The following is a 56118-nucleotide window of genomic DNA, read 5'->3' on the forward strand; positions in this document are numbered from 1 at the left end:
CGCCCGCCGAGGCCCCGTCGGAGACGACGACCCGGCTCCGTCCCGTACGCGACACCCGCCCGCCCCGGCAGCCGGCCGGCCCCGCACCCCTGCCCCGCCCGACGGCGGCCCCCGCGTCCGTGCCCCGGCCCGCCGCGCCGCCCGCACCCCCGTACGCGTACGACCCCTGGGCCCTCGGCGGCGAGCCGCCCGTCGAGATCACCACCCGGCTGCGGCCCGTGCGGGACCGCGACCCCCGGCGGACCGTGGCCGCCGCCGTCTGCGGGGTGCTCGCGCTCGGCCTGATCGGCGGCGCCCTCGCGGGCGCGCTGCTCGCCGGCGGCGGCGCCGGAGAAGCGGCCGAGCCGCGCGGCTACGAGGAGGCGCGGGCCCTGTGGCACGACGCCCCCGTCGACACCCTCTTCCCGCAGACGCTGGCCGGCCCCGGCGCCGGCCCCGGCGGCGCCAACCGCACCTGGACCCGGATCGTCGTCGCCCCCGACGCGCCCTGCGGCCCCGCCGCCCTGCCCCGGGCCCTGCACACCGCGCTCGGCCCCACCGGCTGCGAGCGCGTGCTGCGCGCCACCTACACCGACGCCACGTCCTCGCACGTGATCACCGTCGCCCTCGTCTTCACCCTGGCCGACCCCGCCGCCATGCGCACCCTCGGCTCCCGCGCCGCCGACGAGCCCGGGCCCGCGCTGTCCGCGCCGGACACCGTCGCCGCCGGCTTCGGCGCCGCCCAGCGCGCCAGCTGGTGGCGGCACGTCCTGCCGGACCTGCCCGTGGTCGTCACCGCCGTGTCCGGCTTCGCCGACGGCCGCGCCGTCGCCGCCCCCGAGCCCGCCGACCGGGCCATGACGGCCAAGCGGGACACCCCGGTCGCCCAGGCCGGCCTCGGCCACGAGGCCAAGGGCGTCGCCGACGCCGTCGAACGCGCCCTGCGCCAGACCGTCGCCGCCACCCTCGCCGAGGAGGACACGGAGTGACCCCGCGCCCGCGCCGCACCGCCGCCGGCCTCTCCGCCCTGCTCGCCGCCGCCTTCACCGTGCTGCCGGCGACGACCACGCCCGCGTACGCCGACACCATCCGGGCCCGCCAGTGGGGCCTGGAGGCCCTGCACACCGGCAAGGCCTGGCAGACCACCCGGGGCGCCGGCGTCACCGTCGCCGTCCTCGACACCGGCGTCGACGCCACCCACCCCGACCTGGCGGGCTCCGTGCTGCCCGGCACCGACCTGGTCGGCTTCGGCGCCCGGCGCGGCGACCGCGCCTGGGCCCGGCACGGCACCGCGATGGCCGGCATCATCGCCGGGCACGGCCACGGCCCCGGCGGCCAGGACGGCGTGCTCGGCATCGCGCCGAAGGTACGGATCCTGCCCGTCCGGGTCATCCTCGAAGGCACCGACAAGGCCCGCGACAAGGCCCGCAAGACCCGCGGCACCGCCCTCGCCGAGGGCATCCGCTGGGCCGCCGACCACGGCGCCGACGTCATCAACCTCTCCCTCGGCGACGACTCCGAGTCCGCCCACCCCGACGCCGGCGAGGACGCCGCCGTGCAGTACGCCCTCGGCAAGGGCGTCTCCGTCGTCGCCTCCGCCGGCAACGGCGGCGAGAAGGGCGACCACATCTCGTACCCCGCCGCCTACCCGGGCGTCATCGCCGTCGCCGCCGTGGACCGCTACGGCACCCACGCCTCCTTCTCCACCAGCCGCTGGTACGCCACGGTCAGCGCCCCCGGCGTCGACATCGTGATCGCCGACCCCGACCGCCGCTACTACGAGGGCTGGGGCACCAGCGCGGCCGCCGCCTTCGTCTCCGGCGCCGTCGCACTCGTCCGGGCCGCCCACCCCGACCTCACCCCCGCCCAGGTCAAGCGGCTGCTCGTGGACACCGCGCGCAGCAGGCCCCGGGGCGGGCGCAGCGACGACAAGGGATACGGCACGGTCGACCCGGCCGCCGCGATCGAGGCCGGCAAGAAGCTGAGGGGCGCCGACCCCAAGACCGCCGTCGCCGGATACACCGGCCGCCACTTCGGCCCCGGGCCGCAGCCGCCGGCCGAGGAGTCCCACCCCGTCGGCCTGCTCGCCCCGCTGGCCGGCGGCCTCGGCGTACTGCTCCTCGCCGCGGCGGCCGTGCTGTGGCGCGGCGCGCGCCGCTGAGCCGGCTCCTCACGGAGGAACCGTTCGGCCCGGGTCCGCCGGGCCGGCGGGCGGCGGTTAGGCTCGGCACGTGGCGCTCAAGAACATCCCCGACCCCGGTTTCTCCGACGACGACGGCACCGCCGACCCGGCGCTCGCCGCGGCCCTCGCGGCCTGGGCGGAGGACAGAACGGCCCACGGGCCGGTCCTGGAGGCGCTGCGCGGCGCCCGGCTGCTCGTCCCCGTCGTCGCCGTCCTGGGCGAGGTCGAGGTGGACCCCGAGACCGGGCTCAAGCAGGAGAAGACCAGCGACATGGCGGTGCCGACGCTGACCGCGGGGGACCGGCGCGCCCTGCCCGCGTTCACCTCGATCGCCTCGCTCGCCCGCTGGGACCCGGCCGCGCGCCCGGTCGCCGTCCCGCTGCAGCAGGCGCTCGCCGCGCTCGTCCACGAGAAGGCCGACACCCTGGTCCTGGACCTGGCGGGCCCGGTGCCGTACCAGGTGACCGGCCCCGCCCTCGTCGCCCTCGCCGAGGGCCGCACGAGCACCGACCCGCTGGACGACCCGGCGGTACGGGACGCGGTCCGCGCCGCGGTCGCCGCCGAGCCCGCCGTCCTGCGCGCCCACCTGGGCCCCGGCACCGCCGACGGTACCCTCGCCCTCGTCCTCGCCGACGACGCCGCCCCCGCGGAGGCCGCCAAGCACGTGGCCCGCGCTCTGGCGGCCGACGAAACACTGAGGGCCCGCCTGGTGCGCGGCCTCGACCTGGCACTCCTGCCGGCCTCGGCGACGCCTCCGGGCGAGCCCTTCTACGTACGCGACTGAATAGGGGCCCGGTCGGCTCAGCCGTAAACCGGGCCCGTGGCTGCGGTCTTCCGGGGGACGCCCCCCCGTACCCCCGGGCACGGGCGAGTCGGGCCCAGCCGTGGACCGGGCTCTTCCGGGGGACGCCCCCCCGTACCCCCGGGCACGGGCGAGTCGGGCCCAGCCGTGGACCGGGCTCTTCCGGGGGACGACCCCCGTACCCCCGGGCACGGGCGGTTCCACCCGGGCCGGGTCTGGCCTAGCCGTAAACCGGGCCCGTGTACTTCTCGCCCGGGCCCTGGCCCGGCTCGTCCGGGACGAAGGAGGCCTCGCGGAAGGCGAGCTGGAGGGACTTCAGGCCGTCGCGGAGCGGGGCGGCGTGGAAGGAGGAGATCTCCGTGACGCCGGCGTCGAGCAGACCGGCGAGGGCGTGGATCAGCTTGCGGGCCTCGTCGAGGTCCTTGTGCTCGTCGCCCTCCTCGGTGAGCCCGAGCTTCACCGCCGCGGCGCTCATCAGGTTCACGGCGACCGTGACGATCACCTCGACCGCCGGCACCTCCGCGATGTCGCGGGTCATGGCCGCGAAGTCGGCGGCTTCGGTGGACTCGGCGGGCCCGGTGGACTCGGCGGATGCCGAGGATGCCGGGGACTCGTTCTGGGGCGTCTCGCTCATGCCCCCAACCCTAAGCCGCCGCGCGGTTCGCGCCGACCGCCGGGTCCTGCTAACCTTGGGTGACGACCGGCTGGACATCTGCGTGTCCGGCCCACAAGTGGAGGCTCCGATCTCCCACCTGGCCGCCCTCCGGGCGGCGGGTCACCGGTCAGGTGGCGCCCATCGTTCCGTACGGACGATGGAGCCGCCCGATGTGCGCCCCGCGATGGCCTCGCGGCGGTGCTCCGGTTTCCTTGGAGCCCCGCCTGTGTCCCGTCCGGGGCATTTTTCGTGCTCCCGCTCGGTTGGTCTCGACAGTTCTACCGTGACGTGTCCGTCCGCCAAGGCGGTCGCGTGGTGCTACCGAGGAGGATCCATCAGCGCCGAGCCCCGCATCAACGAGCGGATTCGCGTTCCCGAGGTGCGTCTTGTCGGCCCCAGCGGCGAGCAGGTGGGCATTGTTCCGCTTGCCAAGGCCCTGGAGCTCGCGCAGGAGTACGACCTCGATCTGGTTGAGGTCGCGGCGAACGCCCGTCCGCCCGTGTGCAAGCTCATGGACTACGGGAAGTTCAAGTACGAGTCGGCCATGAAGGCCCGTGAGGCGCGCAAGAACCAGGCGCACACGGTCATCAAGGAGATGAAGCTCCGGCCGAAGATCGACCCGCACGACTACGACACCAAGAAGGGTCACGTCGTCCGGTTCCTCAAGCAGGGCGACAAGGTCAAGATCACGATCATGTTCCGTGGTCGTGAGCAGTCCCGGCCCGAGCTCGGCTACCGGCTGCTGCAGCGCCTCGCGGAGGACGTTCAGGAGCTCGGCTTCATCGAGTCCAACCCGAAGCAGGACGGCCGGAACATGATCATGGTTCTCGGTCCTCACAAGAAGAAGACCGAGGCCATGGCCGAGGCGCGCGAGGCCCAGGCCGCGCGCAAGGCCGAGCGCCAGGGCGGTTCCGCCCCCGCGGAGGCGCCGGCCGAGGAGGCTTCGGCCGACACGTCGGCCGAGAACGCCGAGGCGTGATCCCGAGGGGCTGCCACTCGGCAGCCCCGGGGGGTTCCGCCCGGAACCACCAACGAAGAATTGACGCTCCCGGATGCCCGGTGCCCGCACCGGGGGGAGCGCCACTGACGAGGAGATAACGGCGCTATGCCGAAGAACAAGACGCACTCCGGTGCCAAGAAGCGCTTCAAGGTCACCGGCTCCGGCAAGATCCTGCGGGAGCGCGCCGGCAAGCGCCACCTGCTCGAGCACAAGTCGTCCAAGCTGACCCGTCGCCTCACCGGCAACGCGGAGATGGCCCCGGGTGACGCCGCCAAGATCAAGAAGATGCTGGGCATCTGATCTGATCTCCCGCCCTCGCCGCTGACGAGGGCATCCGGCACAGACCGGGACCCATCCGATTTCCGGGTCGTGTGAACACACCACGGCCCCGCTACAAGGAGTTAAGAAGTGGCACGCGTCAAGCGGGCAGTCAACGCCCACAAGAAGCGCCGGGCGATCCTCGAGCAGGCCTCCGGCTACCGCGGTCAGCGTTCGCGCCTGTACCGCAAGGCCAAGGAGCAGGTCACCCACTCGCTGGTCTACAACTACAACGACCGCAAGAAGCGCAAGGGCGACTTCCGTCAGCTGTGGATCCAGCGCATCAACGCCGCTGCCCGCCTGAACGGCATGACGTACAACCGCCTCATCCAGGGCCTCAAGGCCGCCAACATCGAGGTGGACCGCAAGATCCTGGCCGAGCTCGCCGTGAACGACTCCAACGCGTTCGCCGCCCTCGTCGAGGTCGCGCAGAAGGCCCTCCCGGCCGACGTCAACGCCCCGAAGGCCGCCGCCTGATCTTCCAGGCCGCAGTACTTCTGCCCGGACCCGCAGGCCCCGCGCCTGCGGGTCCGGCGCGTTGACCGCCCCCGCACCCCTTGCTTCCGTCCGACGAGTCAGAGAGCCGCAGGCACATGTCCACCCCCGAGCTGATCTCCCCGCGTTCGCCGCGCGTCGTCGCCGCCCGGAGGCTCGCCAAGCGCAATTTCCGGGGCAAGGACCGCCTCTTCATCGCCGAGGGCCCGCAGGCCGTCCGCGAGGCCGTCGAGCACCGCGGGGCGGGCGGGGAGCCCACCCTCGTCGAGCTCTTCACCACCGTCGAGGCCGCCGAGCGCTACGCGTCCATCGTCGACGCCGCCCGCGCCGCCGGCGCCCGCGTCCACTTCGCCTCCGACGCCGTCCTCGCCGAGGTCTCCCAGACCGTCACCCCGCAGGGTCTCGTCGGCGTCTGCCGCTTCCTCGACTCGCCCTTCGAGGAGATCCTCGCCGCCCGGCCCAAGCTGGTCGCCGTCCTCGCGCACGTCCGCGACCCCGGGAACGCCGGCACCGTGCTGCGCTGCGCCGACGCCGCCGGCGCCGACGCGGTGATCCTCACCGACGCGTCCGTGGACCTCTACAACCCGAAGTCCGTGCGCGCCTCCGTCGGCTCCCTCTTCCACCTGCCGGTCGCCGTCGGCGTCCCGGTCGAGCAGGCCGTCGCCGGGCTCAAGGAAGCGGGCGTGCGGATCCTGGCCGCCGACGGGGCCGGCCAGGACGACCTCGACGACGAGCTCGACGCCGGCACCATGGGCGGCCCCACCGCCTGGGTCTTCGGCAACGAGGCCTGGGGCCTGCCCGAGGAGACCCGGGCGCTCGCCGACGCCGTCGTCCGCGTCCCCATCCACGGCAAGGCGGAGAGCCTCAACCTCGCCACGGCCGCCGCCGTGTGCCTCTACGCCTCCGCGCGCGCCCAGCGCACCCGCACCCGCGCCACCGGCTGATACCGGCCGCACGCGGGGGCGCGCGCCCCAACTCCACCGTGCCACCACTGCACCTGACGGCCTTTCGCCTAGTAGGGTGACGCTCTCGGGGCCCACTGCGGTACACGGAGGGGTGGGGTTACGGGGATGACGGTCGGCACGGGCAGTCCCGCACAGGCACGGAGCGCCGCGCCGCACGCGCCGGAACCCCCGCCCGCGCCGGATCCGGCCGCGCCCCCGGCCGTCCCCGAGCCGCGTAGCGCGCCGAGCGCCGCCGCCCCGGCCCGTACCGGCCGGGCGGACACCGCGACCACGGACCCCCGCTCCACCCGCCCCGGCGCGGAGCCGACCCCCGGCGCCGGACCCGGACACCACCCCGGGACCGCCCCCGACCCCGCGGCCGGTCCCGACCACGATCCCGATGCCGTCCCCGGCGTCGCCCCCGGGCTCGATCCCGGTCCCGACCACGATCCCCATGTCGTCCCCGGCGTCTTCCCCCGCGTCGACCCCACCGCCGGTCCCGGTCCCGACCACGATCCCGATGTCGCCCCCGGGGTCGACGCCGGCCTCGGTCTCGACCCCGACGACCTGCCCGACGGGCTCGTCGTCGCCGACGAGACCGGGCGGGTCATCTGCTTCAACGCCGCCGCCGGCCGCATCACCGCCGTGCCGCCCGCCGACGCGCTCGGCCGGCCGCTCGACGAGGCGCTGCCCCTGGAGGACCTCAAGGGCAGCCGCTGGTGGACCCTGACCGACCCGTACGGGGGCCTGGCCACCCGGCGCGGGCAGCCCGAGCGCAACCTGCTGCTGCCCGGCGGGCGCGAGGTCCTGGTCTCCGCCCGCTACGTCCGGGCGCGCCCCGGCGGTCCGGTGCGCCGGGTCGTCGTCTCGCTGCGCGGCACCGAGGCCCGGCGGCGCACCGAGCGCAGCCACGCCGAGCTGATCGCGACCGTCGCGCACGAGCTGCGCTCGCCGCTCACCTCCGTGAAGGGCTTCACGGCCACCCTCCTCGACAAGTGGGAACGCTTCACCGACGACCAGAAGCGCCTGATGCTGGAGACCGTCGACGCCGACGCGGGCCGCATCAAGCGCCTGATCGCCGAGCTGCTCGACATCTCCCGGATCGACTCCGGGCGTCTGGAGGTGCGCCGGCAGCCCGTGGACATCGCCGCCGCCGTCGGCCGGCACATCCACGCGCACACCACCGGCGGCCAGTCCCCGGACCGCTTCTTCCTGCGGGTGCGGCCCGGACTGCCCGAGCTGTGGGCCGACCCGGACAAGATCGACCAGATCCTCGGCAACCTGCTCGAAAATGCGGTGCGCCACGGCGAGGGAACCGTCACCATCGAGGTGGCACCCACCACGGCCACCAGCGACGGAGAGAAGGGGACGGAGGTCACCGTGAGCGACGAGGGCCCCGGCATCCCCGAGGAGTCGATGGGCCGTGTCTTCACCCGCTTCTGGCGGGGCAGCAAGCGCGGCGGCACCGGTCTGGGCCTCTACATCGTCAAGGGCGTCGTCGAGGCCCACGGCGGCACGATCACCGTCGGACGCGGTCCCCGTGGCGGGGCCGAGTTCCGATTTATCCTGCCCGTCGGCACCCCGGCCCACCTCCTCTGAGCGTCTCCGCCCGGTCTCACCAGGCGAGACCGCAGGAGACGAGGAGCCGCCCGGAGCAGCCCACGGGCTCATTCGCGTCCCCGCGCCCCGTTAGACTCGTCCTTTGGCACGTTTGCGCCCTTGACGTCGAGCTCGGGGCCGCCCAGCCAAGCCAACGGAAGCACGGGAAGAGATGTCGGCACCCAATAAGTCGTACGACCCGGTCGAGGTCGAGGCCTTGAAACCGGAAGAGATCGAGCGCATGCGGGACGAGGCGATCGCCGCCTTCGCCGCCGCAGGCGACCTCGACGCGCTCGCCCACGCGAAGACGGCGCACACGGGCGGCACCTCGCCGCTCGCGCTCGCCAACCGCGAGATCGGCGCCCTGCCCCCGCAGGCCAAGGCCGCCGCCGGCAAGCTCGTGGGCCAGGCCCGCGGCGCCGTCTCCAAGGCCCTGGCCGCCCGCCAGGCCGAGCTGGAGGCCGAGCGCGACGCCCGCGTCCTCGTCGAGGAGGCCGTCGACGTCACCCTGCCGTACGACCGTGTCCCGGCCGGTGCCCGCCACCCGCTGACCACCCTCATGGAGCGCGTCACCGACGTCTTCGTCTCCATGGGCTACGAGGTCGCCGAGGGCCCCGAGGTCGAGGCCGAGTGGTTCAACTTCGACGCGCTGAACTTCGTGCCGGACCACCCGGCGCGCCAGATGCAGGACACCTTCTTCGTCCAGGGCCCCGAGGGCACCTCCGGCGACGAGTCGGGCGTCGTGCTGCGCACCCACACCTCGCCGGTGCAGGCCCGCACCCTCATCGACCGGCAGCCCCCGGTCTACGTGGTGTGCCCCGGCCGCGTCTACCGCACCGACGAGCTCGACGCGACCCACACCCCGGTCTTCCACCAGATCGAGCTGCTGGCCGTCGACGAGGGCCTGACGATGGCCGACCTCAAGGGCACCCTGGACCACATGGTCCAGGCGCTCTTCGGACCCGACATGAAGACCCGGCTCCGCCCGAACTTCTTCCCCTTCACCGAGCCGTCCGCCGAGATGGACATGCTCTGCTACGTCTGCCGCGGCGAGTCCGTCGGCAACCCCGACCGCCCCTGCCGCACCTGCGGCAGCGAGGGCTGGATCGAGCTCGGCGGCTGCGGCATGGTCAACCCGAAGGTGCTGACCGCCACCGGTGTGGACCCCGAGAAGTACAGCGGATTCGCCTTCGGGTTCGGCATCGAGCGGATGCTGATGTTCCGCCACAACGTCGAAGACATGCGAGACATGGTCGAGGGTGACGTCCGGTTCACCCGGCCCTTCGGGATGGAGATCTGATGCGGGTCCCGCTTTCCTGGCTGCGGGAGTACGTCGACCTGCCGGCGACGGCGACCGGCCGTGACGTACAGGCCAAGCTCATTTCGGCCGGCCTCGAGGTCGAGACCGTCGAGCAGCTCGGCGCCGGCCTCACCGGCCCGCTGGTGGTCGGCAAGGTCCTGACCATCGAGGAACTGACCGAGTTCAAGAAGCCGATCCGCTTCTGCACCGTCGACGTCGGTCAGGCCAACGGCACCGGCGAGCCGCAGGAGATCATCTGCGGCGCCCGGAACTTCGCCGAGGGCGACAAGGTCGTCGTGGCCCTGCCCGGCGCCGTGCTCCCCGGTGACTTCCGGATCGCCGAGCGCAAGACCTACGGCAGGGTCTCGCGCGGCATGATCTGCTCGGGCGACGAGCTCGGCATGGGCGACGACGGCTCGCACGGCATCATCGTGCTGCCGCCGGAGCACGAGGTCGGCACCGACGCCACGGCCCTCCTGGAGCTGTACGACGAGGTCCTCGACATCGCCGTCACCCCGGACCGCGGCTACTGCCTCTCCATGCGCGGTGTCGCCCGCGAGACCGCCATCGCCTACGGCCTGCCGCTGCGCGACCCGGCGCTGCTCGACGTGCCCGCGCCCAACGCGTACGGCTACCCGGTCCAGATCGCCGACCCGATCGGCTGCGACCGCTTCGTCGCGCGCACCGTCACCGGCCTGGACCCGGAGGCCCGCTCGCCGATCTGGATGCAGCGCCGCCTCCAGAAGGCCGGCATGCGCCCGATCTCGCTCGCCGTGGACGTCACCAACTACGTGATGATCGAGCTGGGCCAGCCGCTGCACGCCTACGACCGCAGCCGCGTCGACGGCCCCATCGGGGTCCGCCGGGCCGCGGCCGGCGAGAAGTTCACGACGCTCGACGGCACCGCCCGCGTCCTCGACTCCGGGGACCTCGTCATCACCGACAACAGCGGGCCGATCGGCCTCGCCGGCGTCATGGGCGGCGCCAACACCGAGATCGCCGACCCGGCCGTCGACCCCGAGACCGGCGCCGTCGCCGGCACCACCGAGGTCGTGATCGAGGCCGCGCACTTCGACCCGATCTCGATCGCCCGCACGGCCCGCCGCCACAAGCTGTCCTCCGAGGCGTCCAAGCGCTTCGAGCGCGGCGTCGACCCGCAGGCCGCCGCCGCGGCCGCGCAGCGCACGGTCGACCTGCTCGTGCTGCTGGCCGGCGGCACCGCCGAGACCGGCGTCACCGAGGTCGTCGCCCCGTCCGCGCCGCACACGATCACCATGCCGGCGAACCACCCCGACCGGGTCGCGGGCGTGGCCTACGGCCGCGAGACCGTGGTCCGCCGCCTCCAGGAGATCGGCTGCGACGTCTACGGCCAGGACGAGCTCGTCGTCACGGTCCCGTCGTGGCGCCCCGACCTCTACGTGCCGAACGACCTCGCCGAGGAGGTCATCCGCCTGGAGGGTTACGAGAACCTGCCCTCCACGCTGCCCAAGCCCCCGGCCGGCCGCGGCCTCACCGAGCGCCAGCGCGTCCACCGCCGGGTGGGCCGCGCGCTCGCCGGCGCGGGCTACGTCGAGGCGCTGAACTACCCGTTCGTCGGCGAGCAGGTCTTCGACCAGTTCGGCCTGGACGCCGACGACGCCCGCCGCCGGGTGGTCAAGCTGGTCAACCCGCTGTCCGACGAGGAGCCCGCGCTCCGTACGACGCTGCTGCCGGGCCTGCTCGGCGCGCTGCGCCGCAACGACGGGCGCGGCAGCCACGACCTGGCGCTCTTCGAGACGGGCCTGGTCTTCCGTCCCACCGAGGACCAGCCGGCCGTGGCCGTCCGCCTCGGCGTGGACGGCCGTCCGACCGACGAGGAGATCGCCCGCGTCAACGCCGCGCTGCCCGAGCAGCCGCGCCGCGTCGCGGTCGTCCTGGCCGGCGCGCGCGAGCAGGCCGGCTGGTGGGGCAAGGGCCGCCCGGCCGACTGGGCCGACGCGATCCAGGCCGCGCGCATCGTGGCCGCCGAGGCCGGCGTGGAGCTGGTGGTCGACGCCGACCAGCACGCTCCGTGGCACCCGGGCCGCTGCGCCTCCTTCCAGGTCGTGGTCGACGGCGAGCTGACCCTGGCCGGCCACGGCGGCGAGCTCCACCCGCGCGTGGTCAAGGCCCTCGGCCTGCCGGCCCGCACCTGCGCGATGGAGCTGGACCTGGACGTCCTGGAGCGCGCGAGCGAGGGCCCGGTGAAGGCCCCGCGCATCTCCTCGTTCCCGGTCGCCACCCAGGACGTCGCCCTGGTCGTCGACCAGGACGTGCCGGCCGCGGTGGTGGAGTACTACCTGACCGGCGGCGCGGGCGAACTCCTGGAGTCGATCCGCCTGTTCGACGTCTACACCGGCGACCAGGTCGGCGAGGGCAAGAAGTCCCTGGCCTACGCCCTCCGCTTCCGCGCCCCCGACCGCACCCTGACGGTCGAGGAGGCCACGGCCGCCCGCGACGCCGCGGTCGCCCTGGCCGCGGAACACACGGGCGCGGTCCTGCGCGGCGCCTGACCGTTCGGCGGCATCTGACGAGGGGCCCCGCCCCGGGCCGTCCGGCCCGGGGCGGGGCCCCTCGCGTATCCGCGGGGTCACTCACTCCTTCGGGTGAGATCTCCCGGTCAGGGTGTCCCCGGTCCGGGGGTGCTCGCGAGAATCGACGCGGGCACAGGGGCGGGCCTGTGTGCCGCAGGGTCTTCGGGCGCTGGCGGGCCTCGGGAAGGGCCGTGGATGTTCCGTGACAGGGCAGTGGTTGCCGAAGGCTCCCGGCTGCGGCGGATCGGTCCGCTGGCGGCTCCGGTCGGGTGGGGCGTGGTGGCCGCCGCCTGGAGGGTGTGGTGTCCGCTGGCCCGGGAGCCCGGGCTGCCGATGCGGGTGGCCGGCAGCGTCGTCTTCCTCACCGTCGGGATCGGGCTCGTGCTCGGGGTGCGGTGCGGGCTGTTGCGCGAGCTGGCCCGGGTGCGGGCCGTGGCCGAGGCCGCCCAGCAGGTGCTGCTGCGCCCGCCGCCGCCCCGGATCGACGGGCTCGCCGTCGCCGCCGGGCAGCTGTCGGCCGCGCGGGGCGCGGTGGTCGGCGGAGACCTGTACGAGGCGGCGGCCACGCCGAACGGGGTGCGGATCGTCATCGGGGACGTGCGCGGGCACGGGCTCGCCGCGCTCGGCACCGTGGCCGCGCTGCTCGGCAGCTTCCGGGAGGCCGCCCACGACGAGGCCGAACTCGTGGGCGTGCTCCGCAGGCTGGAGCGGGCGCTCGGCCGGCACCTGTGCGAGCGGGCGCCCGAGGGGCACCCGGTGGCCGAGGAGTTCGTCACCCTGCTGCTCCTGGAGATCCGGCCCGACGGAGAGATCCGGGTCCTGGACTGCGGGCACCCGGGTCCGTACCGGATCGGCGGCCGGCGCGTCGAAACCGTGCCGGTCGGCGAACCGCTGCCCCCGCTCGGCGCCTTCCCGCTGCCCGCCGAGCTCGCGCCGTACAGCGCCGGACGCCTGCTGCCCGGCGAGACCCTGGTGCTGCACACCGACGGCGCCGAGGAGGCCCGGGACCACCGCGGCCGCTTCTTCCCGCTGCCCGCGGTCCTCGCCGGCGCGGCCCGGGAGGCGCCGGCGGAGCTCGTACGCCAGGTGCACACCGCCCTGCTGCGGCACACGGGCGGCCGGCTCGCCGACGACGCGGCCCTGCTCGTCGTCCGCAGCGATCGGGTGCGGGTACCGGCGCAGCCCGCCGAACCCGGGCTGCGCCGTACCCGGCCAGCGCCCTCCCCTCGATAGAGGTGACAGGGACAGGTGGCCGGCGCCGCCCGCGCTGCCACGGAGTGTCGGGCAGATCAGCAGCGCGGGCGGCGCGCGGACCGGGCGACCGCACTGTACGAGGGGGAGCCGGCGGCCCGGTCCTCGCCCTTCGGCGAGAAAGCCAAGTCAACCCGTACCGGGGCGACTTCGACAGGGTGCGCGGAAGGGAGGAACGAGTACGGAATTCACACCCCGTGCGAAACCTCCCTTCACTAACCTGAACGCACCGATTCAGCGGTCACCGGAGCGGTCCATGCACCCCAACACCCTCCTCGACGCGATGCTCGCCGAAGCGGGCATCTCGCACGCCGGCCTCGCCGCCCGGGTGAACCAGGCGGGCCGGGCCCGCGGGCTCGCCCTGCGCTACGAACACACCGCGGTCGCCCGCTGGTTGAAGGGCCAGCGGCCGCGCGGGCAGGTGCCCGACCTGATCTGCGAGGTGCTCACGGCGCGGCTGCACCGGGCCGTCGGCCTCGACGACATCGGGCTCGGCGTGCCGGGCGGGCCGCTGCCCGCGCCCGGCACGCCGTTGGCCGGCTTCGTCGAACGGGCCACCGCGCTCTGGCGCTCCGACGAGCAGCGCCGCCCGCACGTCCTCGACGCCCCCGCGGTGACCGGCAACCCGGCCGTGATGCCGGTCTGGGAGTGGGAGAACCCGCCGGAGGACGCCGATGTCTCCCGGCCCGGCCGCGCCCGGGTCTCGGCCGCCGACGTGTCGATGCTGACGGCGGCCCGCGCGCACTACGAGCAGATGTACCGCAGGGCCGGCGGTCTGGCCACGCGCGCCCGGATCGTCGGCTTCCTCACCACCGAGACCGCGCCGCTGCTGCGCGGCGGCTACGGGGACGCCCTCGGCCGGCGGCTGCACCGGGCGGCCGGCGGCCTCGTCGCGGTGGCCGGGATCTGCGCCTACGACTCCGACGCCCAGGGCCTGGCCCAGCGCTACTTCCACCAGGCGCTGCGGCTCGCCAAGGCCAGCGGTGACCGCGGACTCGGCGCCTATGTGGTGGCGCTGCTGGTCAACCAGGCGCTGTTCATGGGGGAGTACCGGCAGGCCGTGGCCTTCGCGGAGGCGGCGCTGCGTTCGGCGCACGCCGAGATCACCCCGGCGCTCGCCGCCGATCTGACGGCGATGCAGGCGAAGGCGTACGCGCACCTCGGCGACGGCGCGGCGGCGCTCGCCCTGATCCGGCGGGCCGAGGCGGAGGCGGAGCGGATCAGCCCGGGTCGCGAGCCGGCGGAGACCGGCTATGTGCAGCCGGGTCTGGTGAACGTGCAGGTCGCGGAGGCCCTGCTGAGCCTGGGCGAGGTGGCGGCGGCCCACGAGCACGCGGCCGCCGCCGTCGGCACCCCGGCGCACGACCGGGGGCGGGTGCACCGGCTCGCGATGCTGTGCCAGGTCGAGCTGCGGCAGGGCGAGCAGGACCGGGCGGCGGACACGGCCGTGGAGATGACCGAGCGGGCCCGCGGGATGGAGTCCCGGCGGCTGCGGGACCGGCTGCGGCTGGTGCACGAGCAGCTGCTCGCCGGCGGGGGCGCGGAGGCGCGCCGGGCGGCGGACGTGGTCGGCGGTGCGCTGCGCGTGCCTCTGTGAGCGTGTCCTTGCGACCGGGTCGCAGCTGCGATATTGCCACCAAGTAATCACCGACCTGTCAAAGACTGTCGGAAGGTGGCAAAAGCGTGCAGTGGACGAAACTTAGCGAACAGCCCGTCTATGAGAACCGCTGGTTCCGGGTCAACCTCGCGGACGTCGAACTCCCCGACGGCCGCCGCCTCGACCACTATCTGATCCGGCTGCGCCCGGTCGCCGCCGCGACCGCAGTGAACGCCGCCGACGAGGTCCTGCTGCTCTGGCGCCACCGCTTCATCACCGACAGCTGGGGCTGGGAGCTCGCCGCCGGCGTCGTCGAGGACGGCGAGGACCTCGCCTCGGCCGCCGCCCGCGAGATGGAGGAGGAGACCGGCTGGCGCCCCGGCCCGCTGCGCCCGCTGCTCACCGTCGAGCCCTCCAACGGCCTCTCCGACGCCCGCCACCACCTCTACTGGAGCGAGGAGGCCACCTGGACCGGCCCGCCGCGGGACGCCTTCGAGTCCTCGCGCCTGGAATGGGTGCCGCTCAAGCTCGTGCCCGACCTGATCGCCCGCGGCGAGGTCCCGGCCGCCAACATGGCCGCCGGACTGCTGATGCTGCACCACCTGCGGCTGGGCTGAGCCCGCGCGCACCCGCCGGACGGCCCGAAAACGCCGGACGGCCCGTACCTGTGCGGTGTACGAGCCGTCCGGCAGAGCACTCCCGGGGTCTCAGGAGTACGGATAGAAGCCCGAGCCGGTCTTGCGGCCCAGGCGGCCCGCGTCCACCATGCGCTGGAGCAGCGGGGGAGCGGCGTACAGCGGCTCCTTGTACTCGGCGTACATGGAGTCCGCGATCGAGGCGATCGTGTCCAGGCCGATCAGGTCCGACAGCTTCAGCGGGCCCATCGGGTGGGCGCAGCCGAACTCCATGCCGTTGTCGATGTCCTCGCGGCTCGCGATGCCCGACTCGAACATCCGGATCGCGGAGAGCAGGTACGGCACGAGCAGCGCGTTCACCACGAAGCCGGAGCGGTCCTGCGCGCGGATCGCGTGCTTGCCGAGGGTCTTCTCGGCGAACAGCTGCGCCCGGCTGATCGTGCCCTCGGAGGTGGTGAGGGCGGGGATGAGCTCGACCAGCTTCTGCACCGGCGCCGGGTTGAAGAAGTGGATGCCGATGACGTGGTCGGGGCGCGAGGTCGCCACCGCCAGCTTCACCAGCGGGATCGAGGAGGTGTTGGAGGCCAGGATGGCGTCGGGCCGGGTGACCACCTGGTCGAGGACCTGGAAGATCTCGGTCTTGACCTGCTCGTTCTCGACGACCGCCTCGATGACGAGGTCGCGGTCGGCGAACTCGCCCAGATCGGTCGTGAAGCTGAGCCGCGCGAGCGTCGCGTCGCGCTCCTCCTCGCTGATCTTGCCGCGTTCGGCGGCCTTCGCGAGCGAGTTGTAGAGCCGCGTGCGGCCGATCTCCAGCGCCTCGCCGGTGGTCTCGGCGACCTTCACCTCGAGACCGCTGCGGGCACACACCTCCGCGATGCCCGCGCCCATCTGGCCGCAGCCCACCACTCCGACGCGCTCAATGTCGGCCATGGAGTCCGTCACCTCGTGCCTTTCGCTCTCTGCTGGCGGCGGGGAGCCCGTGTGATTCCGGTGCGCGTCCGCCTCGACCCCACGACGTTACTCCCGACACGCCCGATGATCGATCGTTCCGGGGTGGGCATGCTGTCCGATGGGCTGTGACGTATCCGATAGCGAGGGGTGACAAAATGCTACCGATCGGTAGAAGAGGGTTCATGGCGGGTGCGGCCCTGACCGCGCTCGGCCTCCCGGCCGGCTCGACGGCCGCCGCCGCGGACGCGACCGCCACCGCCGTGGACGAGCACGGAGCGCGGCCACGGGCCGACGGAGAGTTCCGGGGCATGTGGATCGCCACCGTCACCAACCGCGACTACCCGTCCCGCCCCGGCCTGACCGCCGCCGAGCAGCGCGCCGAGCTGATCGCCCTGCTCGACCTCGCGGTCCGGCGCCGGATGACCGCCGTCCTGTTCCAGATCCGGCCCTCCGCCGACGCCCTGTGGCCCTCGCCGTACGAGCCCTGGGCGCAGTGCCTCACCGGCGTCCAGGGCCGGGACCCGGGCTGGGACCCGCTGGGCACGGCCGTGACCGAGGCGCACGCCCGCGGCCTGGAGCTGCACGCCTGGTGCAATCCGTACCGGGTGGCCGGCCACGCCGACCCCGGGCGGCTCGCCCCCGGCCATCCGGTGCGCCGGCACCCCGAGTGGGCGCTGGTCCACGACGGACGGCTGCTCTACAACCCGGGCCTGCCCGAGGTCCGGCGGCACGTCCAGGACGCGATGCTCGACGCCGTGCTCCGCTACGAGGTCGACGCCCTGCACTGGGACGACTACTTCTACCCGTATCCGGTGGCCGGGCAGGTCATCGACGACGACGCCGCCTTCGCGCGGTACGGGGCGGGCTTCGCCGACCGGGCGGAATGGCGGCGGCACAACACCGACCTGCTCGTCTCCGAGACGGCGGCCCGCCTCCGGCGCGTCCGGCCCGGCGTGGCCTTCGGCATCAGCCCCTTCGGGATCTGGCGCAACGCCTCCACCGACCCGGCGGGCTCCGCCACCGGCTCCGGCGTGCAGACCTACGACGACCTGTACGCGGACACCCGGCGCTGGGTCCGCGAGGGCTGGATCGACTACGTGCTGCCGCAGCTCTACTGGAACATCGGCTTCCCGTCCGCCGACTACGCCGAGCTGGTGCGCTGGTGGGACGCGACCGTGCGCGGCACCGGCGTGCGGCTGTACCTTGGGGAGGCGCTCTACAAGGTCGGCGACCCGGCCCAGCCCGCGGCCTGGCGGGACCCGCGCGAGCTGGCCCGGCACGTGGAGCTGGCCCGCCGCCACCCGGGCGTCGGCGGGCACTGCTACTTCGCGGCCCGCGAGGTCGCGAAGGACCCGCTGGGCGCGCTCACCGCCGCCCTGGAGGCGTCCGGCTGAATCCGCGCCCCGGGCCCGGCCCGGGGGCTACTGGCCCCCGGTCTCCGGACGGTGGCGGACGGTGGTGTCGGGGCCCGGCGACATCACGGCCTCGTGGCCGTCGTCGTCGAACTTCACGCGGAACGGGGGGTTGCCGTTCTCGCCCATGACCTGCACGACCTCGGCCGTGCGCTCGTGCTGCCCGACCGTACGGCCGTGCACGACCAGCTTGTCGCCCTTGGACGCACGCATCGGATCCTCCTGGCGTTCGCGGCTGGGCCTGCCCCGTACACGGAGCCTGTGTCTGCCATTGTGGCCCCCGGCTCAGCTCTTCGCCCGCTGGGTCACCGCGATGCAGACCAGGACCGCGACGGCCGCGACCGGAGCGGCCGGGGCCAGGTCCTCGCCGAGCACGGTCACCGACCAGAACAGGGTGAGCAGCGGCTGGGCGAGCTGGAGCTGGCTGGCCCGCGGGATGCCGATCCGGGCCATGCCGCGGTACCAGACGTAGAGGCCGAAGAAGGTCGAGCCGGCCGCCACCCAGAGCAGGCCGGCGACGCCGTGCGCGGTCAGGCGCACCGGCTCGTGGGCGAGGGCCACGGCCGCGCCGGCCGCCATCAGCGGCAGGCACAGCACCAGCGCCCAGCCGATCACCTGCCAACCGGGCATCAGCCCGGCGAGGCGCCCGCCCTCGGTGTAGCCGGCCGCGCACACCAGGAGCGCGCCGAAGAGGTAGAGGTCGCCCGTGGACAGCGCGCCGCCGCTCTGCTGCACGGTGAAGGCCAGCACGACGACGGCGCCGGAGACGGCCGCGATCCAGAAGGTACGGGACGGGCGGCGGCCGGTGCGGATCGCGGCGAGGGTCGCGGTGGTGAGCGGCAGCAGGCCCACCACGACGGCGGCGTGCGAGGTGGTCGAGGTCTGCAGGGCCAGCGTGGTCAGCAGCGGGAAGCCGACGACGACCCCGCCCGCGACGACCGCGAGCCCGGCCCAGTGGCGCCGGTCCGGCAGCGGCACCCGGCCGGCCAGCAGGAAGGCGCCGGCGATGACGGCGGCGAGCACCGAGCGGACGGCGACGAGCGACCACGGGCCGAAGCTCTCCAGGCCCCACGCGGTGGACGGGAAGGTCAGCGAGAAGGCGAGCACCCCGAGCGCGGCGAGCAGGGTGCCGCCACGGGTGCCGGGGGCCGTAGTCGCCGCCACGCCGGCCGGCGTGGCGGCGGCGACCGGAGCGGTGTCGACGGCCGGTCGGGTAGCGGTGACCGCTATCGTGCTCGATCCAGTAGCGCTATTCTGTGCTCTCATGCAAGAGCGTAGCAGTGTTGCCGAACTGGCGGGATCTTTGAAAGCGGAGCTGAACCGCTACTCACCCGGAGAGAAGCTGCCGTCGAGTCGCGCCCTCGTCGAGCGCTACCGCGTCTCCCCGGTCACCGTCACCCGCGCCCTCGCCCAGCTCGCCGCCGAGGGCCTCGTCGTCACCCGCCCCGGCGCGGGCGCCTACCGGGCCGAGGCCCGCCCCGCCACCCCCGCGGCCGGTGACACCTCCTGGCAGGAACTCGCGCTCAGCGCCGACGGCGCCACCGACCTCGTGCCCCGCGCCGTCGACGCCTCCGGCGTCCTCGTCACCCTCGCCGCGCCCCCGCCCGGAGTCGTCGAGTTCAACGGCGGATACCTCCACCCCTCCCTCCAGCCCGAGCGGGCCCTGGCCGGCGCCCTCGCCCGGGCGGGCCGCCGCCCCGGCGCCTGGGGCCGCCCGCCCACCGACGGACTGCCCGAACTGCGCGCCTGGTTCGCCCGCGAGATCGGCGGCGGCGTCACCGCCGCCGAGGTCCTCGTCACCGCGGGCGGCCAGTCCGCCCTCACCACCGCGCTGCGCGCCCTTGCCGCGCCCGGCACCCCGGTGCTCGTCGAGTCGCCCACCTACCCCGGCATGCTGGCCGCCGCCCGGGCCGCCGGACTGCGCCCGGTCCCGGTGCCCACCGACGCCGACGGCATCCGCCCCGACCTCCTCGAAGCCGCCTTCCGCGCCACCGGCGCCCGCGTCCTGGTCTGCCAGCCGCTCTTCCAGAACCCCACCGGTGCGGCACTCTCCGCCGAACGCCGGACCGCCGTCGTCCGCATCGCCCGGGCCGCCGGCGCCTTCGTCGTCGAGGACGACTTCGCCCGCCGCCTGGTCCACGCCGACGCCGGACCGCTGCCGCCCACGCTCGCCGCCGACGACCCCGACGGCGTCGTCGTCCACGTCTGCTCGCTCACCAAGGTCACCTCGGCCAGCCTCCGCGTGGGCGCCCTCGCCGCCCGCGGACCGGTCCTCGAACGCCTGCGCGCCATCCAGGTCGTCGACAGCTTCTTCGTCCCCCGCCCGCTCCAGGAGGCCGCCCTGGAACTCGTCGGCTCCCCGGCCTGGAACCGGCATCTGCGCGCCGTCTCCGAGGAGTTGAAGCTCCGCCGGGACACCATGACCGCCGCGCTCGCCCTGCACCTGCCCGAACTCGCCCTCCCGCACGTCCCGTCCGGCGGCTACCACCTCTGGCTCCGCCTCCCGGACACCCTCCCCGAGACCGCCCTGCTGCCCGCCGCGATGCGCGCCGGCGTCGCGGTCGCCCCCGGCCGCCCCTACTTCAGCGCCGAACCGCCCGCCGGCCACATCCGCCTCAGCTTCGCGGGCGTCGCGGGCCCCACGGAGATCGCCGAGGGCGTCCGCCGGCTGCGCACCGCCGTCGACGAGGCCGACGGGCAGGCCCTGTCGGGGGCATGAGCGGGGGAGGGCGTCCGTGTCGCCCGGTTACGGACCGGGGCCGGGCGCCCGTACCGGCCCGTAACCGGGGCGGCACACCCCTTGACCCGCGCGGGCGACGGCCTCACGATCGCGGCCATGGGTCTTCGGGTCACGCTCGTCGCGGCGGCGCGCAGCTCCTCGCTGCTCGCCGAGCGCTTCGACGACGACCGGCCGCTGGACGAGGCCGGCTGGTACGAGGTGCGGCTCGCCGCGCCCCGGCTGGTCCCGCTCGGCGCGGCCGAGCTGCGCTACTGCTCCCCGACGGCCCGCAGCCGGGCCACCGGCACCGCCCTCGGCTACGCCCCGCTCGCCCAGCCGGCCCTGCGCGACTGCGACATGGGCCGCTGGCGCGGACTCACCCTCGCCGAGGTCGCCGCCCTCGAACCCGCCGCCGTCGACCTGTGGCTCGCCGATCCGCGCACCGCCCCGCACGGCGGCGAGAGCCTGCTGTCCTTCATCACCCGGGTCGGCGGCTGGCTCGACACCCGCCCGGCCGACGACGGCGAGATCGTCGCCGTCGCCGAACCCGCGGTCGTCCGGGCCGCCCTCGTCTACGCGCTGAAGGCTCCGCCCGCGACGTACTGGAGCGTCGACGTCCGCCCGCTGTCCACGGTCACCCTCACCGGACGGCCCGGCGCCTGGCACCTGGAGCTGGCGGCCACCGTGGCGTAGCGGGCGGGGGCGGGGCCGAGTGGGCGGGGGTCGAGCAGGCGGGGGGGCGACCGGGTGAGCGGCCGGAAGGGCGGGAGCGACCGGCTAGCCTGGTGGCACGATGAACCGTTTGACCACGTCCTGGGGCACCTTCCCGCTCACCCGTTTCCCCGCCGACCCGCGCGACCCGCTGCGGGCCTGGGACGCGGCCGACGAGTACCTCCTGAACCACCTCGCCGAGACCGGCACCGACCTGTCCGGCACCGTCGCCGTCCTCGGCGACCGGTGGGGGGCGCTGGCCACCGCGCTCGCCGCCGCCGGGCCCGCCCGGCTGGTGCAGATCAGCGACTCGTACCTCGGCCGGAGCGCCACCGCCGAGAACCTGGCCCGCTCCGGGGCCGCTCCGGACGCGGTCACCCTGCTCACCACCCAGGACCCGCCGCCCGAGCGGGTCGACGTGCTGCTCGTCCGCGTCCCCAAGAGCCTCGCGCTCCTGGAGGACCAGCTGCACCGGCTGGCCCCGGCGGTGCACGAGGGCACGGTGATCGTCGGCACCGGGATGGTGAAGGAGATCCACACCTCGACGCTCGCGCTGTTCGAGCGGATCCTGGGGACCACGCGGACCTCGCTCGCCGTGAAGAAGGCCCGGCTGATCCACACCGCGCCGGACGCGGCGGCCGGCACCCCGGGCGCGTCCCGCACCGGCGCCGACGCCAACCCCTGGCCGTACCGCTACGCGCTGCCCGCCGACGCGCCCGCCGGACTCGCCGGCCGCACCGTCGTCAACCAGGCCGGCGTGTTCTGCGCCGACCGCCTCGACATCGGCACCCGCTTCTTCCTCCAGCACCTGCCCACCGGCCTCGGCGCCGCCCGCGTCGCCGACCTGGGCTGCGGCAACGGCGTGGTCGGCCTCGCCGTCGCGCTCGCCGAGCCCGGGGCCGAACTCCTCTTCACCGACGAGTCGTACCAGGCCGTGGCCTCCGCCGAGGAGAACTTCCGCACACACGCGGGCGCGGACCGCACGGCGGAGTTCGTGGTGGGCGACGGCCTCGCGGCCGCCGCCCCCGGCTCCCTGGACCTGGTGCTCAACAACCCGCCGTTCCACAGCCACCAGGCCACCACCGACCGCACCGCCCGCCGGATGTTCGCCGACGCCCGCCGGGCCCTGCGGCCCGGCGGGGAGCTGTGGGTGGTCGGCAACCGGCACCTCGGCTACCACGTCACCCTGCGCCGGATCTTCGGCAACGCCGAACTCGTCGCGAGCGACCCGAAGTTCGTGGTGCTGAGGGCCGTGAAGAGGGACGTCAGGCGAGGCTGACCAGCTCCCGGTAGCCCTCGTTCCACAGGTCCTCCTCCGCGTCGGGCAGGAGGAGCACCCGCTCCGGACGCAGGGCGTCGATCGCGCCCTCGTCGTGGGTCACCATGACGATCGCGCCCGGGTACGTGCCGACCGCGGCGAGCACCTCGTCGCGGGAGGCCGGGTCGAGGTTGTTCGTCGGCTCGTCGAGCAGCAGCACGTTCGCGCCCGAGTGGACCAGTCCGGCCAGCGCCAGCCGGGTCTTCTCGCCGCCCGAGAGGACCCCCGCCGGCTTGTCGGCGTCGTCCCCGCGGAACAGGAAGGCGCCCAGCACCCGCCGCACCTCGCCGTCGGTGAGGTGCGGGGCCGCCGCGGCGAGGTTCTCGCCGACCGTGCGGTCCGGGTCGAGGGTCTCGTGCTCCTGCGCGAAGTAGCCGATGCGCAGCCCGTGGCCGTGCACGACCCGGCCCGCGTCCGGCCGCTCCTGCCCGGCGAGCAGCCGCAGCAGCGTGGTCTTGCCCGCGCCGTTGAGCCCGAGCACGACCAGGCGGCTGCCCCGGTCCACGGCCAGGTCCACTCCGTCGAGGACCCGGCGCCCGTCCCCGTACCCCTTGGCGAGCGAGATCGCGCCGAGCGGCGTACGGCCGCAGGGCGCGGGTTCCGGCAGCCGGATCCGCGCCACCTGTTCGGTGCGCCGTGCGGTCTCCAGGCCGTCCAGGAGCCGGTCGGCCCGGCGGGCCATGCTGCGGGCGGTGACCGAGGTCGAGGACCGCGCCTTCATCTTCTCGGCCTGCGCGTGCAGGGCCGCCGCCTTGCGTTCGGCATTCGCCCGCTCGCGGGTGCGGCGCCGTTCGTCGGCTGCCCGCTGGGCGAGGTACGCGGCCCAGCCGGTGTTGTGGACGTCGATCGTGGCGCGTTGCGGATCGAGGTGGAACACCCGGTTCACCGTGGCCTCGATCAGGTCGAGGTCATGGCTGATCAGCACCAGTCCGCCCTGGTGCGTGGCGAGATGGGCGCGCAGCCAGCCGATCGAGTCGGCGTCGAGGTGGTTGGTCGGCTCGTCGAGCAGCAGGGTGCCCTCGCGGCCGTGCCCGGCGAAGAGGATCCGGGCCAGCTCGACCCGCCGCTTCTGCCCGCCGGACAGCGTGCCGACGGGCCGGGCCAGCGCGTCGGCCGGCAGCCCGAGACCGGCGGCGACCCGCGCCGCCTCGGCCTCGGCGGCGTAACCGCCGCATGCCTCGAACGCGGCCTCGGCGCGCGCGTACGCGTCCATGGCCCGCTCGTCGGCCCGCTCGGCCAGCCGGTCGGCGGCCTCGCGCAGCCGCCGCACGGCGACGTCCATGCCGCGCGCGGACAGGATCCGGTCGCTGACGCTCACGGCGGGGTCGGCGGCCCGGGAGTCCTGGGCGAGATGCGCCACGGGCCCGGTCCGCCGCACGTGGCCGGCGGCCGGTGCGCGGAGCCCGGCCAGGGTGTGCAGCAGGGTGGTCTTGCCGGCGCCGTTGCGCCCGACGAGCCCGACGCGGTCGCCGGGCGCGATGTGGAAGGAGACTCCGGACAGGAGGAGACGGGCGCCGACGCGCACGTCGACACCACAGGTGGTGATCATGGGATGACGCTCCGAACAAGCTTGAGGACACACGGGTGGCGTGGAAGCGGGTCCTCGGCTAGGAAATTCGGGGCGTAGACATGCTCCCGACGGTAGGGGAGGGGCGCGGCGTCCGCATCCGAATTTCGGCGGGGCGGGCGGGAACCGCGGGTGGGGCCCGTCACCGGGGCGCCCGCGCCCCCTGCCCGGGTCGCCTCACCAGTCCGGGAAGACCAGGCCGAGGCGCCGCACCCGCTCCTCGCCCAGGGTGATGTCGAGGGCCGCGATGCGGCCGGCGCGCAGGGTGAAGGCGACGGCCGAGACCGGGCGGCCTTCGGTCAGGGCGACCGCGCCGAGTGCGCCGCCGACCAGTGCGGGGCGCACGTGCCGACCGGCGGGGCGGGCGAAAGCGGCGGCCGCGGCCTCGGCGACGGCCGGGGCGCCCCGCACCGTGTCCTGGGGCGAGCGGGCCACCACCGCCGGGTCGAGCACGGCGGACAGGGCGCGCGGGTCGCGGGCGCGCAGGGCCGTCAGGAACACGTCCACGAGGGTCCGCTCGCGCGCCGGGTCGCCGTCCCCCGCCCGGCGCGGACCGGCGCCCTCGGGCGCCAGTCGCCGCGCGCAGGTGTGGGCGACCAGCGTCGACAGCCACGCCTCCACCCCGGCCCCGTCCTCCCCGATCCGGCCGCGTGCCTCGGCGAGCGCGCCGTCGACGTCCCCGTGCGGCCCGAGCGCCTCGCGCGCGACCGCCCGCAGCCGCTCCTCGTACGCGTCGAAGCACGCGCTCAGGAAGGTCTCCTCGTCCATGCCGTCCGCTCTCCCGTCCTCGTTCGGTCCGTCCCGTGCCGGCACAGGGAGTGACGAGCCGGGGCGCCCGGTTGTGACACGACGCGGACCTTCCGCGCCCACCGCGTGGCTACGGTGGCTCTCCATGACCGACACCGAGGCGGGAACCCGTACCGAGACCGAGACCGAGACCGGGACCAGGCCCGACATCGACACCGAGATCACCGCGGAGCTGATCCGCGCGCTGCTGGGCGAGCAGCACCCCGACCTGGCCGACCGCCCGGTGCGGCTCGGCGCGCGCGGCTGGGACAACCAGGTGTGGCGGCTCGGCGACGACCTGGCCGTGCGGCTGCCGTGGGCGACCGATGCCGCGGAGGAGCTGCTGCGCAAGGAGCACGCCTGGCTGCCCGTGCTCGCCCCGGGCCTTCCGCTGCCGGTGCCCGTGCCGCAGCGGTTCGGGGAACCCTCCGACCGCTTCCCGCGCGCGTGGATCGTCACCACCTGGGTGCCGGGGGAGCCGGCCGACCGGGCGCCGGTCACCCGCGGGACGGAGGCCGCCGAGCGGCTCGCCGCCTTCCTGACGGCGCTGCACCGGCCCGCGCCCGCCGGGGCGCCGACCGGCCGGGGCCGCGGGGGACCGCTGGCCGAGGTCGCCGAGGGCGTCGAGCAGGGGATCGCCGCGGTCGCCGATAGGGAGCTGATCCCCGATCCGGACGCCGTCCGCGCGGTCTTCGCCGACGCCCTCGCCGCTCCGGAGTGGGACGGGCCGCCGCGGTGGATCCACGGCGACCTGCACGCGGCGAACGTCGTCACGGCGGACGGCGCCCTCTGCGGTGTCATCGACTTCGGCGACCTCTGCGCGGGCGACCCGGCCTGCGACCTCGCCGCCGCGTGGAGCCTGCTCCCGGACGGGTTCGCCGACCACTGCCTCGCCGCCTACCGGCCCGCCCCGGACCAGGCGACCCTGCGCCGCGCCCGCGGCTGGGCGGTCTGGCGCGCCCTCGGCGGCCTGCTCGTCGGCGAGGCCGGCGTCCGCGGCCGCCCCGGCGGCAAGCCCACCTGGGGCCCGCCGGCCCGGGCCGCCCTGCGCCGCCTGCTCGCGGCCCCGCACACCGGCTGACCACGCCCGGGACCGGCCCGCCACCCCCGTACCCCTCATTGCATAAAACTGCGGACGCACGTATAGTCATGCCATCCATGAGGAGGGTTTCGATGACGGTACGAGCAGCAGTCGCGGGCGCGAGCGGATACGCGGGCGGGGAACTCCTGCGCCTGCTCCTCGCGCACCCCGAGGTCGAGATCGGCACCCTGACCGGGCACTCCAACGCCGGGCAGCGGCTCGGCGGGCTCCAGCCGCACCTGCTGCCGCTCGCCGACCGGGTGCTCGCCGAGACCACCCCGGAGGCCCTCGCCGGGCACGACGTCGTCTTCCTCGCCCTGCCGCACGGGCAGTCCGCCGCCGTCGCCGAGCAGCTCGGACCCGACACCCTCGTGGTCGACATGGGCGCCGACTTCCGGCTGAAGGACCCGGCCGACTGGGAGGCCTTCTACGGCTCCCCCCACGCCGGCACCTGGCCCTACGGCCTGCCCGAACTGCCGGGCGCCCGCGCCGCGCTGGAGGGCTCCAAGCGCATTGCGGTGCCGGGCTGCTACCCCACCGCCGTCTCGCTCGCCCTCTTCCCGGCGTACGCGGCCGGGCTCGCCGAGCCCGAGGCCGTGATCGTCGCCGCCTCCGGCACCTCCGGCGCGGGCAAGGCCGCCAAGCCGCACCTGCTCGGCAGCGAGGTCATGGGCAACATGTCCCCGTACGGCGTCGGCGGCGGCCACCGGCACACCCCCGAGATGATCCAGAACCTCAGCGCCGCCGCCGGGGAGCGCGTGACCGTCTCCTTCACGCCCACCCTCGCGCCGATGCCCCGCGGCATCCTCGCCACCTGCTCGGCCACCGCCCGGCCCGGCGTGACCGCCGAGGCCGTGCGCGCCGCGTACGAGAAGGCCTGCGCGGACGAGCCCTTCGTCCACCTGCTCCCCGAGGGGCAGTGGCCCGCCACGGCCTCCGTCTACGGTTCCAACGCCGTTCACCTCCAGGTGGCGCACGACCCGGCCGCGCACCGGATCATCGCGATCAGCGCCATCGACAACCTCACCAAGGGCACCGCCGGCGGAGCGGTGCAGAGCATGAACATCGCCCTCGGGCTCCCCGAGACGACCGGACTCTCCACGATTGGAGTCGCTCCATGAGCGTCACCGCAGCGAAGGGATTCACGGCCGCGGGCATCGCGGCCGGGATCAAGCAGAACGGCAACCCGGACCTGGCCCTCGTGGTCAACACCGGGCCGCGCCGCGCCGCCGCGGGAGTCTTCACCTCCAACCGCGTCAAGGCCGCCCCGGTCCTGTGGTCCCAGCAGGTCCTCGCCGACGGCGAGCTGACCGCCGTCGTCCTCAACTCCGGCGGCGCCAACGCCTGCACCGGCCCGCAGGGCTTCCAGGACACCCACGCCACCGCCGAGAAGGTGGCCGAGGTCCTCACCGCGGCCGGCCGCGAGACCGGCGCCGGTGACGTCGCCGTCGCCTCCACCGGCCTCATCGGCGTCCTCCTGCCCATGGACAAGCTGCTGCCCGGCGTCGAGCGGGCCGCCGCCGAACTCTCCGAGCACGGCGGCGAGAAGGCCGCCATCGCCATCAAGACCACCGACACCGTGCACAAGACCGCCGTCGTCACCCGGGACGGCTGGACGGTCGGCGGCATGGCCAAGGGCGCCGGCATGCTCGCCCCCGGCCTCGCCACCATGCTCGTCGTCCTCACCACGGACGCCGACGTCGACGCCGCCGGCCTCGACGCGGCCCTGCGGCACTCCACCCGGCTCACCTTCGACCGGGTCGACTCCGACGGCTGCATGTCCACCAACGACACCGTCCTGCTGCTCGCCTCCGGCGCCGCCGGCGTCACCCCCGCGCAGGACGAGTTCGCCGCCGCCGTCCAGGAGGTCTGCGCCGACCTCGCCCGCCAGCTCATCGGCGACGCCGAGGGCGCCAGCAAGGACATCCGGATCGAGGTGATCAACGCGGCCACCGAGGACGACGCCGTCGAGGTCGGCCGCTCCATCGCCCGCAACAACCTGCTCAAGTGCGCCATCCACGGTGAGGACCCCAACTGGGGCCGGGTGCTCTCCGCCATCGGCACCACCGCCGCCGCCTTCGAGCCCGACCAGCTGAACGTCGCCATCAACGGCGTCTGGGTCTGCAAGAACGGCTCCGTGGGCGAGGACCGCGAGCTCGTCGACATGCGCTACCGCGAGGTCGTCATCACCGCCGACCTCGCCGCCGGCTCCGAGACCGCCGTCATCTGGGCCAACGACCTCACCGCCGACTACGTCCACGAGAACAGCGCGTACTCGTCATGACCAACAGCACGCGGAAGCACACCGCGCTCCCCAAGGCGCAGATCCTCATCGAGGCCCTGCCCTGGCTGACCCGCCACCGCGGCAAGACCGTCGTCATCAAGTTCGGCGGCAACGCCATGATCGACGAGGAGCTGAAGGCCGCCTTCGCCCAGGACGTCGTCTTCCTGCACCACGCCGGCCTCCGGCCGGTCGTCGTGCACGGCGGCGGCCCGCAGATCAGCGCCGCCCTCGACCGGCACGGCATCGTCAGCGAGTTCAAGGCGGGCCTCCGGGTCACCACCGAGGACGCCATGGACGTCGTACGGATGGTGCTGGCCGGCCAGGTCCAGCGCGAGCTGGTCAACCTGCTCAACGAGCACGGCCCGCTCGCCGTCGGACTCACCGGCGAGGACGCCCACACCATCACCGCCACCAAGCACCTGCCGGAGATCGACGGCGAGCCCGTCGACATCGGACGGGTCGGCGAGATCACCCACATCGACACCGGCGCGATCGAGGCCCTGCTCGCCGACGGGCGCATCCCCGTCGTCTCCTCGATCGCCCGCTCCGAGGACGACGGACATGTCTACAACGTCAATGCTGATACGGCGGCTGCGGCACTCGCTGCGGCGCTGGGCGCCGAGACGCTGATGGTCCTCACCGACGTCGAGGGCCTCTACGAGGACTGGCCGCACAGCGACGAGGTCATCAGCCGGCTCACCGCGAGCCAGCTGGAGAAGCTGCTGCCCGAGCTGTCCAGCGGCATGGTGCCCAAGATGGAGGGCTGCCTGCACGCCGTCCGCAACGGCGTCACCACCGCCCGCGTCATCGACGGGCGGGTCCAGCACTCCATCCTGCTGGAGATCTTCACCGACGAGGGCATCGGCACCATGGTCGTGCCCGACGGGACCACGGACGCGGCCAAGGGGGAAGCATGAGCAACCAGGACCTGACCCAGCGCTGGCAGGGCTCGCTGATGGACAACTACGGCACCCCCCGGCTGCCGCTGGTCCGCGGCGAGGGCGCCAAGGTCTGGGACGCCGACGGCAAGGAGTACCTCGACTTCGTCGGCGGCATCGCCGTCAACGCCCTCGGCCACGGCCACCCCGCCGTCGTCGAGGCCGTCTCGAAGCAGGTCGCCGCCCTCGGCCACGTCTCCAACCTCTTCGTCGCCGAACCCCCGGTCGCCCTCGCGGAGCGGCTGCTCCAGCTCTTCGGCCGGCCCGGCAAGGTCTTCTTCTGCAACTCCGGCGCCGAGGCCAACGAGGCCGCCTTCAAGCTCGGCCGGCTCACCGGCCGCAGCCACATGGTCGCCACCACCGGCGGCTTCCACGGGCGCACCATGGGCTCCCTCGCCCTCACCGGCCAGCCCGGCAAGCAGACCCCGTTCCTCCCGCTGCCCGGCGACGTCACCCACGTCCCGTACGGCGACGTGGACGCCCTGCGCGCCGCCGTCACCGAGGAGACGGCCTTCGTCATCATCGAGCCCATCCAGGGCGAGAACGGCGTCGTCGTGCCGCCCGCCGGCTACCTCCAGGCCGCCCGCGAGATCACCCGCGCCACCGGCACCCTGCTCGTCCTCGACGAGGTGCAGACCGGCATCGGCCGGTGCGGCACCTGGTTCGAGCACCAGGCCCACGCCGGCGTCGACCCCGACGTCGTCACCCTCGCCAAGGGCCTCGGCGGCGGCCTGCCGCTCGGTGCGACCGTCGCCTTCGGCCCGGCCGCGGAGCTGTTCACCCCCGGCCACCACGGCACCACCTTCGGCGGCAACCCGGTCGCCTGCGCCGCCGGACTCGCCGTCCTCGACACCCTCGGCGCCGACGGTGCCCTCGACGAGGTGAAGCGGCTCGGCGAGAAGCTGCGCGACGGAATCGAGGGCCTGGGCCACCCGCTGGTCTCCCACGTCCGTGGCTCCGGCCTCCTGCTGGGTATCGTGCTCACCGAGCCCCTCGCACCCCAGGTGCAGCAGGCGGCTCAGGACGCCGGACTCCTGGTGAACGCGCCCGCCCCCGATGTCGTACGGCTCATGCCGTCGCTCCTCGTCGAGGACGCCGAGGTGGACGCTTTCCTCCGGGCCCTGCCCGGCGTCCTCGACGAGGCGAACGGGCAAGGACGAACCGGAGAATGAGACGACGATGACCGACGCGCAGGAACACGAACACGCCGGGCCGTCCGTTCCGCAGACCCGCACCGCGCGCCACCGCAGGATCGTCGACATCCTCAACCGGCAGCCGGTGCGCTCGCAGAGCCAGCTCGCCAAGCTCCTCGCCGACGACGGACTGAGCGTCACCCAGGCGACGCTCAGCCGCGACCTCGACGAGCTCGGCGCGGTGAAGATCCGCAACACCGGTGGCGAACTCATCTACGCCGTGCCCAGCGAGGGCGGCTTCCGCACCCCGCAGGCACCGCTCGGCGAGTCCGCCAAGGAGGAGCGCATGCGCCGCCTCTCCGGCGAACTGCTGATCTCCGCCGAGGCCTCGGCCAACCTCGTGGTCCTGCGCACCCCGCCGGGCGCCGCCCAGTTCCTCGCGTCGGCCATCGACCAGGCCGAACTCCACGCGATCCTCGGCACGATCGCGGGCGACGACACCCTGCTGCTCATCTCCCGCGACCCGGCCGGCGGGCAGGCGCTCGCCGACCACCTGCTGCGCCTCGCGCAGAAGGAACGCTGAGCACGCTGAGCACCCGTCAGTAGCGCGTGATCGCCGTCGGCCCGCCCCGCGTGCCGACGGCGATGTGCGGCCGGCGGTGCGGATCCGCCCACGCCAGGATCTGTCGCATGGCCCCGGCCGGCACCGACACGCAGCCGGCCGTCGCCCCGCGCCCGTTCACGTGCAGGAAGATCCCGGCCCCGCGCCCGCGCACCGGGCGCGCGTAGTTGAAGCCGATGACCAGGGCGTGCGCGTACTGCCTGCCGTAGTCCGCCAGGTGCTCGGACTCGGCCGCCCGGCAGTCCGCCGGCAGCCCCTCCGCCCAGCGGTTGTACGCGGTCGACTCGTTGTCCTGGCACCACCAGGACCGGTCCGTCACCCGCCGGTAGCGGTACCCGGTCCCGGCCGGCCGGGGCTCGGTCCCGAAGGCGTACGGGAGCGCGTAGAGCCCGGTCGGCGTGGTGCTGGTGCCCTGCCGGCGGACCTTGCCCTCGACGAGGCCGTTGGCCCCGAACCGCGCCTGCGCCGCCCCCGCCCGCACCCATCGCCCGCCCCGCCGGTCCCACCAGGTGACGGTGCCGGTGGTCGCGGACGGCCCGGCGGCGACGGCCGTGATCAGCTGCGAGCCGCCGCCGGTGTCGGCCATCCGCTCCGGCAGCGGCGCGTGCGGCCCGGTGACGGGGGCGGCGAGCGAGGCGACCAGGGCCCCGAGGACGAGAAGGGTGCGCATGGCGCGAGGCTAGGTCCCGGCCGGGGCGGCCGCCCCGGCTACTGGGCCGGGCGGGGGAGCGGCGGCAGCGGCAGGGGCAGCCCCGGCAGGCCGTCGATGCTCGTCGCGATGTGGTCCTTCTTGGCGAAGTACGCGTCGAGGGACGCGTCGTCCTCCCGGGCGAAGCGCTTGCCGTGCAGGTCGCGGTCCTCGTCGTACGTCATGAACGGCACGCCGTAGCCACAGGTGTCCCGCACCAGCTCGGCCCGCACCACGATGACCGCGCGCAGCCCGTGCGGCTCCGGGTCGATGCCCGGGAAGTGCCCGAGCAGCTCGCCCCAGCGCGGGTCGTCCCGGAACACGGGCTCCCCGCGCCCGTGGATCCGCACGATGTTCGGCGGCCCCTGGAAGGCGCACCACATCAGCGTGATGCGCCCGTTCTCCCGCAGGTGGGCCACCGTCTCGGCGTTGGACCCGGCGAAGTCCAGGTAGGCGACGGTGTGTTCGTCGAGGACGGCGAAGGAGCCGCTCAGTCCCTTCGGGGACAGGTTGACCGTGCCGTCCCCGGCGAGCGGCGCGGTCGCGGTGAAGAAGATCGGCTGGGCCTCCATGAAGGCGCGCAGCCGTCCGTCGATGCGGTCGTATGTTTTCCCCATGGCGCTCATTCTGCGCGAGGGCCATGGGGCCCGGGCACCTGTCTCGGAGGCCGGACGGGCGCGGGGGAGTCCGTCGCTGCACGGCGGAGGCCTCATCCGCGAGGCCGCAACGCCTCGCGAATCCGCGAGGCGGCCAACCGGGGCACTGCGTCGTGGTTCCGTTCCAGGACGAGCAGAATTTCCTCGGCCTCCGCCGGGTCGAAATGGCGCACGCTCCACCAATCACGGCAGATCACGGTCACCGCCCGGGCACGCAGCCGCGGGTCCGGGTCGTCCAGCATCCGCAGCGCGCAGCGCAGCCGGGCCGTGCCGTAGCGCGCCGAGAGCACACGCAGTGCCGCCGCCCGCTGCCGGTAGGGCCGGTCCGGGGCGGCCCGGGTCAGCATGTCCTCCTCCGGGATCCGGTAGGCGTGGTCCACCAAGGTGTTCTCGACTTCGCGGGCCACCGCCGCCGACGGGTCGTCGAGCAGGGGCAGCACCCCGCGCCATTCCTGGGGCTCCAGAATCCGCAGCCCGGCCACGGCCGACGCCCGGACCCGGGCCACCGGATGGGCCGTCAGGGCACGGAGTACGGGGATGTCCGCGTCGTCCCGGTCCCCGCACTCGGCCAGCCCGTACGGAGCCCAGCCGGGCACGGTCGACGGATCGGCGCAGGCCGCGCGGTAGAGCGCCAGCGGATCCCGGCCGGCCTGCCGGAGCACCCAGCGGGCGCAGGCGCGGACGAGACCCGAACGGTCGTACAGGAACGGCTCGGCCTCGTCGGTCCGCCCGGCCCCGTGCAGCGCGGTGATCCCGGCGGCGCGGACACGGGAGGGGCGGGCAGCGAGCAGCAGGGGCAGCGTCTCGTCGGGAACGCCCGCGGCGAGGGCCGCGGTGGCGGCCATGTCCTGGACCGCGATGTCGTTGTCGTACGTGGCGGTCTTCGCGAGCTCGGCGGGGGTGAGCAGCCCGCGCTCGAGCGCGATGCCGACCGCAAGCCGCCGTGTGGCCCGGTCCCGGTTCCGGAGCAGCGCGGTGAGGCTCTCGTCCGGGGCGGCGCGCAGCGTCTCGTCGAGCAGGGTGCCCGCGGCGTCGCCGCGCGTCCGCCGACGCAGCTGCAGGAGGACGGGAACGGTGACGCCCAGCGTCCGCCCGTCGGCCCCGGGCAGGGCGGCTGTGAGGATCTCGCGGGCCCTGTCCCGTACCGCCGGAACCCAGTCGGTGGTGCGGACGGCGACGAGGGGGAGGACGGCGGGGCGGCGGGCGGCGTGGGGGAGGGCGGCCTGCCGGATCAGCCCGCTGGGGTCGCACAGGGCGAGCGCGAGCCCGGCCTCCGTCGGTGCCGGGGCGCGAAGCGCGGCCCGCAGGGCGCCGGGGAGCCGGTTCGTGCTCGTCCACGGGTGCGCGGGGCGCTCGATCTCGCCCTGGCCGATCGCGCTGCGGATGCGCCGGTCGAGTTCCAGCCACGCGGCCGGCCGCCAGGCCTCGATCACCCGGTCGAGCCGCCGGGCCCCGCGCGCGAGCCCCCGTATCGCCGCGTCCAGCGGCGTCTCCTCGCTTCTCATGCGGGGAGGGTAGGGCCGTCGCACCCGCTGCGGCCCGCGATTTTCCCCCGCTCCGGAGGCGCGTTGACAAAACATACGGAGGACTGCATAGTTATACCCATCAGTGGTTGCAAGGTAAGGAGAACCCCGTGACCGAGCGCGTCGTACTCGCCTACTCGGGCGGCCTGGACACCTCCGTCGCCATCGGCTGGATCGCCGAGGAGACGGGTGCCGAGGTCATCGCCGTCGCCGTGGACGTCGGCCAGGGCGGCGAGGACCTGGACGTCATCCGCAAGCGCGCGCTCGCCTGTGGTGCGGTCGAGGCCGAGGTCGCGGACGCCAAGGACGAGTTCGCCGACGAGTACTGCCTCCCGGCGATCAAGGCCAACGCCCTCTACATGGACCGCTACCCGCTGGTCTCGGCGCTCTCCCGGCCGGCCATCGTGAAGCACCTCGTCGCCGCCGCCAAGAAGCACGACGCCTCCATCGTCGCCCACGGCTGCACCGGCAAGGGCAACGACCAGGTGCGCTTCGAGGCCGGCATCCAGGCCCTCGGCCCGGACCTGAAGTGCATCGCCCCGGTCCGCGACTACGCGATGACCCGGGACAAGGCCATCGCCTTCGCCGAGAAGGCGAACCTGCCGATCGCCACCACCAAGAAGTCCCCGTACTCCATCGACCAGAACGTCTTCGGCCGGGCCATCGAGACCGGCTTCCTGGAGGACATCTGGAACGCGCCGATCGAGGACATCTACGAGTACACCCAGAACCCGGCGGTCGCCCGCGAGGCCGACGAGGTCGTCATCTCCTTCAAGGAGGGCGTCCCGGTCGCGATCGACGGCAAGCCCGTCACCGTCCTCCAGGCCATCCAGCAGCTCAACGAGCGCGCCGGCGCCCAGGGCATCGGCCGGATCGACATGGTCGAGGACCGGCTCGTGGGAATCAAGTCCCGCGAGGTGTACGAGGCTCCCGGCGCGATCGCCCTGATCACCGCCCACCAGGAGCTGGAGAACGTCACCGTCGAGCGCGAGCTGGCCCGCTACAAGCGGCAGGTCGAGCAGCGCTGGGGCGAGCTCGTCTACGACGGCCTGTGGTTCTCGCCGCTCAAGCGCGCCCTGGACGGCTTCATCGACGAGGCCAACCAGCACGTCACCGGCGACATCCGGATGACCCTGCACGGCGGCCGCGCCGTCGTCACCGGCCGGAAGTCCGCGGAGTCGCTCTACGACTTCAACCTCGCCACCTACGACACCGGCGACACGTTCGACCAGTCGAAGGCCCAGGGCTTCATCGACATCTTCGCCCTCTCCGCCAAGATCGCCGCCAAGCGCGACCTGGGCTGACCCCCGCACGTTGAACAGGCCGCCTCCCTGCTGTACGCGGCAGGGAGGCGGCCGCACATCCAGACACTGTCCTGAGGAGCACAGCAGTGAGCAGCAACAACGGTGACGTCCGGCTCTGGGGCGGCCGGTTCGCCGACGGGCCCGCCGAGGCCCTGGCGAAGCTGTCCGCGTCCGTCCACTTCGACTGGCGGCTCGCCCCGTACGACATCGCCGGTTCCCGCGCCCACGCGCGCGTGCTGCACAAGGCGGGACTCCTCACCGAGGACGAGCTCACCCGCATGCTGGCCGGGCTCGACCGGCTGGAGGCCGACGTCGCCGACGGCTCCTTCACCGGCACCATCGCCGACGAGGACGTGCACACCGCCCTGGAGCGCGGCCTCCTGGAGCGGCTCGGCGCCGAACTCGGCGGCAAGCTGCGGGCCGGCCGGTCCCGGAACGACCAGGTCGCCACGCTCTTCCGGATGTACCTGCGGGACCACGCCCGGATCATCGGCGGCCTGATCGCCGACCTCCAGGACGCCCTGGTCGGCCTCGCCGAGGCGCACCCGGACGTCGCCATGCCGGGCCGCACCCACCTCCAGCACGCCCAGCCGGTGCTGTTCGCCCACCACGTGCTCGCGCACGCGCAGGCGCTCTCCCGGGACGCCGAGCGGCTGCGGCAGTGGGACACCCGGACCGCGGTCTCCCCGTACGGCTCCGGCGCGCTCGCCGGCTCCTCGCTCGGGCTCGACCCGGAGGCGGTCGCCAAGGACCTCGGCTTCGAGCGGGGCTCGGCCGGGAACTCGATCGACGGCACGGCCTCGCGGGACTTCGTGGCCGAGTTCGCCTTCATCACCGCGATGATCGGCGTGAACCTGTCCCGGATCGCCGAGGAGATCATCATCTGGAACACGAAGGAGTTCTCCTTCGTGACCCTCCACGACGCCTTCTCCACCGGCTCGTCGATCATGCCGCAGAAGAAGAACCCGGACATCGCCGAGCTGGCCCGGGGCAAGTCCGGCCGCCTCATCGGCAACCTGTCCGGCCTGATGGCCACCCTGAAGGCGCTGCCGCTCGCCTACAACCGGGACCTCCAGGAGGACAAGGAGCCGGTCTTCGACTCCTGCGACCAGCTGGAGGTGCTGCTGCCCGCCTTCATCGGCATGATGGCCACCCTCACGGTCAACCGGGAGCGCATGGAGGAGCTGGCCCCGGCCGGCTTCTCGCTCGCCACCGACATCGCCGAGTGGCTGGTCAAGCAGGGCGTCCCCTTCCGGGTGGCGCACGAGGTGGCCGGCGAGTGCGTCAAGGTCGCCGAGGCGGAGGGCAAGGAGCTGGACGAGCTCACGGACGAGCAGTTCGCCAAGATCTCCGAGCACCTCACCCCCGAGGTCCGCACCGTGCTCAACGTCCCCGGCGCCCTCGCCTCCCGCAACGGCCGCGGCGGCACGGCCCCGGCCGCGGTCGCCGCCCAGCTGGTCGAGGTCAAGGCGGACCTGGTGATCCAGCACGCCTGGGCCACCGCCAAGAAGTAGCCGCTCGGATCGTCACAGCGCCGCCGCCCAGTCCGCGAGCGCGTCGAAGTCCGGCCGGGCCAGCCCGATCCGTTCGTCGACGCGCAGCAGCAGGGCGGCGGCGAGGTGGTTCCGCTCCACGTACTCGTGGTCGTACGACGTGATGTCGTCGTCCACCCACGCGAACGGCCGCCCCTGCGCGTACTCCAGGACGTACTGGGTCTTCCAGAACGTCCCGCGCGGGGCGGCCCCGTGCATCTTCGGCCAGTCGACGAACGGCAGCTCGGGAAGCCCGAGCCGCGGCCCGATCCACTCGTTGGCCTCCCCCTTCCAGGTCGTCGCCCAGACCAGCTCGTACGCCCCGGCCAGGGCCAGCAGCTCCCGGCCGTGGTCCGGGTTGAGCCACACCCGCAGCGGCCTCGCCCCGACCCAGCCGGTCGGGCTCATCCGATGGGTCGTGTAGCCCTCCGGGCGGCGTTCGCGCTGCGCCGCGTACGGGTTCAGCGGGCCGTCCACGTCGATCAGCAGCAGCGGCTTCGTCATGTCCACAGCATCCATCTCCGCCTCCGATGAGGCAGTCAAATTTCTAATGAGACATTGATGTCTCATTCGGTGTATGGTCGTCTCATGGCAGTCGACCGCACCCACGTCCTCCGCTCCGCCGCCGCCACCCTCTCCGTGAAGGCCACCGCCACCATGGACGAGGTCGCCCGGGCCGCCGGGGTCGGCCGGGCCACGCTGCACCGGCTGTTCGCCGGGCGCGAGGCGCTGATCCGGGCGCTGGAGGAGATGGCCATCGCCGAGCTCGACGGCGCCCTCGACCGGGCCCGGCTCGACGAGGGGTCCGCCGACGAGGCGCTGCGGCGGCTCGTCGGCGAGGTGGAGCCGATCGCCCCGCTGCTGTCCTTCCTCGTCACCGAGAACCAGCTGTTCGAGGGGGACGGGCAGCACGAGGGCTGGGCCCGGCTCGACGCCCGGATCGTCGCGCTCTTCCGGCGCGGCCAGGAGCAGGGCGTCTTCCGGATCGACCTGACCCCCGCCTGGCTGTGCGAGGCCTTCTACGGCCTCGTCGGCTCCGGCGCCTGGGCCGTGATGGACGGCCGGGTCGCCGCCAAGGACTACCAGTACATGATCACCGAGCTGATGCTCGGCGGAGCACGCAGGAGCGTGGAGAAGTGACCAGCGACAGCCTCACCCGTGCGCAGACGCACGAGAGCCATACGGAGGGCGCGCGCCGGCCCGGCCGGTGGCTCGCCCTCGCCGTGCTCGTCCTGGCCGTGCTGCTCGTGGCGGTCGACGCCACCGTGCTCGGCCTGGCGACCCCGTTCCTCTCCGAGGACCTGAAGCCCTCCGGCACCCAGCTGCTCTGGATCGGCGACGTCTACTCCTTCGTCATCGCCGGCCTCCTGGTCTCCATGGGCAGCCTCGGCGACCGCATCGGGCGCAAGAAGCTGCTGCTCACCGGAGCCGTCGCGTTCGGCGCGGTCTCCGTCCTGAACGCCTACGCGAGCAGCCCCGAGATGATGATCGTGGCCCGCGCCCTGCTCGGCGTCGCCGGTGCCACCCTGATGCCGTCCACGCTCGCCCTGATCCGCAACCTGTTCCACGACCCGCGCGAGCGCAGCCTCGCCATCGGCATCTGGGGCGCCATGGCCTCCGCCGGTGCCGCCGTGGGCCCGGTCGTCGGCGGCTTCCTGCTCGAACACTTCTGGTGGGGCTCGGTCTTCCTCATCAACCTGCCCGTGATGGCCGTCCTGGTCCTCGTCGGCGCCCGGCTGATCCCCGAGTCGAAGAACCCGGCCCCCGGCCCCTGGGACCTGCCCAGCGTCGCCCTCTCCCTCGCCGGCATGATCGGCGTCGTCTACGCGATCAAGGAACTGGCCGCGCACGGCCCCACCCCCGACGCGGCGGCCGCCCTGGCCGTCGGCGCCGGCGGCCTGACCTGGTTCGTGCGCCGCCAGCTCACCCTGCCGACGCCGCTCCTGGACATGCGCCTGTTCCGCAACCGGGGCTTCTCCGCAGCCGTCGCCGCCGATCTGCTGACCATCCTCGGCCTGTCCGGCCTGGTGTTCTTCCTGTCCCAGTTCTTCCAGTTGGTCCAGGGCCGGGCCCCGCTGGAGGCCGGACTCGCCGAACTGCCCGCCGCGATCGGCGCCGTGACGGCCGGTCTGGTCGCGGGCCGGGTCGCCCGCCGCTTCTCGGTGCGCTCGGTCGTCTCGGCCGGCCTCGCGGCCATCGGACTCGCCCTCGCCGTCCTCACCGCGATCGGCCAGTCCACCGGCTATCCGCTGCTCGGCGCGAGCCTGCTCGTCGTCGGTACCGGCGCCGGCTTCGCCTTCACCGTCACCGCCGACGTCATCCTCTCCAGCGTCCCCAAGGAGCAGGCCGGCGCCGCGTCCGCCGTCTCCGAGACGGCGTACGAACTGGGCGCGGCGCTCGGCATCGCCCTGCTCGGCTCGATCGTGACCGGCGTCTACCGGGGCTTCACCACGCCTGCGGGCGTCCCCGCGGACACCGCCGCCGCGGCCCACGACTCGCTCGGCGGCGCCGTGGAGGCCGCCGCGGGCCTCGCCCCCGGCCAGGGCGGCGCGCTCGTCTCGGCCGCCCAGGAGGCCTTCGTCGACGGCCTGCGCATCGCCTCCGGCGTCGGCGCGGCGGTGCTCCTCGCCACCGCGGTCGCCGCCTGGTTCCTGCTGAAGGGCCAGAAGCTGGCGGACGGGCCCGTCGAGCACTGACCCGGACGGGAACGAAGGAGGGCGCCCCCGGGAATCCCGGGGGCGCCCTCCTCGTACGAACCGCGGTCCTACGCGGCTTCCTTCGCCTTCGTGGCGTACATGTCCACGTACTCCTGGCCGGACAGCCGCATGACCTCCGCCATCACCGAGTCCGTCACCGCGCGCAGCACGTACCGGTCGCGGTCCATGCCGTCGTAGCGGGAGAACTCCATCGGCTCGCCGAAGCGGACCGTGACCCGGCCCGGGCGCGGGATGCCCGCGCCGCCCGGCTGCACCTTGTCGGTGCCGATCATCGCGAACGGCACCACCGGCGCGCCCGTCATCAGGGTCAGCCGGGCGATGCCGGTGCGGCCGCGGTAGAGCCGGCCGTCGGGGGAGCGGGTGCCCTCCGGGTAGATGGAGAAGATCTTGCCCTCCTCCAGGACCCGGCGGCCGGTCATCAGCGCGGCCACGCCGCCGCGCCCGCCGTCCCGGTCCACCGGGATCATGCCGACGCTGGTGAAGAACCAGGCCATCAGACGGCCCTTGAGACCGGTGCCCTTGACGTACTCGTCCTTGCCGATGAAGTAGACCGGGCGGTCCAGGCAGATCGGCATGATCATCGAGTCGATGAAGGTCAGGTGGTTGCCCGCGAGGATGACCGGTCCGGTGCCCGGGACGTTCTCGGCGCCCTCGACGCGTGGCCGGAACATGAGGCGCAGGACCGGACCGAGGGTGGCCTTCATGATCGCGAGACGGGACAACGGTTCCTCCGTGTCGGGCGGGCGGCTCGACGAGCCGACGGTGCAGGTGGCGACGATACTCGCGGGTCAGCGCGCTCCGCACATCGGGTTCACGCATCGGATACGCCGTGTTGACGTGTGTTTCCGCCATGTTCCGCACAGGTCTGCCGTCCGTAGGGCCGGACTGCCTAGCGTCGGGGGCGCAGTTGACAGGTGCGGGACATCACACCGAAGGAGTGTTCATGACACAGCCCGAGCGCCCGACCCCGGCCCGACGCGCGGTCCTCGGCGCGGCCGGCGCCGCCGTCCTCGGCGGGTCCACCGTCCTCGCCGGCGGCACCGCCCAGGCCGTCCAGTCCGCCGTCGCCGCCGACCGCGAGCGGGACGCCCGCGCCCAGGGCCACGGCCGCGGGGGACACCGCTCGCTGCCCGTCCCCACCGTCATCGGCCACCGCGGCGCCAGCGGCTACCGCCCCGAGCACACCCTCGGCTCCTACCGGCTCGCCCTCGACCTCGGCGCCGACGTCGTCGAGCAGGACCTCGTCCCCACCAAGGACGGGCACCTGGTCTGCCGCCACGAGAACGACATCACCGGCACCACCGACGTCGCCGACCACCCCGAGTTCGCCTCCCGGAAGACCACCAAGAACATCGACGGCGTCGCCCTCACCGGCTGGTTCACCGAGGACTTCACGCTCGCCGAGCTCAAGACCCTGCGCGCCAAGGAGCGGATCCCCGCCACCCGCCAGGAGAACACCCTCTACGACGGACGCTGGACCGTCCCCACCTTCGAGGAGGTGCTCGACTGGGCCGAGCGGGAGGGCCGCCGCCGCGGCCGCCCCGTGTGGCTGCACGTCGAGACCAAGCACCCCAGCTACTTCCGCTCCATCGGCCTGCCCCTGGAGGAGCGGCTCGCCCGGTTGCTGCGCCGCTACGGACGCCACCGCGCCGACTCGCCGGTCTTCCTGCAGTCCTTCGAGCCCAGCAGCATCCAGCGGCTGGCCCGGCTCGTCGACTCCCCGCGCGTGGTGCTGCTCTCCGGCGCCGCCACCCGCCCCTGGGACTTCGTCCAGGCCGGCGACCCGCGCACCGTCGCCGACCTGGTCACCCCCGCCGGCCTGAACTGGATCGCCTCGTACGCGCAGGGCATCGGCCCCACCCTCGACCTGATCCTGCCGCGCGACGCGAACGGCAGGCTCGGCGCCGAGACCACGCTGGTGCGCGACGCCCACGCCCAGGGCCTGATCCTCCACCCGTACACCCAGCGCAACGAGAACACCTTCCTGCCGGCCGAGTACCGCCGGGGCACCGACCCCGCCGCCTACGGCGACGCCCTCGGCGCGCTCCGGCGCTTCTTCGAGACCGGCATCGACGGCATCTTCTCCGACAACCCCGACACGGCCGCCCTCGCCGCCGCGGACTTCCGCGACCGCTGAACCCCGGCCCCGCGGCCCCCGGGCCCGTACCCCCGACCGGGTGGTTTCGGGCCCGGGCCGCAACCGGGCCCGGCCCCGGCCGCATCGTCGCGGGCATGACCTTCCCCAGCACCCCCGACGCCCTGCTCGCCGCCCTCACCCCGCTGCTCGCCGCCGAATCCCGGGCGGAGGCGCCCGCCGCCGGGGTCGAGCCCGACGACCTCGAACAGGCCGTGCTGCTGCGCCTGCTCGAACGCATCCGGGACGACGACACCCCCGAACGCCCCGCGGACTGGCTGCGCCGCGCCGTCCGCGCCGAGGCCCGCCGTGCCCGCCGGGCCACCGCCCACGAACGCTCCTTCCACGGCGAGCCCGCCCACGAGCCGGCCCACGACTCCCCGGCGCACGGCTCGCCCGAACACCACGCCCTGCACGTCGAGCGCCGCCGGGCGGTCCGCGCCGCCGTCCGCCGCACCCCCGGGCACTGCCCCCGGCTGCTGACCGCGATGCTGCACCCCGACGACCCCACCTACCGCGAAATCGCAGGAGCGTTGGGTATCTCACAGGGCAGTCTGGGGCCGATGCGTTCCCGCTGCCTGGGATGCCTGCGCAGAATGCTGGCTGCGGAGGTTCCCGGCGCGGGCGCGCGGGGAAAGGTGCCGTAGACCCCAGGCGGACCAGACGAGCGGGAGGCATGCGCACATGGGCATGAGCGTGACCATCTCAGCGGCGGACGCGACGCAGGACGCGGAGAGCATCCTGAAGCTCCAGTACCTCTGCTACCAGCGCGAGGCCGAGATCTACCAGGACTGGTCGATCGAGCCGCTGACCCAGACGCTCGACGCCCTGCGCGCCGAACTCGCCGAGGGCCGCGCCTTCGTCGCCCGGCTCGGCGACGAGATCGTCGCCTCCGTGCGCGGCCGGCTCGACGAGGACGGCACCGTGCGCATCGCCAAGCTGATCGTCCACCCCCGCATGCAGCGCCACGGCATCGGCGGCCGGCTGCTCGACGCCATCGAGCGCCACTACGCGACGGCGGCCGAGCCCGCCCCGGCCGCCAAGCGCTTCCAGCTCTTCACCGGCCACCGCAGCGAGGGCAACCTGCGGCTCTACCGCAGCAAGGGGTACGCCCAGGTCGCCACCGAGCAGGTCGGACCCCGGCTCACCCTCGTCACCCTGGAGAAGGCCGCTTAGGGCCTGTCCGGCGGATCATGGCCGGGTCCGCGACGTCCCCGGAGCTTCGCCTTGGGGGGTGCCCCCGGCGGAGCCCGGGGGAGTGTCCCCGGCACGGCACCTCGCCGCGCGGCCGAAGCGTCCCCTCGGCCCTGTGGAGGCCCCGTGCTCGGCCTTGGCGGCCTAGGCGGGCCTGGGGGGTCTGGGGGAGCCCATGCGCCGGAACCACCGCGGCCTGCCCCGCCTCGATCCGCCGGACAGGCCCTACGCGGCCGCCGTCTCCGCGGCGCGCGCCCTGCGCAGCCACCAGATGCCGCTCAGCGGCAGCAGCACCGGGATGAAGACGTAGCCGTAGCCGTAGTCCGACCAGACCGTCGCGTCCGGGAAGGCGGACGGCTCCAGCAGCGTCCAGGTGCCGACCACCAGCACGCCCGCGAGCTCGGCGGCGCAGCACACCAGCGCCGCCCTGCGGGCCGTCTCGCCGCCCCGCACCAGCGTGTACGTGATGAAGGCGTACACCACCGCGGCCACCGCCGACAGGCCGTACGCCAGCGGCGCCCGGTCGAACTCGGTGGCGATCTGGTAGATCGAGCGGGACACCGCGCCCACCGACATCACGCCGTACAGCCAGACGAGCAGCACGCCCGGGCCCTTCACCAGCCGGCCCGGCCGCCCGGTGCCCGGGGCCCCGGTCTCCGTCTCGGTCGCGGTCATGATCAGCCCACCGTCCAGATGTCGTAGAGACGCACCTCGAGCACCGCGAGCACGACCGCGCCCGCCGCCACCGTCGTCGAGCCCCACTTGCTGCGCTCGGTCAGCGACAGCAGACCGGCCGCCGGCACCGCGCACAGCGCGCCCAGCAGATAGGCGACGAAGATCGTCGTGCCCTCCTCCGCCTTCTCGCCGCGCACCAGCTGCACGATGCCGACCACCAGCTGCACCAGGGCGAGGAAGGTCACCACGGCCATGCCGATGAAGTGCCAGTCCTTGGTGGGCTGGTTCCGATAGGCGGCGAAGCCGCACCAGGCGGCGAGCGCGAGCGCGGCCGCCGAGACCGCGACCGTCAGGGCGTCAAGCATGCGCCCGAGGGTATTACGGCCCGAACGCCCCGATGCGCCCGGCCCCCGCACCGTGGGCTTGGCCACACCCCGGCCCCTCCGTCCCCCCGGCGACGGGCGCTCCGGGACCGCTCCCCGCCCAGGCCACGCCCGGGGGAGCGGGACCCGGGGCGGCCCCCGGTGCCGGTCCGCTCCGTCCGCCTGGCGTCTCAGCACTGTCCGGTATGCGGACAGCTTCGTTTCGTTCGCACGTTTGCATGCTTTACTTGCAGCCATGACCACGACGAGCAGCCGCACCCTTGCGACCGAGGCGAACCAGACGCCCGGTGCTCGTTGTATGTGTCGAATGTGCGCCAACTGAGGGCCCCCGTACGAGACTCGCGCCCCGAAGCGAGCCCGACGGCCGAGCCGATCCGCCGCCCCCCGGCAGCGGACCGAGCCCGCCCCGCGCACGCGCTGCATCCCGGCCACCGCCGCGACCAGCCGCCCTGCGCCTGACTGTCCCGAAAGACGAATGCCCGTGCACGGCGGACCCAGCGCCGCGCACTCGACAGTGACGGAAATCCTGTGATCACCACTTCGGGCCTGACCAAGGTCTACGAGTCGCGAGGCCGCCAGGTCACCGCTCTGGACGGCGTCGACCTCCACGTTCGCGAAGGCGAGGTCTTCGGCGTGATCGGCCAGAGCGGCGCCGGCAAGTCCTCGCTCATCCGCTGCGTCAACCTCCTGGAGCGCCCCACCTCCGGCACCGTGACCGTCGACGGCGTCGACCTCACCGCCCTCGCCGGAAAGGGCCGCCGCGCCGGCAAGGAACTGCGCCGCGCCCGCAGCAGCATCGGCATGGTCTTCCAGCACTTCAACCTGCTGTCCTCGCGCACCGTCAAGGACAACATCGAGCTCCCCCTGGAGATCCTCGGCGTCTCCGGCGCCGAACGCTCCCGCCGCGCCCTGGAACTCCTCGACCTCGTCGGCCTCGCCGACAAGGCCAAGGCCTACCCGGGGCAGCTCTCCGGCGGCCAGAAGCAGCGCGTCGGCATCGCCCGCGCCCTAGCCGGCCGGCCCAAGGTGCTGCTCTCCGACGAGGCCACCAGCGCCCTCGACCCGGAGACCACCCGCTCCATCCTCCAGCTGCTGCGCGACCTCAACCAGCAGCTCGGCCTCACCGTCCTCCTCATCACCCACGAGATGGACGTCGTCAAGACCATCTGCGACTCGGCCGCCCTCATGCAGAAGGGCCGCGTCGTCGAGTCCGGCACCGTCGGCGAGCTCCTCGCCACCCCCGGCTCCCAGCTCGCCGCCGAACTCTTCCCGGTCAGCGGCGCCGCCACCGGCCCGGGCCGCACCGTCGTGGACGTCACCTTCCACGGCGAGACCACCGGCCAGCCCGTGATCTCCCAGCTCTCCCGTACGTACAACATCGACATCTCGATCCTCGGCGCCGCCATGGACACCGTCGGCGGACGCCAGATCGGCCGCATGCGGATCGAACTCCCCGGCGCCTACGAGGAGAACGTCGTCCCGGTCGGCTTCCTGCGCGAGCAGGGCCTCCAGGTCGAGATCGTCGAACCGCAGGACACCGCTCCGGCCGCCCCGGCCGCCGCCGAGCCCGTCCTGGTGAAGGAAGGTGCCAAGTGACCTGGTCCGAGATGCAGCCGCTGCTGGAGCAGGGCACCGTCGACACCCTCTACATGGTCCTGTGGGCCACCGTCGTCACCATCGTCGGCGGCCTCCCGCTCGGCATCCTCCTCGTCCTCACCGACAAGGGCGGACTGCTGCAGAACCGCCCGGTGAACAAGATCGTCGGCGCGATCGTGAACGTGGGCCGCTCGCTCCCGTTCATCATCCTGCTGATCGCCCTGATCCCCTTCACCACCTTCGTCGTCGGCACCTTCATCGGCCCCACCGCGATGATCGTGCCGCTCGCCATCGGCGCCATCCCGTTCTTCGCGCGGCTCGTCGAGACCGCGATCCGCGAGGTCGACCACGGGCTCGTCGAAGCCGTCCAGTCCATGGGCGGCGGCATCCCCACCATCGTCCGCAAGGTCCTGCTCCCGCAGGCCCTGCCCTCCCTGGTCTCCGCCGTCACGACCACCGTCATCGTGCTCATCGGCTACTCCGCCATGGCCGGCGCGGTCGGCGGCGAAGGACTCGGCTCCAAGGCCATCACCTACGGATACCAGCGCTTCGACACCACCTTCATGCTGGTCACCGTCGTCGTCCTGGTCGTGATCGTCACCGTCGTCCAGCTCATCGGCGACGGCGTCGTCCGCCTCCTCGCCCGCCGCGGCCGCACCGCGTAAGGCCCACCCCAGACTTCGCAACCCGAAGAACAGCCCGGACTTGTTGTCCAGGCGAAGCAACCGCTCCACCGGAAAGAGGCACTCTTCGTGCGCAAGAACATCAAGCTCACCGCCGGCATCGCCGCCACCGCCGCCCTCGCCCTCGGCCTCACCGCCTGCGGCACCTCCTCCGACCCGTCCTCCACCAAGGACGCGGCCGGCTCCGCCGACAAGCCGCTCGTCGTCGCCGCGTCCCCGACGCCGCACGCCGACATCCTGAACTTCGTCAAGGACAAGCTCGCCGCGAAGGAGGGCCTCAAGCTGGAGGTGAAGGAGTTCACGGACTACGTCCTGCCGAACACCGCCACCGAGTCCGGCCAGGTCGACGCCAACTTCTTCCAGCACAAGCCGTACCTCGACGACTTCAACAAGAAGAACAACACCCACATCGTGCCCGTGGTGAACGTGCACCTGGAGCCGCTCGGCCTCTACTCCAAGAAGGTCAAGACGGTCAAGGACATCAAGGCCGGCCAGACCGTCGCCGTCCCCAACGACACCACCAACGAGGGCCGCGCGCTCCACCTGCTCGCCGACAACGGCCTCATCACCCTCAAGGCGGGCGTCGGCACCGACGCCAAGCTCTCCGACATCACCGACAAGAAGGGCCTGGAGTTCAAGGAGCTGGAGGCCGCCACCGTGCCCCGCGCCCTGAACGACGTCGACGCCGCCGTCATCAACGGCAACTACGCCATCGAGGCCAAGCTCTCCCCGGCGAACGACTCGCTCGTCCTGGAGAAGGCGGAGGGCAACCCCTACGCCAACTTCCTCGCCGTCAAGGCCGGCAACGAGAACGACGCCCGCGTGCAGAAGCTCGTCAAGCTGCTCAACTCCCCCGAGGTGAAGAAGTACATCGAGGACACCTACAAGGGCTCCGTCGTCCCGGCCTTCGGCACCCCCGCCAAGTAAGGCCCGCGGCACGGCCCTTGGCGCCGTCCCCGTCCCGAAGGCCCCGCCCGCCCCCCACCGGCGCGCGGGGCCTTCGGGTTCACCCCGCGCATGCGCGTGACCACCGCATGCTGCATGCTGTGCGTTCACGGTCTTCACGTATGGAGCTGCGCATGACTACGACCTTCCCGTCCATCTCCATCAGCACGGACCGGTTGGTGCTGCGCTCCTTCGAAGAGGCCGACATCCCCGCCTTCGTGGAGATGATGAACGACGAACTCGTCGTCGCCTGGACCTCCGTCCCGCACCCCTACACCCGGCACGACGCCGAGGACTGGGTGCGCAGGATCGCTCCTGCGGAACGCACCGAGGGCCGCGGCATCGTCTTCGCCGTCACCGAGTTCCTCACCCAGCGCCTCGTCGGCATCGTCCACCTCCACAGCACCAACTGGCGCACCCGCGCCACCGAGGTCGCCTACGTCACCGCCCCCTGGGCCCGCGGCGAGGGCTACGCCACCGAATCCGTCCTCGCCGTCGCCCAGTGGCTCTTCGGCGACCGCGGCTTCGAACGCCTCGAACTGCGCACCGCCGCCGACAACACCGCCTCCCAGCAGGTCGCCCAGAAGATCGGCTGCATCAGCGAGGGCGTCCTGCGCAACGCCTGGATAGCGCGCAGCCAGACCGAGACCGGCGCCTGGACCGACGTGCGCACCGACCTCATCGTGTGGAGCCTCCTCCCCGAGGACCTCGACGGCGTCGCCGACCAGATGGCCGAGGCCGGACTCTCCACCTACGCCGACTGGAGCTGACCGCCCCCGCCGGGCCCTCGCCAGGCCCCCGCCCCCGGTAGGCTCGACCCGCCCCGACCTGCACACACTCCAGGGAGACAGACACAGATGGCCGACCGGGTCACGGTGATCGGCTGGGACGGCTCGCCCCTCACCGCGGCGGCCCGGTCCGCGCTCGCGGCCGCCACCCTGGTGGCCGGCGCCGCCCACCACCTCGCCCTGCCCGAGGTCCCCGCCGGCGCCGAACGCATCCGCCTCGGCAGCCTCGACCTCGCCGCCCGCCGGATCGCCGGGCACCGCGGCACCGCCGTCGTCCTCGCCGACGGCGACCCCGGCTTCTTCGGTGTCGTCCGCACCCTGCGCGCCCCCGAACACGGCCTGGAGGTCGAGGTCGTGCCCGCCGTCTCCAGCGTCGCCGCCGCCTTCGCCCGGGCCGGCATGCCCTGGGACGACGCCCGGATCACCGTAGCCCACCAGCGCACCCTGCGCCGCGCCGTCAACGTCTGCCGCGCCCACCCCAAGGTCGCCGTGCTCACCTCGCCCGGTGCCGGACCCGCCGAACTCGCCCTGCTCCTCGACGGCGTCCACCGCACCTTCGTCATCTGCGAGGAACTCGGCACCGACCGCGAACAGGTCACCGTCGTCACCTCCGACAAGGCCGCCGACCACGCCTGGCGCGACCCCAACGTCGTCCTCGTCATCGGCGGCACCGGCGCCGGCCCCACCGGCGGCTGGCTCATGGGCCACGACACCCCCGCCGTCCGCGGCTGGGCCCTGCCCGCCGCCGACACCGGCGGCCGCACCGGCCAGGACCCCACCCTGCGCGCCGCCCAGCTCGCCCGGCTCGGCCCCCGCGAGGGCGACCTCGTCTGGGACATCGGCTGCGCCGACGGGGCCTTCGCCGTCGACGCCGCCCGCTTCGGCGCCGCCGTCATCGCCGTCGACACCGACCCCGCCGCCTGCGCCCGCACCGAGTCCGAGGCCCGCGCCGCCGGCCGCCTGATCCAGACCGTCACCGGCCGCGCCCCGCACGTCCTGGAGAGCCTGCCCGAACCCGATGTCGTACGCATCGGGGCCGGGGGAGTGCCGGTCGTCACCGCCTGCACCGACCGCAGGCCCGAACGGATCGTCACCCACGCCGCCACCCGCGACGAGGCCGAGGCGATCGGCGCCGCCCTTGCCGACGGCGGCTACGCGGTCGAGTGCGCGTTGCTGCAGACCGTGGGCCTCGACCCGGCCGAATGGACCGAGCGCGGGCGCTCCGTGGTCTTCCTGCTGTCCGGCGACCGGACGGATGCTCCCCGTGATCGCGGGGGCCATCGGGGGAGGTAGGCTGGCCGATTGTGGTACCGCACCCGGGCGTTCGGCGTGTTGTTCGTCAATGTCCCGGACCGGGGGCCTTTTTGCCCCTGACAGGGTGCGGGACGACGGGGGGACGGCGCGACGTGGCGCAGTCCACAGCCAAGGGTGGCGGATCCGCCTGCCAGGATGGTCGAAGGCCGCGACAATGCAGGGGTGTCGGCGCGCGCTTCGTGCCGCCCGGCACGCGAGCTCGTTCTTGTCGACGGGCGAAGGTCTGAAGGAGCACAACCGATGGGCGAGGGGTACGCAGCATGACGGACACCGGCCAGGTCCCGGCCGAGGGGCTGCCGGAGAACGCAGGCACGGGCGAGCAGCCGGGCATCCCCGCCCCGGGCGCCTACCCGTACCTGGACCCCTCCGAGAACGCACCCGAGGACGACGACGTCCTGCTGATGCCGGGCGCCCAGGGCGCGTGGAGCGAGCAGCAGCCGGGCGCCGTGCCCGCGCCGCCGGTCACCGTGCCCGCCCCCGCGCCGGTCGTCGACCCGCTGACCGCCCCCATCGAGCAGGTCACCGCCACCCCGCCGCAGGGCGTGCCGGTGCCCTCGCAGGCCACCCCGGCGCACGGCGTGCCGCACGAGCCGGTCGTCACCGGCCACGGTTACGAGCCCGGCATCCTCGACACCGGCGCCCACGAGGCCGCCGGCCGCGATTCGGGCTCCGTCGACCTCGGCGGCGTCCGGATGCCCGCCCCGGCCCCCGCGCAGGCCCCGCAGCCGGCCCGCCGCCCGCTGCACATGGGCCCGCCGATGCCGGACGCCACCGGCGGCGTGGTCCGCTCGCTCGCCGACCGCGGCCCGGCCGCGCCCGCGCCGCAGCCGGCACCCGTCGCCGCCACGGCACCCGCGCCGATGCCGGTCCGCACGCCGGGCCCGCCGACCACCGGCCCCGAGTACCTGGACGTCCCGCCGCAGGACCAGCAGATGGCCCCGCAGGGCGCCGTGCCGTGGCCCGCGCAGCCCCAGGAGCCGCAGCCGGAGGCCCCCGCCGCCGCAGAAACGGTCGTCCCGCCGGCCGTCCAGTTCGTCCCGGTCGAGGGCTCCGTCCCGACCGCCCCGCACCTGGCCCCGACCCCGGCCCCGGAGCCGGTCCTGCCGGTCCAGGAGCCGCAGCCGGAGCAGACGGCCGTCGCCGAGCCCGTGGCCGAGGCCGAGGCCGTCGTGGCCGAGCCGCCGGCCGCCGAGGCGCCGGCGGCCGAAGCGCCCGTCGCGGAGCCGGTCGCGGAGCAGGCCGTCGAGCCGTCCGTGGAGCAGGTCGCGGAGCCGGCCGTCCAGGAGGCCCCGGTCCCCGCGCCGCGCGAGGCCGAGCCGGAGCAGCAGCCGGAGGTCCCGGCCGCGGTCGAGGCCGCCGCCGAGCCCGTGCCGGCCGAGGCGCCGGTCGCGGAGCCCGTCCCCGCCGAGCCGCAGCCGGCCGAGCCGGTTCAGGCCGAGCCGCTGGTGGCCGAGGCCCCCGCAGCCGTCGAGGAGCCCCAGCCCGTCGCCGAGGCGCCGGTGGCCGCCGCCCCCGAGGAGGCCCCGGCCCCCGCCCCGGCCCAGGCCCCCGTCGAGGTCGCGGCCGAGGAGATCCCGGTCGTCGCCGAGGAGACCCCCGAGGAGCCGGAGGCCGAGGTCGCGGCCGAGGTCGCCGCCGAGGCCGTCACCCCGGTGGAGACGCCGGCGGAGACCCCGGCCGAGGCGGCCGCGGAAGCTCCCGTGGAGCCCGCGCTTCCGGCCGAGGCCGAGGCCCCCGCCGAGACCGCGACCCCCGCCGACGTTCCCGCTGAGGCCCCCGTCGAGACCGTCGCGGAGCCCGCTCCCGCGGCCGAGGCCGACGCCCAGGCCGAGCCCGCGGCGGAGCCCGCCGGCGAGCGCGCCCCCGGCTACGACGAGGCCGAACGCGAGGCCGTGCTCCGCGTGATGCGCGAGCGCCGCGACATCCGCAACGGCTTCCGCCCCGACCCGATCCCGCACGAGGTCCTGCTCCGCGTGCTCGAAGCGGCTCACACGGCGCCGTCCGTCGGCCACTCGCAGCCCTGGGACTTCGTCGTCATCCGCAGCGCCGAGACCCGCCGCACCATGCACGAGCTGGCCCAGGCCCAGCGCGAGGCGTACGCGAAGTCGCTGCCCAAGGGCCGGGCGAAGCAGTTCAAGGAACTGAAGATCGAGGCCATCCTCGACACCCCGGTCAACATCGTCGTCACCGCCGACCCGACCCGCGGCGGCCGGCACACCCTCGGCCGCTACACGCAGCCGCAGATGGCCCCGTACTCCTCGGCCCTCGCCGTCGAGAACCTCTGGCTCGCCGCCCGCGCCGAGGGCCTCGGCGTCGGCTGGGTCAGCTTCTTCGACGAGCGCGAGATGGTCCGCGCCCTCGGCCTGCCCGAGCACCTCGAAGTCGTCGCGTACCTCTGCGTGGGCTACGTCGACGAGTTCCCCGAGGAGCCCGAGCTGATGCAGGCGGGCTGGTCCAAGCGCCGCCCGCTGTCCTGGGTGGTCCACGAGGAGACGTACGGCCGCCGCGCGCTGCCCGGCGAGGAGCCGCACGACCTGCTCCAGGAGACCGTCGCCAACATCCGCCCGCTGGACGCCAAGGCGCTCGGCGAGGCCTGGGAGCGCCAGAAGCGCATGACGAAGCCCGCCGGGGCGCTCGGCATGCTGGAGATCATCTCCGCGCAGCTCTGCGGCCTCTCCCGGGTCTGCCCGCCGCCGATCCCCGAGCCGGCCGCCGTCGCGATCTTCGCCGGCGACCACGGGGTGCACGCCCAGGGCGTCACCGCCTGGCCCCAGGAGGTGACCGGCCAGATGGTCGCCAACTTCCTCGGCGGCGGCGCGGTCTGCAACGCCTTCGCCAACCAGGTCGGCGCCGAGGTCTGCGTCATCGACGTGGGCGTGGCCTCGGACCTCCCCTCCACCCCCGGCCTGCTGCCCCGCAAGGTGCGCCCGGGCACGGCCGACTTCACCATCACCCAGGCCACGACCCGCGAAGAGGCGATCGCGGCGATCGAGGTGGGCATCGAGACCGCCCGCGACCTGGTGGCCGCCGGCAACAAGGCGCTGCTCACCGGCGAGATGGGCATCGCGAACACCACCGCGTCCGCCGCGCTGATCTCGGTCTACACCGGTGTGGACCCGACCGAGGTCACGGGCCGGGGCACGGGCATCAACGACGAGATGCACGCCCGCAAGGTGGACGTGGTCCGCCGGGCGCTCGACCTGCACAAGCCGGACCCGGCGGACCCGATCGGCGTCCTCGCCGCGCTCGGCGGCCTGGAGCACGCGGCGCTGGTCGGCCTGATCCTGGGCGCGGCCTCGCTCCGCACCCCGGTCATCCTGGACGGCGTCTCCACCGGCGCGGCCGCACTGGTCGCCCGGGCCATCGCGCCCGAGTCCCTCGCCGCCTGCATCGCGGGTCACCGCAGCGCCGAGCCCGGCCACGTCGCCGCGCTCAACAAGCTGGGCCTGCGCCCCCTGGTCGACCTGGACCTCCGCCTCGGCGAGGGCACCGGCGCCCTGCTCGCCCTCCCGGTGGTGCAGAGCGCGGCGCGCGCGATGCACGAGGTGGCGACGTTCGACTCGGCGGGCGTCACGGAGAAGTAGGACCCGCACCCGCACGCCCCCCACCGCCCACCGACGGGAGTGGGGGTCGTGCAGGGCCCCGCGTTCGGGACGAGCAGCGTGATGTGTGGCGCGGAACAAGGACGTTCGGTGTGCGCCCGACCCGACCGCGCCGTCCATCATGCAGTCCCGGACACGGGGAACGGAACGTCCCCCAGGGCACCCGCCCCCCGACGCGAGGGACATCTGTCACAGCGAGAAACCCGCAGGTCACCGATATCGTGAGGTGCGCACAGCACCGCCCCTCCAGAGGAGCCGCCCGCACCATGGCCGACACCGCCGACCACGCCGAGCACCCCGCCTACCCCGTCGGCCTGCGCCTCGCCGGCCGCCGCGTCGTCGTGTTCGGCGGCGGCCAGGTCGCCCAGCGCCGGCTGCCCGCGCTGATCGCCGCCGGCGCCCGGGTCACCCTGATCTCGCCCTCCGCGACCCCCTCCGTGGACGCGATGGCCGAGACCGGCGAGATCACCTGGGTCCGGCGCCGCTACCAGGAGGGCGACCTCGCCGACGCCTGGTACGCCCTGGTCGCCACCACCGACCCGGTGGCGAACGCCGCGATCTCCGCCGAGGCCGAGCGCACCAGGACCTGGTGCGTCCGCTCCGACGACGCCGAGGCGGCCACCGCCTGGACCCCGGCGACCGGCCACAGCGAGGGCGTCACCGTCGCGGTGCTCACCGGCCGCGACCCGCGCCGCTCGGCCGCCGTCCGGGACGCCATCGTCGAGAACCTGCGCGACGGCTCCCTCGCCGCGCCCGCCCGCCGGGCCCGCGCGCCCTTCGTGGCGCTGGTCGGCGGCGGCCCCGGAGACCCGGACCTGATCACGGTCCGCGGCCGCCGGCTGCTCGCCGAGGCGGACGTGGTGATCGCGGACCGGCTCGGTCCGCGCGACCTGCTCAGCGAACTGCCCCCGCACGTCGAGGTGATCGACGCGGCGAAGATCCCGTACGGCCGGTTCATGGCCCAGGAGGCCATCAACAACGCGCTGATCGAGCACGCCAAGCAGGGCAAGTCGGTGGTCCGCCTGAAGGGCGGCGACCCGTTCGTCTTCGGCCGTGGCATGGAGGAGGCCCAGGCGCTGGCCGCCGAGGGCATCGCCTGCACGGTGGTCCCGGGCATCTCCAGCTCGATCTCGGTGCCCGGCGCCGCCGGCATCCCGGTCACCCACCGGGGCGTGGCGCACGAGTTCACCGTGGTCAGCGGCCACGTGGCGCCGGACGACCCGCGCTCGCTGGTCGACTGGGCCTCGCTCGCGAAGCTCACCGGAACCCTGGTGATCCTCATGGGCGTCGACAAGATCGGCAAGATCGCGGAGGCGCTGATGGCGAACGGCAAGGCGCCCGACACCCCGCTGGCCCTGATCCAGGAGGGCACCACGGCCACCCAGCGCCGGGTGGACGCCACGCTGGCCACGGTCGCCGAGACCGTCACGGCCGAGGACGTGCGGCCGCCGGCCGTCATCGTGATCGGTGACGTGGTCCACGAGTCCCCGGAGAAGAGCCCCACGGCCAGGCCCACCCACTGACGCCGGACGTCACCCCCCGCACGCATTGGCACCACCCACCGGACAAGGCAGTATCACCCCGTGGCCGAACTCATCACGATCGACGACCCCGACGACCCGCGCCTGCGCGACTACACCGGACTCACCGACGTCGAGCTGCGGCGCAGACGCGAGCCGGCCGAGGGGCTGTTCATCGCCGAGGGCGAGAAGGTGATCCGCCGGGCCAGGCAGGCGGGGTACGAGATGCGGTCGATGCTGCTCTCCGCCAAGTGGGTCGACGTGATGCGGGACGTCATCGACGAGGTCCCCGCGCCGGTGTACGCGGTGCAGCCGGACCTCGCGGAACGGGTGACGGGCTATCACGTGCACCGCGGCGCGCTGGCCTCCATGCAGCGCAAGCCGCTGCCGTCCGCGGCGGAGCTGCTGACGACGGCCCGCCGGGTCGCGGTCATGGAGTCGGTCAACGACCACACCAACATCGGCGCGATCTTCCGCAGCGCCGCCGCGCTCGGCATGGACGCGGTGCTGCTGTCCCCGGACTGCGCGGACCCGCTCTACCGCCGGTCGGTGAAGGTCTCCATGGGTGCGGTCTTCTCCGTCCCGTACGCGCGCCTCGACACGTGGCCGCGCGGCCTGGAGGCGGTCCGGGAGGCGGGCTTCAAGCTGCTCGCGCTGACCCCGGCCGACAAGGCGACCTCGATCGACGAGGCGGCCCCGCACAGGCTGGACCGGGTGGCCCTGATGCTCGGCGCCGAGGGCGAGGGCCTGTCGACCCAGGCACTGCGCGCCGCCGACGAGTGGGTGCGCATCCCGATGGCCCACGGCGTGGACTCCCTGAACGTCGGCGCCGCCGCCGCGGTCGCCTTCTACGCGGTGACGAGCGGCCGCCCCCAGACCTGACAGCCGCCGCCCTACCGCCGGTCACCGCCGGACAGGGCCCGGGGGACCTCCCGGGGCCTACCCCTGGAGCGCCTGCGCCGCCGCGATGCCCAGGGCCACCACCAGCGTGACCACGACGAAGACGAACAGCCGCTGACGCAGCAGCCGGGGGTTCGCCGGGCGGCGCCCGGTGGAGGTGCCGCGGGCGCCCGGGCGGGTGCCCGGCCGAGTCCCGGGCCGGGACTGGCCGTTCCGCGCGCCGGAGCCCGAGCCCGCTCCCGTACGGGACGAGGACGGCCGGGCGCCCGAGGGACGCGCTCCGGCGGCACGAACGGCGGCGGGACGGCCCTGGCCGCCGGTGGGCCGGTCGGTGGCCGGACGCTCGCCGCCCGGCTCGCCGCCCCGGTCGAGGGACCGCTCGGTGGTGCGCTCGGTGTAGCGCTCCGTGGGCCGGACGGGGCTGCATTCCTCGGCCCGCTCCCGCTGGGCCGGCGGCCGGCCGGCCGCCGGCAGGCCCTGCGCCTCCCGGGCGGCGATCTCCTTGAGCCGCATGGACAGCTGGAGCGTGCTGGGCCGCTCCTCCGGGTCCTTGGCGAGACAGGCCCGCACCAGCGGCGCGAGCGCGTCCGGCACGCCGTGCAGCTGCGGCTCCTCGTGCACCACCCGGTAGAGCATCACCTCGGAGCTGCCGTGCCCGAAGGGGGAGTCGCCCATCGCCGCGTACGCCAGGGTCGCGCCCAGCGAGAAGACGTCGGTGGCGGCGGTCACGGGCGCGCCCCTGACCTGCTCGGGCGCGAGGAAGCCGGGGGAGCCCACGGCGGTGCCGACGTGGGTGAGGGTGCTGGCGCCGGTCGCCCAGGCGATGCCGAAGTCGATGATCCGGGGGCCCTTGGGCGAGAGCAGGATGTTGGACGGCTTGAGGTCCCGGTGCACCACCCCGGCCTCGTGCACGGCCACCAGGCCCTCGGACAGCGCCGCGCCGATCGAGGCCACGTCGGCGGCCCGCAGCGGGCCCTCCTCGGCGACCCGGTCGTGCAGCGACGGGCCGGGCACGTACTGGGTGGCGAACCAGGGGCGCTCGGCCTCCAGGTCGGCGGCGACCAGCCGGGCCGTGCAGCCGCCGCGGATCCGCCGGGCCGCGGACACCTCGCGCGCGAACCGGGAGCGGA

General features: G+C 74.2%; 52 protein-coding genes (2 of these 52 cut by a window edge). 38 read left to right on the forward strand and 14 right to left on the reverse strand.

All coding sequences use genetic code 11. The annotated features are described in order from the left end of the window. From ACIGW2_RS21685 to ACIGW2_RS21695, 3 genes are all read left to right on the forward strand, one after another. Positions 1-968, forward strand: the 3' portion of a protein-coding gene (locus ACIGW2_RS21685) for a hypothetical protein (RefSeq protein ID WP_391653851.1). The gene continues 283 nt to the left of window position 1, outside the view; 968 of the gene's 1251 nt are visible here — the last part of the coding sequence; its start codon lies beyond the left edge, outside the window; its stop codon occupies positions 966-968. Further along, positions 965-2140, forward strand: coding sequence for a type VII secretion-associated serine protease mycosin (gene mycP, locus ACIGW2_RS21690; RefSeq protein ID WP_399845173.1), 1176 nt, complete (start codon positions 965-967; stop codon positions 2138-2140). Before ACIGW2_RS21685 ends, mycP begins: the two co-directional genes overlap by 4 nt. 70 nt (positions 2141-2210) lie before the next feature. Beyond that, positions 2211-2945, forward strand: coding sequence for an SseB family protein (locus ACIGW2_RS21695; protein ID WP_391653849.1), 735 nt, complete (start codon positions 2211-2213; stop codon positions 2943-2945). A gap of 238 nt (positions 2946-3183) precedes the next feature. Here the strand turns inward: ACIGW2_RS21695 and ACIGW2_RS21700 are convergent, their stop codons facing one another. Beyond that, a complete protein-coding gene (locus ACIGW2_RS21700; protein ID WP_356069536.1) occupies positions 3184-3597 on the reverse strand; it encodes a DUF1844 domain-containing protein in 414 nt (137 codons plus the stop codon). 304 nt (positions 3598-3901) lie between these two features. On the opposite strand from ACIGW2_RS21700, the gene infC reads away from it, so the two are divergent. The 10 genes from infC to ACIGW2_RS21750 all read left to right on the forward strand — a co-directional run bounded on the left by infC (position 3902) and on the right by ACIGW2_RS21750 (position 15291). After that, the gene (gene infC / locus ACIGW2_RS21705; protein ID WP_356069537.1) at positions 3902-4597 is read left to right on the forward strand and encodes a translation initiation factor IF-3; all 696 of its coding nucleotides are present in this window, start codon (positions 3902-3904) and stop codon (positions 4595-4597) included. A gap of 126 nt (positions 4598-4723) precedes the next feature. Next, positions 4724-4918, forward strand: coding sequence for a 50S ribosomal protein L35 (gene rpmI, locus ACIGW2_RS21710; RefSeq protein ID WP_015032399.1), 195 nt, complete (start codon positions 4724-4726; stop codon positions 4916-4918). A 108-nt stretch (positions 4919-5026) separates the two neighbouring features. After that, complete coding sequence (gene rplT / locus ACIGW2_RS21715; protein WP_225799578.1) at positions 5027-5413, forward strand: 50S ribosomal protein L20; 387 nt, start codon at positions 5027-5029, stop codon at positions 5411-5413. A gap of 116 nt (positions 5414-5529) precedes the next feature. Further along, the gene (locus ACIGW2_RS21720) at positions 5530-6375 is read left to right on the forward strand and encodes an RNA methyltransferase (protein ID WP_361580100.1); all 846 of its coding nucleotides are present in this window, start codon (positions 5530-5532) and stop codon (positions 6373-6375) included. A gap of 126 nt (positions 6376-6501) precedes the next feature. Beyond that, positions 6502-7974 (forward strand): ATP-binding protein, encoded by a 1473-nt coding sequence (locus ACIGW2_RS21725; RefSeq protein WP_399845179.1) that lies wholly within the window; start codon positions 6502-6504, stop codon positions 7972-7974. A 172-nt stretch (positions 7975-8146) separates the two neighbouring features. Further along, the gene (pheS, locus tag ACIGW2_RS21730) at positions 8147-9274 is read left to right on the forward strand and encodes a phenylalanine--tRNA ligase subunit alpha (protein ID WP_356069546.1); all 1128 of its coding nucleotides are present in this window, start codon (positions 8147-8149) and stop codon (positions 9272-9274) included. Then, complete coding sequence (gene pheT, locus ACIGW2_RS21735; RefSeq protein WP_399845182.1) at positions 9274-11805, forward strand: phenylalanine--tRNA ligase subunit beta; 2532 nt, start codon at positions 9274-9276, stop codon at positions 11803-11805. Before pheS ends, pheT begins: the two co-directional genes overlap by 1 nt. Positions 11806-12021: 216 nt before the next feature. Beyond that, positions 12022-13059: a PP2C family protein-serine/threonine phosphatase gene (locus ACIGW2_RS21740; RefSeq protein ID WP_399845184.1), complete on the forward strand. Its 1038-nt coding sequence runs from the start codon at positions 12022-12024 to the stop codon at positions 13057-13059. 274 nt (positions 13060-13333) lie between these two features. Further along, positions 13334-14674: a transcriptional regulator gene (locus ACIGW2_RS21745; RefSeq protein WP_391653846.1), complete on the forward strand. Its 1341-nt coding sequence runs from the start codon at positions 13334-13336 to the stop codon at positions 14672-14674. Between the two features lie 86 nt (positions 14675-14760). Continuing rightward, entirely contained in the window at positions 14761-15291 is a 531-nt protein-coding gene (locus ACIGW2_RS21750) for an NUDIX hydrolase (RefSeq protein ID WP_391653845.1), read from the forward strand. Between the two features lie 90 nt (positions 15292-15381). Here the strand turns inward: ACIGW2_RS21750 and ACIGW2_RS21755 are convergent, their stop codons facing one another. After that, positions 15382-16242: a 3-hydroxybutyryl-CoA dehydrogenase gene (locus ACIGW2_RS21755; protein ID WP_356069559.1), complete on the reverse strand. Its 861-nt coding sequence runs from the start codon at positions 16240-16242 to the stop codon at positions 15382-15384. A gap of 203 nt (positions 16243-16445) precedes the next feature. On the opposite strand from ACIGW2_RS21755, the gene ACIGW2_RS21760 reads away from it, so the two are divergent. Further along, a complete protein-coding gene (locus ACIGW2_RS21760; RefSeq protein WP_391653844.1) occupies positions 16446-17657 on the forward strand; it encodes a glycoside hydrolase family 10 protein in 1212 nt (403 codons plus the stop codon). 27 nt (positions 17658-17684) lie between these two features. Here ACIGW2_RS21760 and ACIGW2_RS21765 read toward each other — a convergent pair whose 3' ends face one another. Both ACIGW2_RS21765 and ACIGW2_RS21770 read right to left on the reverse strand, forming a co-directional pair. Then, a complete protein-coding gene (locus ACIGW2_RS21765) occupies positions 17685-17888 on the reverse strand; it encodes a DUF1918 domain-containing protein (protein WP_391653843.1) in 204 nt (67 codons plus the stop codon). A 72-nt stretch (positions 17889-17960) separates the two neighbouring features. Next, complete coding sequence (locus ACIGW2_RS21770; RefSeq protein ID WP_391653842.1) at positions 17961-18941, reverse strand: DMT family transporter; 981 nt, start codon at positions 18939-18941, stop codon at positions 17961-17963. Here ACIGW2_RS21770 and ACIGW2_RS21775 point away from each other — a divergent pair. From ACIGW2_RS21775 to ACIGW2_RS21785, 3 genes are all read left to right on the forward strand, one after another. After that, positions 18940-20394 carry a PLP-dependent aminotransferase family protein gene (locus ACIGW2_RS21775; protein WP_391653841.1) on the forward strand — a complete coding sequence of 485 codons (1455 nt, stop codon included), beginning with the start codon at positions 18940-18942 and terminating at the stop codon, positions 20392-20394. The genes ACIGW2_RS21770 and ACIGW2_RS21775 overlap by 2 nt on opposite strands. A gap of 117 nt (positions 20395-20511) precedes the next feature. Continuing rightward, on the forward strand, positions 20512-21087 hold the full coding sequence (locus ACIGW2_RS21780; RefSeq protein ID WP_391653840.1) for a histidine phosphatase family protein: 576 nt from the start codon (positions 20512-20514) through the stop codon (positions 21085-21087). A gap of 100 nt (positions 21088-21187) precedes the next feature. Then, positions 21188-22384 carry a methyltransferase gene (locus ACIGW2_RS21785; RefSeq protein WP_391653839.1) on the forward strand — a complete coding sequence of 399 codons (1197 nt, stop codon included), beginning with the start codon at positions 21188-21190 and terminating at the stop codon, positions 22382-22384. Here ACIGW2_RS21785 and ACIGW2_RS21790 read toward each other — a convergent pair. Then, positions 22371-23972, reverse strand: coding sequence for an ABC-F family ATP-binding cassette domain-containing protein (locus tag ACIGW2_RS21790; RefSeq protein ID WP_399845188.1), 1602 nt, complete (start codon positions 23970-23972; stop codon positions 22371-22373). The genes ACIGW2_RS21785 and ACIGW2_RS21790 overlap by 14 nt on opposite strands. Positions 23973-24167: 195 nt before the next feature. Then, positions 24168-24758: a hypothetical protein gene (locus tag ACIGW2_RS21795; RefSeq protein WP_391653837.1), complete on the reverse strand. Its 591-nt coding sequence runs from the start codon at positions 24756-24758 to the stop codon at positions 24168-24170. Between the two features lie 124 nt (positions 24759-24882). Here ACIGW2_RS21795 and ACIGW2_RS21800 point away from each other — a divergent pair, with 124 nt between their 5' ends. The 6 genes from ACIGW2_RS21800 (at position 24883) to ACIGW2_RS21825 (ending at position 30795) form a co-directional block, all read left to right on the forward strand. Then, positions 24883-25857 (forward strand): aminoglycoside phosphotransferase family protein, encoded by a 975-nt coding sequence (locus ACIGW2_RS21800; RefSeq protein ID WP_399845190.1) that lies wholly within the window; start codon positions 24883-24885, stop codon positions 25855-25857. A 92-nt stretch (positions 25858-25949) separates the two neighbouring features. Next, positions 25950-26978 carry an N-acetyl-gamma-glutamyl-phosphate reductase gene (gene argC, locus ACIGW2_RS21805; RefSeq protein ID WP_391653834.1) on the forward strand — a complete coding sequence of 343 codons (1029 nt, stop codon included), beginning with the start codon at positions 25950-25952 and terminating at the stop codon, positions 26976-26978. Further along, complete coding sequence (gene argJ, locus ACIGW2_RS21810; protein WP_399845193.1) at positions 26975-28141, forward strand: bifunctional glutamate N-acetyltransferase/amino-acid acetyltransferase ArgJ; 1167 nt, start codon at positions 26975-26977, stop codon at positions 28139-28141. Before argC ends, argJ begins: the two co-directional genes overlap by 4 nt. Then, entirely contained in the window at positions 28138-29058 is a 921-nt protein-coding gene (argB, locus tag ACIGW2_RS21815) for an acetylglutamate kinase (protein WP_391653831.1), read from the forward strand. Before argJ ends, argB begins: the two co-directional genes overlap by 4 nt. After that, a complete protein-coding gene (locus ACIGW2_RS21820) occupies positions 29055-30251 on the forward strand; it encodes an acetylornithine transaminase (protein ID WP_391653830.1) in 1197 nt (398 codons plus the stop codon). The genes argB and ACIGW2_RS21820 overlap by 4 nt, the downstream gene beginning before the upstream one ends. A 7-nt stretch (positions 30252-30258) precedes the next feature. Continuing rightward, a complete protein-coding gene (locus tag ACIGW2_RS21825) occupies positions 30259-30795 on the forward strand; it encodes an arginine repressor (RefSeq protein ID WP_356069591.1) in 537 nt (178 codons plus the stop codon). Positions 30796-30811: 16 nt separating this feature from the next. Here ACIGW2_RS21825 and ACIGW2_RS21830 read toward each other — a convergent pair whose 3' ends face one another. The 3 genes from ACIGW2_RS21830 to ACIGW2_RS21840 all read right to left on the reverse strand — a co-directional run bounded on the left by ACIGW2_RS21830 (position 30812) and on the right by ACIGW2_RS21840 (position 33683). Beyond that, on the reverse strand, positions 30812-31504 hold the full coding sequence (locus tag ACIGW2_RS21830) for a L,D-transpeptidase (protein WP_391653829.1): 693 nt from the start codon (positions 31502-31504) through the stop codon (positions 30812-30814). A 38-nt stretch (positions 31505-31542) separates the two neighbouring features. Next, entirely contained in the window at positions 31543-32139 is a 597-nt protein-coding gene (locus ACIGW2_RS21835; RefSeq protein ID WP_399845196.1) for a pyridoxamine 5'-phosphate oxidase family protein, read from the reverse strand. A 92-nt stretch (positions 32140-32231) separates the two neighbouring features. Next, complete coding sequence (locus ACIGW2_RS21840) at positions 32232-33683, reverse strand: hypothetical protein (RefSeq protein ID WP_399845197.1); 1452 nt, start codon at positions 33681-33683, stop codon at positions 32232-32234. A gap of 128 nt (positions 33684-33811) precedes the next feature. Here ACIGW2_RS21840 and ACIGW2_RS21845 point away from each other — a divergent pair, with 128 nt between their 5' ends. Together ACIGW2_RS21845 and argH are read left to right on the forward strand one after the other, a co-directional pair. Beyond that, the gene (locus tag ACIGW2_RS21845; protein WP_356069603.1) at positions 33812-35005 is read left to right on the forward strand and encodes an argininosuccinate synthase; all 1194 of its coding nucleotides are present in this window, start codon (positions 33812-33814) and stop codon (positions 35003-35005) included. Positions 35006-35091: 86 nt separating this feature from the next. Next, positions 35092-36519, forward strand: a complete 1428-nt coding sequence (argH, locus tag ACIGW2_RS21850; protein WP_399845201.1) for an argininosuccinate lyase — start codon at positions 35092-35094, stop codon at positions 36517-36519. A 12-nt stretch (positions 36520-36531) separates the two neighbouring features. Here argH and ACIGW2_RS21855 read toward each other — a convergent pair whose 3' ends face one another. Beyond that, positions 36532-37041, reverse strand: a complete 510-nt coding sequence (locus tag ACIGW2_RS21855; protein WP_399845202.1) for an HAD domain-containing protein — start codon at positions 37039-37041, stop codon at positions 36532-36534. 84 nt (positions 37042-37125) lie between these two features. On the opposite strand from ACIGW2_RS21855, the gene ACIGW2_RS21860 reads away from it, so the two are divergent. Both ACIGW2_RS21860 and ACIGW2_RS21865 read left to right on the forward strand, forming a co-directional pair. Next, positions 37126-37677 (forward strand): TetR/AcrR family transcriptional regulator, encoded by a 552-nt coding sequence (locus ACIGW2_RS21860; protein WP_391653824.1) that lies wholly within the window; start codon positions 37126-37128, stop codon positions 37675-37677. Beyond that, positions 37674-39233, forward strand: coding sequence for an MFS transporter (locus ACIGW2_RS21865; protein WP_391653823.1), 1560 nt, complete (start codon positions 37674-37676; stop codon positions 39231-39233). Before ACIGW2_RS21860 ends, ACIGW2_RS21865 begins: the two co-directional genes overlap by 4 nt. Positions 39234-39301: 68 nt before the next feature. Here the strand turns inward: ACIGW2_RS21865 and ACIGW2_RS21870 are convergent, their stop codons facing one another. Continuing rightward, on the reverse strand, positions 39302-39976 hold the full coding sequence (locus ACIGW2_RS21870) for a lysophospholipid acyltransferase family protein (RefSeq protein WP_356069611.1): 675 nt from the start codon (positions 39974-39976) through the stop codon (positions 39302-39304). Positions 39977-40197: 221 nt separating this feature from the next. Between ACIGW2_RS21870 and ACIGW2_RS21875 the strand changes: the two genes are divergently transcribed. From ACIGW2_RS21875 to ACIGW2_RS21885, 3 genes are all read left to right on the forward strand, one after another. Further along, positions 40198-41391, forward strand: coding sequence for a glycerophosphodiester phosphodiesterase (locus ACIGW2_RS21875; RefSeq protein ID WP_399845205.1), 1194 nt, complete (start codon positions 40198-40200; stop codon positions 41389-41391). Positions 41392-41486: 95 nt separating this feature from the next. Beyond that, positions 41487-42035, forward strand: coding sequence for a sigma-70 family RNA polymerase sigma factor (locus tag ACIGW2_RS21880; protein WP_399845208.1), 549 nt, complete (start codon positions 41487-41489; stop codon positions 42033-42035). A 37-nt stretch (positions 42036-42072) separates the two neighbouring features. Continuing rightward, a complete protein-coding gene (locus ACIGW2_RS21885) occupies positions 42073-42564 on the forward strand; it encodes a GNAT family N-acetyltransferase (RefSeq protein ID WP_391653821.1) in 492 nt (163 codons plus the stop codon). Positions 42565-42807: 243 nt separating this feature from the next. Here the strand turns inward: ACIGW2_RS21885 and ACIGW2_RS21890 are convergent, their stop codons facing one another. Beyond that, on the reverse strand, positions 42808-43257 hold the full coding sequence (locus ACIGW2_RS21890) for a hypothetical protein (protein ID WP_391653820.1): 450 nt from the start codon (positions 43255-43257) through the stop codon (positions 42808-42810). A gap of 2 nt (positions 43258-43259) precedes the next feature. Continuing rightward, on the reverse strand, positions 43260-43622 hold the full coding sequence (locus ACIGW2_RS21895) for a hypothetical protein (RefSeq protein ID WP_356069623.1): 363 nt from the start codon (positions 43620-43622) through the stop codon (positions 43260-43262). A 546-nt stretch (positions 43623-44168) separates the two neighbouring features. On the opposite strand from ACIGW2_RS21895, the gene ACIGW2_RS21900 reads away from it, so the two are divergent. From ACIGW2_RS21900 to ACIGW2_RS21935, 8 genes are all read left to right on the forward strand, one after another. Beyond that, positions 44169-45236 (forward strand): ATP-binding cassette domain-containing protein, encoded by a 1068-nt coding sequence (locus ACIGW2_RS21900; RefSeq protein ID WP_356069626.1) that lies wholly within the window; start codon positions 44169-44171, stop codon positions 45234-45236. Beyond that, positions 45233-45901, forward strand: coding sequence for a methionine ABC transporter permease (locus ACIGW2_RS21905; protein ID WP_361580037.1), 669 nt, complete (start codon positions 45233-45235; stop codon positions 45899-45901). The genes ACIGW2_RS21900 and ACIGW2_RS21905 overlap by 4 nt, the downstream gene beginning before the upstream one ends. 87 nt (positions 45902-45988) lie before the next feature. Continuing rightward, positions 45989-46846, forward strand: a complete 858-nt coding sequence (locus ACIGW2_RS21910; RefSeq protein WP_361580035.1) for a MetQ/NlpA family ABC transporter substrate-binding protein — start codon at positions 45989-45991, stop codon at positions 46844-46846. 140 nt (positions 46847-46986) lie between these two features. Continuing rightward, positions 46987-47634, forward strand: a complete 648-nt coding sequence (locus ACIGW2_RS21915; protein WP_361580033.1) for a GNAT family N-acetyltransferase — start codon at positions 46987-46989, stop codon at positions 47632-47634. Between the two features lie 87 nt (positions 47635-47721). Continuing rightward, entirely contained in the window at positions 47722-48945 is a 1224-nt protein-coding gene (cbiE, locus tag ACIGW2_RS21920) for a precorrin-6y C5,15-methyltransferase (decarboxylating) subunit CbiE (protein ID WP_399845214.1), read from the forward strand. A gap of 281 nt (positions 48946-49226) precedes the next feature. Next, a complete protein-coding gene (gene cobT / locus ACIGW2_RS21925) occupies positions 49227-52550 on the forward strand; it encodes a nicotinate-nucleotide--dimethylbenzimidazole phosphoribosyltransferase (RefSeq protein ID WP_399845217.1) in 3324 nt (1107 codons plus the stop codon). 284 nt (positions 52551-52834) lie between these two features. After that, positions 52835-54091 carry a uroporphyrinogen-III C-methyltransferase gene (gene cobA, locus ACIGW2_RS21930; protein WP_361580027.1) on the forward strand — a complete coding sequence of 419 codons (1257 nt, stop codon included), beginning with the start codon at positions 52835-52837 and terminating at the stop codon, positions 54089-54091. Positions 54092-54151: 60 nt separating this feature from the next. After that, entirely contained in the window at positions 54152-54970 is an 819-nt protein-coding gene (locus ACIGW2_RS21935) for a TrmH family RNA methyltransferase (protein ID WP_391653816.1), read from the forward strand. 57 nt (positions 54971-55027) lie between these two features. On the opposite strand, the gene ACIGW2_RS21940 is transcribed toward ACIGW2_RS21935, so the two are convergent. Next, on the reverse strand, positions 55028-56118 hold the 3' portion of the coding sequence (locus ACIGW2_RS21940; RefSeq protein ID WP_399845220.1) for a protein kinase. Its footprint extends 169 nt past the window's final position; the window shows 1091 of its 1260 coding nt (coding positions 170-1260); its start codon lies beyond the right edge, outside the window; it ends in the stop codon at positions 55028-55030.

The sequence above is a fragment of the Streptomyces sp. NPDC053541 genome (assembly GCF_044544705.1).
GTDB lineage: Bacteria > Actinomycetota > Actinomycetes > Streptomycetales > Streptomycetaceae > Streptomyces.

Excerpts from the sequence above, each read along its gene's own strand:
- ACIGW2_RS21700 (WP_356069536.1), bottom strand. The coding sequence starts at position 3,597 with ATGAGCGAGACGCCCCAGAACGAGTCCCCGGCATCCTCGGCATCCGCC.
- rpmI (WP_015032399.1), top strand. The coding sequence starts at position 4,724 with ATGCCGAAGAACAAGACGCACTCCGGTGCCAAGAAGCGCTTCAAGGTC.
- ACIGW2_RS21720 (WP_361580100.1), top strand. The coding sequence starts at position 5,530 with ATGTCCACCCCCGAGCTGATCTCCCCGCGTTCGCCGCGCGTCGTCGCC.
- ACIGW2_RS21725 (WP_399845179.1), top strand. The coding sequence starts at position 6,502 with ATGACGGTCGGCACGGGCAGTCCCGCACAGGCACGGAGCGCCGCGCCG.
- pheS (WP_356069546.1), top strand. The coding sequence starts at position 8,147 with ATGTCGGCACCCAATAAGTCGTACGACCCGGTCGAGGTCGAGGCCTTG.
- pheT (WP_399845182.1), top strand. The coding sequence starts at position 9,274 with ATGCGGGTCCCGCTTTCCTGGCTGCGGGAGTACGTCGACCTGCCGGCG.
- ACIGW2_RS21740 (WP_399845184.1), top strand. The coding sequence starts at position 12,022 with ATGTTCCGTGACAGGGCAGTGGTTGCCGAAGGCTCCCGGCTGCGGCGG.
- ACIGW2_RS21745 (WP_391653846.1), top strand. The coding sequence starts at position 13,334 with ATGCACCCCAACACCCTCCTCGACGCGATGCTCGCCGAAGCGGGCATC.
- ACIGW2_RS21755 (WP_356069559.1), bottom strand. The coding sequence starts at position 16,242 with ATGGCCGACATTGAGCGCGTCGGAGTGGTGGGCTGCGGCCAGATGGGC.
- ACIGW2_RS21760 (WP_391653844.1), top strand. The coding sequence starts at position 16,446 with ATGGCGGGTGCGGCCCTGACCGCGCTCGGCCTCCCGGCCGGCTCGACG.
- ACIGW2_RS21765 (WP_391653843.1), bottom strand. The coding sequence starts at position 17,888 with ATGCGTGCGTCCAAGGGCGACAAGCTGGTCGTGCACGGCCGTACGGTC.
- ACIGW2_RS21775 (WP_391653841.1), top strand. The coding sequence starts at position 18,940 with ATGCAAGAGCGTAGCAGTGTTGCCGAACTGGCGGGATCTTTGAAAGCG.
- ACIGW2_RS21770 (WP_391653842.1), bottom strand. The coding sequence starts at position 18,941 with ATGAGAGCACAGAATAGCGCTACTGGATCGAGCACGATAGCGGTCACC.
- ACIGW2_RS21780 (WP_391653840.1), top strand. The coding sequence starts at position 20,512 with ATGGGTCTTCGGGTCACGCTCGTCGCGGCGGCGCGCAGCTCCTCGCTG.
- ACIGW2_RS21785 (WP_391653839.1), top strand. The coding sequence starts at position 21,188 with ATGAACCGTTTGACCACGTCCTGGGGCACCTTCCCGCTCACCCGTTTC.
- ACIGW2_RS21790 (WP_399845188.1), bottom strand. The coding sequence starts at position 23,972 with ATGATCACCACCTGTGGTGTCGACGTGCGCGTCGGCGCCCGTCTCCTC.
- ACIGW2_RS21795 (WP_391653837.1), bottom strand. The coding sequence starts at position 24,758 with ATGGACGAGGAGACCTTCCTGAGCGCGTGCTTCGACGCGTACGAGGAG.
- ACIGW2_RS21800 (WP_399845190.1), top strand. The coding sequence starts at position 24,883 with ATGACCGACACCGAGGCGGGAACCCGTACCGAGACCGAGACCGAGACC.
- argC (WP_391653834.1), top strand. The coding sequence starts at position 25,950 with ATGACGGTACGAGCAGCAGTCGCGGGCGCGAGCGGATACGCGGGCGGG.
- argJ (WP_399845193.1), top strand. The coding sequence starts at position 26,975 with ATGAGCGTCACCGCAGCGAAGGGATTCACGGCCGCGGGCATCGCGGCC.
- argB (WP_391653831.1), top strand. The coding sequence starts at position 28,138 with ATGACCAACAGCACGCGGAAGCACACCGCGCTCCCCAAGGCGCAGATC.
- ACIGW2_RS21820 (WP_391653830.1), top strand. The coding sequence starts at position 29,055 with ATGAGCAACCAGGACCTGACCCAGCGCTGGCAGGGCTCGCTGATGGAC.
- ACIGW2_RS21825 (WP_356069591.1), top strand. The coding sequence starts at position 30,259 with ATGACCGACGCGCAGGAACACGAACACGCCGGGCCGTCCGTTCCGCAG.
- ACIGW2_RS21830 (WP_391653829.1), bottom strand. The coding sequence starts at position 31,504 with ATGCGCACCCTTCTCGTCCTCGGGGCCCTGGTCGCCTCGCTCGCCGCC.
- ACIGW2_RS21835 (WP_399845196.1), bottom strand. The coding sequence starts at position 32,139 with ATGGGGAAAACATACGACCGCATCGACGGACGGCTGCGCGCCTTCATG.
- ACIGW2_RS21840 (WP_399845197.1), bottom strand. The coding sequence starts at position 33,683 with ATGAGAAGCGAGGAGACGCCGCTGGACGCGGCGATACGGGGGCTCGCG.
- ACIGW2_RS21855 (WP_399845202.1), bottom strand. The coding sequence starts at position 37,041 with ATGACGAAGCCGCTGCTGCTGATCGACGTGGACGGCCCGCTGAACCCG.
- ACIGW2_RS21860 (WP_391653824.1), top strand. The coding sequence starts at position 37,126 with ATGGCAGTCGACCGCACCCACGTCCTCCGCTCCGCCGCCGCCACCCTC.
- ACIGW2_RS21875 (WP_399845205.1), top strand. The coding sequence starts at position 40,198 with ATGACACAGCCCGAGCGCCCGACCCCGGCCCGACGCGCGGTCCTCGGC.
- ACIGW2_RS21880 (WP_399845208.1), top strand. The coding sequence starts at position 41,487 with ATGACCTTCCCCAGCACCCCCGACGCCCTGCTCGCCGCCCTCACCCCG.
- ACIGW2_RS21885 (WP_391653821.1), top strand. The coding sequence starts at position 42,073 with ATGGGCATGAGCGTGACCATCTCAGCGGCGGACGCGACGCAGGACGCG.
- ACIGW2_RS21890 (WP_391653820.1), bottom strand. The coding sequence starts at position 43,257 with ATGACCGCGACCGAGACGGAGACCGGGGCCCCGGGCACCGGGCGGCCG.
- ACIGW2_RS21895 (WP_356069623.1), bottom strand. The coding sequence starts at position 43,622 with ATGCTTGACGCCCTGACGGTCGCGGTCTCGGCGGCCGCGCTCGCGCTC.
- ACIGW2_RS21915 (WP_361580033.1), top strand. The coding sequence starts at position 46,987 with ATGGAGCTGCGCATGACTACGACCTTCCCGTCCATCTCCATCAGCACG.
- cbiE (WP_399845214.1), top strand. The coding sequence starts at position 47,722 with ATGGCCGACCGGGTCACGGTGATCGGCTGGGACGGCTCGCCCCTCACC.
- cobT (WP_399845217.1), top strand. The coding sequence starts at position 49,227 with ATGACGGACACCGGCCAGGTCCCGGCCGAGGGGCTGCCGGAGAACGCA.
- cobA (WP_361580027.1), top strand. The coding sequence starts at position 52,835 with ATGGCCGACACCGCCGACCACGCCGAGCACCCCGCCTACCCCGTCGGC.